This is a genomic window from Thioalkalivibrio sp. ALE16 (genome assembly GCF_000381305.1).
In the GTDB taxonomy this organism is placed as follows: domain Bacteria; phylum Pseudomonadota; class Gammaproteobacteria; order Ectothiorhodospirales; family Ectothiorhodospiraceae; genus Thioalkalivibrio.
Genome location: NZ_KB906363.1, coordinates 56681 through 113245, shown reverse-complemented (window position 1 = coordinate 113245; position 56565 = coordinate 56681). Strand labels below are relative to the sequence as shown.

The 56565-nt window shown below is 68.3% G+C and carries 57 protein-coding genes, 1 tRNA gene and 1 pseudogene (2 of these 59 only partly in view); 19 read left to right on the top strand and 40 right to left on the bottom strand.

Annotated elements, in window-relative coordinates:
* From F627_RS0109890 to rnr, 9 genes are all read right to left on the bottom strand, one after another.
* Positions 1–244 carry the 5' end (the start) of an O-succinylhomoserine sulfhydrylase gene (locus F627_RS0109890; RefSeq protein ID WP_019583963.1) on the bottom strand. Its footprint begins 947 nt before the window's first position, so the window shows 244 of its 1191 coding nt (coding positions 1–244); its start codon is at positions 242–244; the stop codon falls past the left edge of the window.
* Between the two features lie 40 nt (positions 245–284).
* Positions 285–1394 (bottom strand): alanine racemase, encoded by a 1110-nt coding sequence (gene alr, locus F627_RS0109885; protein ID WP_019583962.1) that lies wholly within the window; start codon positions 1392–1394, stop codon positions 285–287.
* An 8-nt stretch (positions 1395–1402) separates the two neighbouring features.
* Positions 1403–2767 (bottom strand): replicative DNA helicase, encoded by a 1365-nt coding sequence (gene dnaB / locus F627_RS0109880; protein ID WP_018867241.1) that lies wholly within the window; start codon positions 2765–2767, stop codon positions 1403–1405.
* Positions 2768–2846: 79 nt separating this feature from the next.
* A complete protein-coding gene (gene rplI / locus F627_RS0109875; protein WP_018867240.1) occupies positions 2847–3296 on the bottom strand; it encodes a 50S ribosomal protein L9 in 450 nt (149 codons plus the stop codon).
* A gap of 67 nt (positions 3297–3363) precedes the next feature.
* Entirely contained in the window at positions 3364–4299 is a 936-nt protein-coding gene (locus F627_RS0109870; RefSeq protein WP_019583961.1) for a DUF2232 domain-containing protein, read from the bottom strand.
* A gap of 31 nt (positions 4300–4330) precedes the next feature.
* Complete coding sequence (gene rpsR, locus F627_RS0109865) at positions 4331–4555, bottom strand: 30S ribosomal protein S18 (protein ID WP_018867238.1); 225 nt, start codon at positions 4553–4555, stop codon at positions 4331–4333.
* Positions 4556–4597: 42 nt separating this feature from the next.
* Positions 4598–5002: a 30S ribosomal protein S6 gene (gene rpsF / locus F627_RS0109860; RefSeq protein WP_018882792.1), complete on the bottom strand. Its 405-nt coding sequence runs from the start codon at positions 5000–5002 to the stop codon at positions 4598–4600.
* A 149-nt stretch (positions 5003–5151) separates the two neighbouring features.
* Entirely contained in the window at positions 5152–5919 is a 768-nt protein-coding gene (gene rlmB / locus F627_RS0109855) for a 23S rRNA (guanosine(2251)-2'-O)-methyltransferase RlmB (RefSeq protein WP_018867236.1), read from the bottom strand.
* 103 nt (positions 5920–6022) lie between these two features.
* Complete coding sequence (rnr, locus tag F627_RS0109850; RefSeq protein ID WP_019583960.1) at positions 6023–8644, bottom strand: ribonuclease R; 2622 nt, start codon at positions 8642–8644, stop codon at positions 6023–6025.
* A gap of 378 nt (positions 8645–9022) precedes the next feature.
* Here rnr and F627_RS0109845 point away from each other — a divergent pair.
* Positions 9023–9109: transfer RNA gene (locus F627_RS0109845), tRNA-Leu, on the top strand.
* A 262-nt stretch (positions 9110–9371) separates the two neighbouring features.
* Here F627_RS0109845 and F627_RS0109840 read toward each other — a convergent pair.
* The 18 genes from F627_RS0109840 to rpoE form a co-directional block, all read right to left on the bottom strand.
* Positions 9372–10673, bottom strand: a complete 1302-nt coding sequence (locus F627_RS0109840) for an adenylosuccinate synthase (RefSeq protein WP_018877083.1) — start codon at positions 10671–10673, stop codon at positions 9372–9374.
* Complete coding sequence (locus F627_RS0109835; protein WP_018882794.1) at positions 10673–11857, bottom strand: ATP phosphoribosyltransferase regulatory subunit; 1185 nt, start codon at positions 11855–11857, stop codon at positions 10673–10675. The genes F627_RS0109840 and F627_RS0109835 overlap by 1 nt, the downstream gene beginning before the upstream one ends.
* Positions 11858–11989: 132 nt before the next feature.
* Positions 11990–12874 carry a protease modulator HflC gene (gene hflC / locus F627_RS0109830; protein ID WP_018867232.1) on the bottom strand — a complete coding sequence of 295 codons (885 nt, stop codon included), beginning with the start codon at positions 12872–12874 and terminating at the stop codon, positions 11990–11992.
* A complete protein-coding gene (gene hflK / locus F627_RS0109825) occupies positions 12874–14097 on the bottom strand; it encodes an FtsH protease activity modulator HflK (RefSeq protein ID WP_019583959.1) in 1224 nt (407 codons plus the stop codon). The genes hflC and hflK overlap by 1 nt, the downstream gene beginning before the upstream one ends.
* A gap of 126 nt (positions 14098–14223) precedes the next feature.
* A complete protein-coding gene (acpS, locus tag F627_RS0109820; protein ID WP_018878829.1) occupies positions 14224–14604 on the bottom strand; it encodes a holo-ACP synthase in 381 nt (126 codons plus the stop codon).
* A gap of 5 nt (positions 14605–14609) precedes the next feature.
* Positions 14610–15377, bottom strand: a complete 768-nt coding sequence (gene pdxJ / locus F627_RS0109815; RefSeq protein WP_018867229.1) for a pyridoxine 5'-phosphate synthase — start codon at positions 15375–15377, stop codon at positions 14610–14612.
* A 35-nt stretch (positions 15378–15412) separates the two neighbouring features.
* Positions 15413–16072: a DNA repair protein RecO gene (locus F627_RS0109810; protein ID WP_019583958.1), complete on the bottom strand. Its 660-nt coding sequence runs from the start codon at positions 16070–16072 to the stop codon at positions 15413–15415.
* Positions 16073–16088: 16 nt separating this feature from the next.
* On the bottom strand, positions 16089–17012 hold the full coding sequence (gene era, locus F627_RS0109805) for a GTPase Era (RefSeq protein ID WP_019583957.1): 924 nt from the start codon (positions 17010–17012) through the stop codon (positions 16089–16091).
* The gene (gene rnc / locus F627_RS0109800; RefSeq protein ID WP_018867226.1) at positions 17009–17686 is read right to left on the bottom strand and encodes a ribonuclease III; all 678 of its coding nucleotides are present in this window, start codon (positions 17684–17686) and stop codon (positions 17009–17011) included. Before rnc ends, era begins: the two co-directional genes overlap by 4 nt.
* A gap of 43 nt (positions 17687–17729) precedes the next feature.
* Positions 17730–18086, bottom strand: a complete 357-nt coding sequence (locus tag F627_RS0109795; protein WP_018867225.1) for a DUF4845 domain-containing protein — start codon at positions 18084–18086, stop codon at positions 17730–17732.
* 62 nt (positions 18087–18148) lie between these two features.
* Positions 18149–18919 (bottom strand): signal peptidase I, encoded by a 771-nt coding sequence (lepB, locus tag F627_RS0109790; protein ID WP_018877078.1) that lies wholly within the window; start codon positions 18917–18919, stop codon positions 18149–18151.
* A 67-nt stretch (positions 18920–18986) separates the two neighbouring features.
* The gene (gene lepA / locus F627_RS0109785) at positions 18987–20795 is read right to left on the bottom strand and encodes a translation elongation factor 4 (protein WP_018867223.1); all 1809 of its coding nucleotides are present in this window, start codon (positions 20793–20795) and stop codon (positions 18987–18989) included.
* On the bottom strand, positions 20792–21031 hold the full coding sequence (locus tag F627_RS0109780) for a glutaredoxin family protein (protein WP_017940958.1): 240 nt from the start codon (positions 21029–21031) through the stop codon (positions 20792–20794). Before F627_RS0109780 ends, lepA begins: the two co-directional genes overlap by 4 nt.
* 86 nt (positions 21032–21117) lie before the next feature.
* The gene (locus F627_RS0109775) at positions 21118–22542 is read right to left on the bottom strand and encodes a DegQ family serine endoprotease (RefSeq protein ID WP_018877077.1); all 1425 of its coding nucleotides are present in this window, start codon (positions 22540–22542) and stop codon (positions 21118–21120) included.
* An 82-nt stretch (positions 22543–22624) separates the two neighbouring features.
* Complete coding sequence (locus tag F627_RS0109770) at positions 22625–23113, bottom strand: SoxR reducing system RseC family protein (RefSeq protein WP_019583956.1); 489 nt, start codon at positions 23111–23113, stop codon at positions 22625–22627.
* A gap of 18 nt (positions 23114–23131) precedes the next feature.
* The gene (locus F627_RS0109765) at positions 23132–24106 is read right to left on the bottom strand and encodes a MucB/RseB C-terminal domain-containing protein (protein ID WP_081619298.1); all 975 of its coding nucleotides are present in this window, start codon (positions 24104–24106) and stop codon (positions 23132–23134) included.
* A gap of 6 nt (positions 24107–24112) precedes the next feature.
* Positions 24113–24676, bottom strand: coding sequence for a sigma-E factor negative regulatory protein (locus F627_RS0109760; RefSeq protein ID WP_018878313.1), 564 nt, complete (start codon positions 24674–24676; stop codon positions 24113–24115).
* A 12-nt stretch (positions 24677–24688) separates the two neighbouring features.
* Entirely contained in the window at positions 24689–25270 is a 582-nt protein-coding gene (gene rpoE, locus F627_RS0109755) for an RNA polymerase sigma factor RpoE (protein ID WP_018867218.1), read from the bottom strand.
* Between the two features lie 144 nt (positions 25271–25414).
* Between rpoE and nadB the strand changes: the two genes are divergently transcribed.
* Positions 25415–27055, top strand: a complete 1641-nt coding sequence (nadB, locus tag F627_RS0109750; protein ID WP_019583955.1) for an L-aspartate oxidase — start codon at positions 25415–25417, stop codon at positions 27053–27055.
* Between the two features lie 206 nt (positions 27056–27261).
* Here nadB and F627_RS0109745 read toward each other — a convergent pair whose 3' ends face one another.
* Genes F627_RS0109745 through F627_RS0109735 form a run of 3 tightly spaced genes read right to left on the bottom strand, consistent with a single transcriptional unit; the run spans position 27262 to position 29715 of the window.
* Positions 27262–27990 (bottom strand): ferredoxin--NADP reductase, encoded by a 729-nt coding sequence (locus F627_RS0109745; protein ID WP_018867216.1) that lies wholly within the window; start codon positions 27988–27990, stop codon positions 27262–27264.
* On the bottom strand, positions 27987–28919 hold the full coding sequence (gene mazG, locus F627_RS0109740; RefSeq protein ID WP_019583954.1) for a nucleoside triphosphate pyrophosphohydrolase: 933 nt from the start codon (positions 28917–28919) through the stop codon (positions 27987–27989). Before mazG ends, F627_RS0109745 begins: the two co-directional genes overlap by 4 nt.
* 43 nt (positions 28920–28962) lie before the next feature.
* The gene (locus F627_RS0109735) at positions 28963–29715 is read right to left on the bottom strand and encodes an MBL fold metallo-hydrolase (RefSeq protein ID WP_018867214.1); all 753 of its coding nucleotides are present in this window, start codon (positions 29713–29715) and stop codon (positions 28963–28965) included.
* A 228-nt stretch (positions 29716–29943) separates the two neighbouring features.
* Here F627_RS0109735 and F627_RS0109730 point away from each other — a divergent pair, with 228 nt between their 5' ends.
* The 6 genes from F627_RS0109730 (at position 29944) to lipA (ending at position 34695) form a co-directional block, all read left to right on the top strand.
* Positions 29944–30183 carry a BolA family protein gene (locus F627_RS0109730; RefSeq protein WP_018867213.1) on the top strand — a complete coding sequence of 80 codons (240 nt, stop codon included), beginning with the start codon at positions 29944–29946 and terminating at the stop codon, positions 30181–30183.
* A gap of 18 nt (positions 30184–30201) precedes the next feature.
* A complete protein-coding gene (locus tag F627_RS0109725; protein WP_018867212.1) occupies positions 30202–30606 on the top strand; it encodes a hypothetical protein in 405 nt (134 codons plus the stop codon).
* On the top strand, positions 30603–31157 hold the full coding sequence (locus F627_RS0109720; RefSeq protein WP_018882798.1) for a hypothetical protein: 555 nt from the start codon (positions 30603–30605) through the stop codon (positions 31155–31157). Before F627_RS0109725 ends, F627_RS0109720 begins: the two co-directional genes overlap by 4 nt.
* Before the next feature lie 87 nt (positions 31158–31244).
* Positions 31245–32456 carry an HDOD domain-containing protein gene (locus F627_RS0109715; protein ID WP_018882799.1) on the top strand — a complete coding sequence of 404 codons (1212 nt, stop codon included), beginning with the start codon at positions 31245–31247 and terminating at the stop codon, positions 32454–32456.
* 6 nt (positions 32457–32462) lie between these two features.
* On the top strand, positions 32463–33668 hold the full coding sequence (locus F627_RS0109710) for an HDOD domain-containing protein (protein ID WP_018877068.1): 1206 nt from the start codon (positions 32463–32465) through the stop codon (positions 33666–33668).
* A 70-nt stretch (positions 33669–33738) separates the two neighbouring features.
* Positions 33739–34695, top strand: a complete 957-nt coding sequence (gene lipA, locus F627_RS0109705) for a lipoyl synthase (RefSeq protein ID WP_018877067.1) — start codon at positions 33739–33741, stop codon at positions 34693–34695.
* A 984-nt stretch (positions 34696–35679) separates the two neighbouring features.
* Here the strand turns inward: lipA and lipB are convergent.
* The 9 genes from lipB to ppa all read right to left on the bottom strand — a co-directional run bounded on the left by lipB (position 35680) and on the right by ppa (position 44546).
* A complete protein-coding gene (lipB, locus tag F627_RS0109700; RefSeq protein ID WP_019583953.1) occupies positions 35680–36390 on the bottom strand; it encodes a lipoyl(octanoyl) transferase LipB in 711 nt (236 codons plus the stop codon).
* The gene (locus F627_RS0109695; RefSeq protein ID WP_018877094.1) at positions 36387–36653 is read right to left on the bottom strand and encodes a YbeD family protein; all 267 of its coding nucleotides are present in this window, start codon (positions 36651–36653) and stop codon (positions 36387–36389) included. Before F627_RS0109695 ends, lipB begins: the two co-directional genes overlap by 4 nt.
* Positions 36650–37537 (bottom strand): D-amino acid aminotransferase, encoded by an 888-nt coding sequence (locus tag F627_RS0109690; RefSeq protein WP_019583952.1) that lies wholly within the window; start codon positions 37535–37537, stop codon positions 36650–36652. Before F627_RS0109690 ends, F627_RS0109695 begins: the two co-directional genes overlap by 4 nt.
* Positions 37538–37551: 14 nt before the next feature.
* Positions 37552–38811 (bottom strand): D-alanyl-D-alanine carboxypeptidase family protein, encoded by a 1260-nt coding sequence (locus F627_RS0109685; RefSeq protein ID WP_018881557.1) that lies wholly within the window; start codon positions 38809–38811, stop codon positions 37552–37554.
* Between the two features lie 83 nt (positions 38812–38894).
* Positions 38895–39887, bottom strand: coding sequence for a septal ring lytic transglycosylase RlpA family protein (locus F627_RS0109680; protein ID WP_019583951.1), 993 nt, complete (start codon positions 39885–39887; stop codon positions 38895–38897).
* Positions 39844–40875, bottom strand: a complete 1032-nt coding sequence (gene mltB / locus F627_RS0109675; protein ID WP_019583950.1) for a lytic murein transglycosylase B — start codon at positions 40873–40875, stop codon at positions 39844–39846. The genes F627_RS0109680 and mltB overlap by 44 nt, the downstream gene beginning before the upstream one ends.
* Positions 40872–41990 (bottom strand): rod shape-determining protein RodA, encoded by a 1119-nt coding sequence (gene rodA / locus F627_RS0109670; RefSeq protein ID WP_019583949.1) that lies wholly within the window; start codon positions 41988–41990, stop codon positions 40872–40874. The genes mltB and rodA overlap by 4 nt, the downstream gene beginning before the upstream one ends.
* Positions 41991–42027: 37 nt before the next feature.
* A complete protein-coding gene (gene mrdA, locus F627_RS0109665) occupies positions 42028–43896 on the bottom strand; it encodes a penicillin-binding protein 2 (RefSeq protein ID WP_019583948.1) in 1869 nt (622 codons plus the stop codon).
* Between the two features lie 113 nt (positions 43897–44009).
* The gene (ppa, locus tag F627_RS0109660) at positions 44010–44546 is read right to left on the bottom strand and encodes an inorganic diphosphatase (protein WP_018867199.1); all 537 of its coding nucleotides are present in this window, start codon (positions 44544–44546) and stop codon (positions 44010–44012) included.
* A gap of 271 nt (positions 44547–44817) precedes the next feature.
* Here ppa and F627_RS0109655 point away from each other — a divergent pair, with 271 nt between their 5' ends.
* From F627_RS0109655 to F627_RS17015, 9 genes and pseudogenes are all read left to right on the top strand, one after another.
* Positions 44818–45459: an adenylate kinase gene (locus tag F627_RS0109655; RefSeq protein ID WP_019583947.1), complete on the top strand. Its 642-nt coding sequence runs from the start codon at positions 44818–44820 to the stop codon at positions 45457–45459.
* 7 nt (positions 45460–45466) lie between these two features.
* Positions 45467–47719 (top strand): LPS-assembly protein LptD, encoded by a 2253-nt coding sequence (locus F627_RS0109650; protein WP_019583946.1) that lies wholly within the window; start codon positions 45467–45469, stop codon positions 47717–47719.
* Positions 47703–49142, top strand: coding sequence for a peptidylprolyl isomerase (locus F627_RS0109645; RefSeq protein ID WP_018880123.1), 1440 nt, complete (start codon positions 47703–47705; stop codon positions 49140–49142). The genes F627_RS0109650 and F627_RS0109645 overlap by 17 nt, the downstream gene beginning before the upstream one ends.
* The gene (pdxA, locus tag F627_RS0109640; RefSeq protein ID WP_019583945.1) at positions 49108–50166 is read left to right on the top strand and encodes a 4-hydroxythreonine-4-phosphate dehydrogenase PdxA; all 1059 of its coding nucleotides are present in this window, start codon (positions 49108–49110) and stop codon (positions 50164–50166) included. The genes F627_RS0109645 and pdxA overlap by 35 nt, the downstream gene beginning before the upstream one ends.
* Positions 50163–50966: a 16S rRNA (adenine(1518)-N(6)/adenine(1519)-N(6))-dimethyltransferase RsmA gene (gene rsmA / locus F627_RS0109635; RefSeq protein WP_018867194.1), complete on the top strand. Its 804-nt coding sequence runs from the start codon at positions 50163–50165 to the stop codon at positions 50964–50966. Before pdxA ends, rsmA begins: the two co-directional genes overlap by 4 nt.
* 34 nt (positions 50967–51000) lie before the next feature.
* Positions 51001–51978: an ROK family protein gene (locus F627_RS0109630; protein WP_018877104.1), complete on the top strand. Its 978-nt coding sequence runs from the start codon at positions 51001–51003 to the stop codon at positions 51976–51978.
* 37 nt (positions 51979–52015) lie between these two features.
* Positions 52016–52414 (top strand): Co2+/Mg2+ efflux protein ApaG, encoded by a 399-nt coding sequence (apaG, locus tag F627_RS0109625; protein ID WP_018867192.1) that lies wholly within the window; start codon positions 52016–52018, stop codon positions 52412–52414.
* A gap of 13 nt (positions 52415–52427) precedes the next feature.
* Positions 52428–53261 carry a symmetrical bis(5'-nucleosyl)-tetraphosphatase gene (locus F627_RS0109620; protein WP_019583944.1) on the top strand — a complete coding sequence of 278 codons (834 nt, stop codon included), beginning with the start codon at positions 52428–52430 and terminating at the stop codon, positions 53259–53261.
* A gap of 388 nt (positions 53262–53649) precedes the next feature.
* A pseudogene (locus F627_RS17015) lies at positions 53650–53859 on the top strand (hypothetical protein).
* Between the two features lie 267 nt (positions 53860–54126).
* Here the strand turns inward: F627_RS17015 and ilvA are convergent.
* On the bottom strand, positions 54127–55641 hold the full coding sequence (gene ilvA / locus F627_RS0109610; RefSeq protein ID WP_018878297.1) for a threonine ammonia-lyase, biosynthetic: 1515 nt from the start codon (positions 55639–55641) through the stop codon (positions 54127–54129).
* A 102-nt stretch (positions 55642–55743) separates the two neighbouring features.
* Here ilvA and rpiA point away from each other — a divergent pair, with 102 nt between their 5' ends.
* The gene (rpiA, locus tag F627_RS0109605; RefSeq protein ID WP_026332081.1) at positions 55744–56406 is read left to right on the top strand and encodes a ribose-5-phosphate isomerase RpiA; all 663 of its coding nucleotides are present in this window, start codon (positions 55744–55746) and stop codon (positions 56404–56406) included.
* Positions 56407–56424: 18 nt separating this feature from the next.
* Positions 56425–56565 carry the 5' portion of a DUF2905 domain-containing protein gene (locus F627_RS0109600; protein ID WP_018867188.1) on the top strand. Its footprint extends 69 nt past the window's final position, so the window shows 141 of its 210 coding nt (coding positions 1–141); its start codon is at positions 56425–56427; its stop codon lies beyond the right edge, outside the window.

The following is a 56565-nucleotide window of genomic DNA, read 5'->3' as shown; positions in this document are numbered from 1 at the left end:
CCTCGCCCCCCTCCAGCGCCGCCAGGCGGTCCTGGAAGGTACGCACGGTCGGGTTGGTGAAGCGCGAGTAGATGTTGCCAGGCGACTCCCCGCCGAAGCGCGCCGCGGCCTCCGCGGCCGAGCCGAACACGAAGCTGGAGGTGGGGAAGATCGCCTCGGAATGCTCCCCCTCCGGGGTGCGCTGGTAGCCATGTCGGATGGCTACGGTCTGCGGGTCGTAATCGGCAGGGTCGAAATCGGTCATCGGGGCATCCTTGGCTGCGGGATGCCACAGTGTACCGGGCTCAGTGCGCCGGCTGCAGGCGGTCGGCGACGCGGGTCAGCAGCTCGTAGCTGATGGTGCCCGCCGCGCGCGCGACCCGCTCCACCGGCAGCCCCTTGCCCCACAGCGTGGCAAGATCACCGACCCCGTCCTGGGGGCAGTCCGTCAGGTCCACCGCCAGCATGTCCATGGACACGCGGCCGATCAGCGGGCAGATCCGGTCACCGACCCGCACCGGCGTGCCCGACGGGGCATGACGCGGATAGCCGTCGGCATAGCCCATCGCGACGATCCCGGCGCGACCCGGTCGATCGGCCGTCCAGGTGGCGCCATAACCCACGCGGCTGCCCGGCTCCAGTGGCTGGGTCGCGATGACCGGGGCCTGCACCGTCATCGCCGGGCGCAGCTCGCCCTCAGGTCCTTCGGGCGGACGATCCTCCGGCACGGAGGCCGGGTGTGCCCCGTAGAGCATGATGCCGGGCCGCGCCCAGTAGTCGCCGGACGCGGCCCCCTCACCGCCCGAGCCCCAGCCGGCGAACAGCGCAGCGGAGTTGGCCACGCTGCGGTATCCCGGCCACGCCCCGACGGCGCCGGCAAAGCATTCCAGTTGATGGGCATTCTGCGGGTGACCGGGCGTGTCGGCGCAGGCCAGGTGTGTCATCCAGTGCAGCCCCTGCTGCCCGTGCCCAGCGGCTCGCAGGCGCTTCACCGCCTCGCCCGCCTGGCGCGGCTCGAAGCCCAGGCGATTCATGCCGGTGTTCAGCTTGACCCAGACCTCGGGGAGGCGGATGCCAGAGGCATCCAGATGATCGAGCTGAGCCGTGTCATGCAGGACCGGCTGCAGGGCGAACTCGGCACAGGCGCGTGCGTCGCTGGCATCGTGCGGCCCCTGCAGGACCAGCACCGGACCGTCGAAGCCGGCCGCGCGCAGCGCCCGGGCCTCGCCGACCTGGGAGACGGCGAGCCCGTCGCTGGCCGCCGCCAGGGCCTCGGCGGCCCATATCAGCCCATGGCCGTAGCCCTCGGCCTTGATCACCGACCACATCGGGACACCGGGCGCCAGGCGTCGCGCCACGGCCAGGTTGTGCCGCAGGGCCTCGGGGTCGAGCTGGATGGTCGCCGCTCGCTTCACGTCCCGGGTCAGGCCTCGTGGCCGATCTCGCCGTAGACGTCGGGGGCGTAGTTCTCGAAACGGGTGAACTGCCCGCGGAAAGTCAGGCGCACGGTGCCGATGGGGCCGTTACGCTGCTTGGCGATGATGATCTCCGCAGTACCCTTGTCCGGCGACTCGTCGTTGTAGACCTCGTCGCGATACACGAAGGCGATGATATCCGCGTCCTGCTCGATGGCCCCGGACTCGCGCAGGTCGGACATCACCGGGCGCTTGTTCGGGCGCTGTTCCAGCGAGCGGTTGAGCTGCGACAGCGCGATCATCGGGACGCTCAGTTCCTTCGCCAGGGCCTTCAGCCCGCGCGAGATCTCGGAGATCTCGTGGGCCCGGCTCTCGCCACTGCCGGGAAACTGCATCAACTGCAGGTAGTCGACGACGATCAGACCCAGCCCCTTGTGTTCGCGCATCAGGCGGCGGGTGCGCGCCCGCAGTTCGGTGGGCGACAGCGCCGGTGTGTCGTCGATGAAAAGGGGTGCCTCGGAGAGCATCTGCACCGCGCTCGTCAGACGCGGCCAGTCGCCGTCCTCCAGGCGCCCGGAGCGCAGCTTCTGCTGGTTAATCCGGCCCATGGAGGACAGCAGGCGCATGGCCAGCTGCTCGCCGGGCATCTCCATGGAGAAGATCGCGACCGGCTCGGAGTTCTTCATCGCCACGTACTCGGCGATGTTCATCGCGAACGAGGTCTTGCCCATGGACGGACGCCCGGCGACGATCACCAGATCGCCCGGGTTCAGTCCGGAGGTCAGGGCATCCAGATCCTGATAGCCGGTGGCCACCCCGGTAATCGGGTTCTGGCTTTCGTAGAGATACTCGATCTGGTCGACCGCCGCGGTCAGCAGCGGCTTCATCCCGCGAAAGCCCTGGGCCCCGCGCGCGCCCTGCTCGGCGATGCGGAACACCTTCTGCTCCGCCACGTCCAGCAGTTCCTTGGAGTCGCGGCCCTCGGGGGTATAGGCCGAATCGGCGATCTCGGTGCCCACCGAGATCAGCGACCGCAGGATGGAGCGCTCGCGGACGATATCGGCGTAGGCCACGATGTTCGCGGCACTGGGGGTTTCCGCTGCCAGGCGGCCGAGATAGGCCATGCCCCCCGCGGATTCCAGCTCCGCGGTACGGTCCAGCTGCTCCGACACGGTGACCATGTCGAACGGGGCATTGCGATCCGCCAGCGTGGACACCGCCCGGAAGATCAGGCGGTGGTCGTGGCGATAGAAGTCTTCTGCGGTAATGCGGTCCGCCACCCGGTCCCAGGCGGCGTTATCCAGCATCAGGCCTCCGAGGACTGCCTGTTCGGCCTCCTCGGAATGCGGGGGGACCCGCGGATTCGGGGTCATGGGCGAGTTCATGCGACGAACCCGCCCACCTGCCGGGTATCAGCGACCCGGTGGGGCCACCCTCCCGACATCCGACGGATCACTCTTCGCCGATCACAACGACGCGAATGTCCACATCCACGTCCGAGTGCAGGTGCAGCCCGACCTCGAATTCGCCGGCGGTACGCAGCGGGCCTTCCGGCATGCGCACTTCCTTCTTCTCGACTTCGGTGCCCTTGGCGCTCAGCGCGTCGGCGATGTCCGCCGGGCCGATGGAGCCGAACAGCTTGCCTTCGCCACCGGCCTTCGCGGTGATCTCGAGCACGGTGCCGTCCAGCTTTTCCTTGCGCGCCTCGGCAGCGGCGAGGGCCTCGGCGGCGGCCTTCTCCAGTTCGGCGCGACGCGCCTCGAACTCGGCGATGTTCTCGGCGGTGGCGAACGTGGCCTTGCCCTGCGGCAGCAGATAGTTCCGCGCGAAACCGGGACGCACGTTGACACGGTCACCCAGGGTGCCGAGGTTATCGATCTTTTCCAGCAGAATGACTTCCATCTTTGTATTCCTGTAACGTTTGATCAGCGCCCGAAGGCACGCATTCTACACCGGTCTCGGACCGGTCTCACGGATTGTTGTCGCCGTCCTGCCCACCCGATGCGGAGCCGGGGCCCAGCCGCGAGCGGATGTCCGCCCAGGCGTCGATGACGCCGATGGTGGCGAGCAGCAGGAACATCTGCGGCATCGCCAGCGCCAGCAGGACGTACATCCCCACCAGCCAGAAGCTGCTCATGCCCTGACGGAAGGTCAGCGCGTGCATCAGCGCGATCCCCTGCAGGAAGAACAGCACCCCGAGGATGAACGCCAGTTCGGTCGCCAGCGGCACCGGACCCAGATGGCCGATCCCCGCCAGCAGCAGCGTGGCCGCGCTTGTGGCGCGCCCGAACTGCAGTGCCCGAAACTCCTCGCCGAACGCCCCCGGGTTGTACAGCAGCGCCTGCCAGTAGCGACCCAGGAGCACCGAGAGCGTGAGGCTCAGCAGCAGGATCCCGGCAAACAGCCCGGTCAGGTACGGGGCGGCGCGGCGCAACGCCGCCTCGAGTTCCTGCGGACCGGTCTCGCTACCTTCGACCAGGGGCCCCAGCAGTCTCATCCCGGCCTCGGCCCAGGTGGACTCGAGATCCGGGACGAGCATATGGACGGCCAGCACCCCGAACCCGGCGACCCCGGCGGCGGCCTGCAGCGTGCTGCGCCACGAGACGGTCCGTCGCAGCAGCTCCGCCAGCAGCGCCACCGGCGCCCATTGCACCATCCCGGCCACCACCCCCGCGAACAGCGGGGCCTCGGGCATCAGGGCAAACATTGCGACCCCGAGCACGAGCGCGGACAGCGCGATCACCAGCAGTGCCTGCCCGAGGCCGATGCGCAGCCCGACCAGGGCGACCAGCGCGCTGCCAAGCAGCGCCACCGGCGGCAGAAACAGCCCCGCCACACCAAAACCGGAGACCGCGCCCACGGCGCGGCCCCGGCTCTTCATCGCGAATTCGGCCAGTGCGCGCATGGCGACGGCCCCCGGCGAACCGGTACGAGACTTAGTGGTTGTCGCTGTACGGCAGCAGGGCGAGGAAGCGCGCGCGCTTCACGGCGGTGGCCAGCTGACGCTGGTACTTCGCGCTGGTGCCGGTCACTCGGCTGGGGACGATCTTGCCGGTCTCGGTAATAAAACCCTTGAGCAGGTTCAGGTCCTTGTAATCGATGTAATCGATGCCTTCGGCGGTGAACTTGCAGTACTTGCGGCGACGCGGAAAACGGGCCATCTCAACTCTCCTTCAAAAATTCGGTCAACGAACGGGCGGGACTTATTCGGCAGCGGTCGAATCATCGGAGGCGGACTCGCCGCCCTCGTCGTCACGCTCGCGGCGACGGCCCTTGGAGCCTTCCTCTTCCTGGCCCTTGGCCAGCGGGGAGGTCTCGGTCACTGCCTCTTCCATGCGCATCGCCAGGTGGCGCAGCACGGCATCGTTGAACCGGAAGGCGCTGGCGAGCTCTTCCATCGCCTCTTCCGAGGCCTCGATGTTCATGAGCACGTAGTGGGCCTTCACCAGCTTCTGGATCGGGTAGGCCAGCTGACGGCGGCCCCAGTCTTCCAGGCGATGGATCTTGCCTTCGTGGCCTTCGACCAGGCCCTTGTAGCGCTCGATCATCGCCGGGACCTGCTCGCTCTGGTCCGGGTGGACCAGGAATACAACTTCGTAGTGACGCATCGGGAACTCCTTGCGGGTATCAGCCTCCCGTCCACGCGGTGAGGCAAGGGTTCGACCCCGCGGGCGCGCCCGCGGGGCAGAAAGGCGCGATACGATAACCGAAGCGGGCGACAACAACAAGCGACGAACAGGCCAGGCGGCCGACGCCCTCAGTCCGGCGCGCCGGCCTGGCGCTGGCGCACCGCCTCGAACAGGGTTACCCCGGTGGCCACGGAGACATTGAGGCTCTCCACCGTCCCGTGCATGGGCAAGGCGGCCAGGTGGTCGCAGGCCTCCCGGGTGAGCCGGCGCAGGCCCTCGCCCTCGGCCCCCATCACGATCGCGGTCGGCGGGCGCAGGTCCAGCGCGTAGAGGCTTTCCCCGGCCTCGCCCGCGAGGCCGACGGTCCACATACCGGCCTGCTTGAGCGAGGCGAGCGTCCGCGCGAGATTTCCGACCGTTACCACCGGCACGGTTTCGGCCGCGCCCGAGGCCACCTTGATGGCCGCCGGGGTCAGGGCGGCGCTGTGGTGGCGCGGCATGATCACCGCGCCGGCCCCCGCCGCATCGGCGGTGCGGAGGCAGGCGCCGAGGTTGTGGGGGTCGGTCACCCCGTCGAGAATCAGCACGAGGTCCAGACCATCGCGCACCCGCTGGATCAGGGTCTTTTCATCCACCACCGGACGCGGGGTGCAGTGCACGATCACGCCCTGGTTCTGGAACCCCGGATGCTGCTGGTCCAGGCGCTCGCGGCCCACCCGCTCCACCGCGAGACCGCAGGCGCGGGCACGATGCAGCAGGCGCTCCAGCGCGGGCTCGACCGGGTCGGTCGCGAGCTGCAGGCGCTTCACCCGTTCCGGAGCACGCTCCAGTACCGCCGCCACCGCATGAATACCGCCGAAGGTCTCCGCGCGGCTGCCCTTGCCACCCTTGCTCACCGCACCCCTCCACGGGACACAGCCGGCCGCGAACCCGCCGCGCGCTCGCGCGGGGATGCCGCGCCTCGCGATGGATGGCCCTGCGCACTCACCGGGCGGTACCTCAGGACGAGGAGGGACGCCGGCGACGGCTGCGGCGACGGCCGGAACCCGCGGGCTTCTTGCCCGCCGCCTGGGCTTGCGGCTCCGACTCGACGATGGTGTTGCCGTCCTTGTCGGCCTCCGGTCGCGGCGGCGGGACCGCCTCGTTGCCGGGTTCCGGGGCATCGGGAATACCCTCGTCAGGGTCGGACACCGGGGCCGCCTCGTTCCCCGGTTCGGGGGCCGGGTCCGGGGTCGTGTCACCGGAGGCCGAACCGCGGCGGCGACCCCCGCGACGGCGACGCTTCTTCTTCGGTGCCGGGGCCTCGTCGTCGGCGGCGGGGGCCTCCGGCTTGGCCGGAGTTGGTTCCACCGCGGCCTCGGCCGGGGCGGTCTCGGCATCCTTGCGGCGCTTGCTGCGGCGGCTGCGCTTCTTCGGCGGCGCGTCCGTCGGCTTCGGCTTGCCCGGTTCCCCGGCCAGCGCGAGGTCGATCTTGCGATCATCCAGACTCACCCGGGCCACCTGCACCTGCAGCTCGTCCCCAATGCGGAACACCCGCCCGCCGCGCTCGCCGGTCAGGGTGTGACGGGTCGGATCGAAGTGGTAGAAGTCATTATCCAGGCTGGTCACGTGGACCAGGCCCTCGATGTAGACATCCTTGATCTCGACGAACAGGCCGAACCCGGTTACGCCGGAGACCACGCCGGTGAAGGTCTCCCCGACCTTGTCCTGCATGTACTCGGCCTTCAGCCAGGCCTCGGCATCGCGGGTGGCATCGTCGGCGCGCCGCTCCGCCATCGAGCAGTGCTCGCCCAGCGATTCCATGTCGCTGTGCGAATACGGGAACGCCTTGCCACTGCCCTTGCGCAGCACATGACGAATGCCACGATGCACCAGCAGGTCGGGATAGCGCCGGATCGGCGAGGTAAAGTGCGCGTAGTCGTCCAGCGCCAGACCAAAGTGCCCGTCCAGTTCCGGGGCGTACACCGCCTGGCTCAGCGAGCGCAGCAGCACCGTCTGGATCAGCTGCTGGTCCGAGCGCTGGCGGGCGGCCTTCAGCACGGCGGTGTAGTCGGCCGGTGTGGGTTCGGCCCCGCCGCCCAGGCTCAGGCCCGCGCCATTCAGGAACTCGCGCAGCTCCTCGACCTTCTCCGCCGGTGGCTGGTCGTGGATACGATAAAGCGCCGGCACCTTGTGCTTCTTCAGGAACCGCGCCGCCGCGACGTTCGCCATGATCATGCATTCCTCGACCAGGCGATGGGCATCGTTGCGCTCGGTCGGGACGATCTGCTCGATCTTGCGGTCCTCGCCGAATACGATTTTGGTCTCGGTGGTGTCGAAGTCGATCGCGCCGCGGCGATTGCGGGCCGCGTGCAGGGCCTTAAAGGCCTTGTGCAGGGTCTCCAGATGCGGCATCACATGGGCGTTCTGCTCGCGCAGGGCCGTGTCGCCGTCGAGCATCGCCGCAACATCGTCGTAGATCAGACGCGCGTGCGAGCGGATCAGGCCCTCGTGGAAGCGATAGCTCTTCAGTGCCCCGCGCGCGCCGATCTCCATCTCGCAGACCATGCTCAACCGATCCACCTTCGGGTTCAGCGAGCACAGGCCGTTGGACAGGGCCTCCGGCAGCATCGGGATCACGTTGTCGGGGAAGTACACCGAGGTGCCGCGGGTGCGGGCCTCGCGGTCCAGGGCCGCATCCCGCTCGACATAATGGGACACGTCGGCGATCGCGACCCACAGGCGCCAGCCCTTGCCCTCCGGCTCGCAGTACAGGGCGTCGTCGAAGTCGCGGGCATCACTGCCATCGATGGTGACAAACGGCTTCTCGCGCAGATCCAGACGGCCCTTCTTGTCCTTCTCGGCGACCTCGGCACCCAGTGCGTCGGCGGCGGCCGTGACCTCGTCCGGCCACTCGTGCGGCAGGCCATGGGCACGGATCGCGATGTCGATCTCCATGCCCGGGGCCATGTGTTCGCCCAGGACCTCCAGCACATCGCCCTTCAGGCGCGCGGTGCGCGAGGCGGATTCGCGGATACGCACCACCACGATCTGGTCGTCCTGCGCCTCGCCCAGGCCGTCCGGCGGCACCAGGATGTCGTGGGTAATCCGCTTGTTGTCCGGGGTCAGGACACCGACCCCGTCCTCGATCTTCAGGCGCCCGACCACCTGGGTGGTGTTGCGCTCGAGGACCTCCACGATCCCGCCTTCACGGCGGCCGCGGCGATCCACGCCCATGACCCGGGCCAGCGCCCGGTCGCCATGGAATACGCCGCGCATCTGCTTGGGCGACAGGAACAGATCGTCGTCCTGCTCGTCCGGCACCAGGAAGCCGAAGCCGTCCGGATGCCCGATCACACGGCCGCGGATCAGATCTTCCTGGTTGACCGGCAGATAGGCCCCTCGGCGATTGCAAAGGGCCTGGCCGTCGCGCTCCATCGCCTTCAGGCGGCGGCGCAGGGCCTCGAGGCGATCGTCATCGTCGATCTGCAGCCGCTCCGCGATCTCGTCGTAGGACAGCGGATTGTCGGCTTCCTGCAGGAGCCCGAGGATGAACTCGCGGCTGGGGATGGGGTTGTCGTACTTCTGCGCCTCGCGCTCGAAGTTGGGATCGGCGGGGGTCTTGCGACGTTGTCTTGGCATTCAGTGAACTCTGTGGATGTTGCAATGGGCAGCCCTTCGCCGGGAACCGGCCGGGCGCGCAAGGGAAACGCTGATTCAGGTGCCCGCTCCCGCTCGAGCCGCTTTCCAGCGTGCGATCAAGGCGCGGTGAGTGCAGTGTAGCGGAGCGACACCAGCGGACCGCAACACCAGCGGGTACATGAATCGGCGCTTCCCGAAGCGCCCATTATGAGGCATGCAGAATTTTGTTGCGCAGCGCGGCTTCGCGCCGGCCCGCCGGCGCCCGTCCCGGACGGCGAATTTCGGCCCCCGGGGCGTTGACAGCCTCGCGGGCGCGCACTATATTGCGCGCTCCTGAAGCGCAGGACACTCGGTTTTCACCGCTGTGTCGTCCCTCGTGCCGAGGTGGCGGAATTGGTAGACGCGCTAGCTTCAGGTGCTAGTGGGGGTAACCCCGTGGAGGTTCAAGTCCTCTCCTCGGCACCATTTTTCTGCTTCAACACACTCCCTGAACCACCCCGTAACGCGCGGCATCCACATGGATGGCGTGGATTTTTTCGTGGGCGCTGCCTTCGCGGGCGCGGCCCGTGGAGCATTCACCCGGGCCATTCGCATGCCACATAGGCAAACCTCGACGCCGCTTCATACACACGCGTCATGCGCACCCGCGTGCACAGGCACCGGACCCCCGGGCCGGGGCATCACCGAAGCCCGCGCTTGCTGACGCCCCGACCGTCCGGGCGGGATATCAGCTGTCGAACGGGTCGCGCAGCACCAGGGTTTCGTCGCGATCCGGGCCGGTGGAGACCATATCCACCGGGACCCCGACGACCTCGCTCAGCCGCTCCAGATAGGCGCGCGCATTCGCCGGCAGCTTCGCGTACTCGCGGATCCCGACCGTGGACTCCGCCCAGCCCGGCATCTCTTCGTAGATCGGGGTGCAGGCCGCATAGGCCTCGGCCCCGGAGGGCGGCACCTCGCGGCGCTCGCCACCACAGTCATAGCCGACACAGATCTGCACACTCTCCAGCCCGTCCAGCACATCCAGCTTGGTCATGCACAGGCCGCTGATCGTGTTCACCTGGACCGCCCGCTTCAGCGCGACCGCGTCAAACCAGCCGCAGCGCCGCGCACGCCCGGTGGTCGAGCCGAATTCGTTGCCCTGGCGCGCAAGGTGCTCGCCCATGTTGTCGAACAGCTCGGTGGGGAACGGCCCCGCCCCCACGCGCGTGGTATAGGCCTTGGTAATCCCCAGCACGTAGTCGATGTCCCGCGGGCCCACCCCGGAGCCGGTGGAGGCGCCCCCCGCGGTGGTGTTCGACGAGGTCACAAACGGATACGTGCCGTGGTCGATGTCCAGCAGCGTGCCCTGGGCGCCCTCGAACATCACGTCCTTGCCCTGCTCGCGCAGCGCGTGCAGTCGCCCGGCCACGTCCGTGACCATCGGCTGCAGTCGTTCGGCGTGCGCCAGGCACTGCTCCAGCACTTCCTGCTGATCGACGGTCGGCGCCTTGAAGTAGTGCTTCAGCGCAAAGTTGTGATAGTCCATCACCTCGCCCAGTTTGGCCGCCAGGCGTTCGCGGTGGAACAGGTCGTCCAGACGCAGGCCGCGACGCGCCACCTTGTCCTCGTAGGCCGGCCCGATGCCGCGCCCGGTCGTCCCGATGGCCGCCTTGCCGCGTGCCTTCTCGCGCGCATGGTCCAGTGCCACGTGGTAGGGCAGGATCAGCTGGCAGGCATCCGACAGACGCAGGCGGTCGGCGACCGGCACCCCCTTGGCCTCCAGCTCCTCCATCTCCGTGATCAGGGCCTCGGGCGAGAGCACCACCCCGTTGCCGATCATGCATTCCACGCCTTCGCGCAGAATGCCGGACGGAATCAGGTGCAGAACGGTCTTCTCGCCGCCGATCACCAGGGTATGGCCGGCATTGTGCCCGCCCTGGAAGCGAACCACCGCGGCCGCATCCTCGGTCAGACGATCGACGATCTTGCCCTTGCCCTCGTCCCCCCACTGGCTGCCCAGCACGACTACAAAACGTCCCATCGTCATCAATGCTCCACTACCGTCCATTCGCCGTCGCGCTGCTCCAGACGCGCGCCGGCGGGTGATTCATTGTCCTGGCCATCCAGCTCGCGCACCACGCGCACCCCGCGTGCGCGCAGGTCCGCGATCGCGGCCTCCAGCGCCGCATCGCCGCTGGCCGGCGCACGCACGCTTTCCCGGGTCGGGGCCGCCACTCCGCCTTCGCGACGCACGAAGGCGCGCAGATCGGTACTGAACCCGGTCGCCGCCCGCGCCCGGCCGAATACCCGCCCGATGTCGTTATACCGCCCCCCACGGGCGATGGCCTGTCCGGAACCCGGGACGAAAGCGGCGAACACCAGCCCCGTGTGATAGGCGTAGCCGCGCAGTTCCGCAAGGTCCAGGTGCAGGTCCAGCCCCGGCTCGCCCGCCTCGAGGCGCGCGACCACGGCCTGCAGGTGATCCAGCGCCGCCTGAACCTCCGCCGGCGCGCCGTCCAGGGCCCGGCGGGCCTCGTCCAGTACCGTGGCGTCCCCGTTGAGATCAACCAGCGCCCGCAGGCGCGCGCAGGCGACCGGGTCCATGCCGGAGGCCTGCCAGGCCGCCAGGGTCTCGTCGATCTCGGGCACGCTCTTGCGCTGGAGCTGGTCAAAGAAGTCCTGCTCCTGGCTCTCGTCGAGGCCGGCGTCGCGCGCCAGGGCGCGATAGATCCCGACATGGCCGAGATCCATGCTCGGGCGGTCCACGCCGCAGACGGTCAGGGTGGCCAGCATCAGACGGATGATCTCGAGATCGCTGTCGATCCCGTCGTGGCCAAACAACTCGGCACCCGCCTGCAAGGGACTGCGCGAGCCGGACCATTCGTCCGCGCGGGTACGCAGGGCGGTACCCACGTAGCACAGGCGATTCGGCCCCTGCACCCGCAGGCGATGCGCGTCGATACGTGCCACCTGCGGGGTCAGGTCCGCGCGCACACCCATCATGCGCCCGGTGAGCTGATCGGTGAGCTTGAAGGTCTGCAGATCAAGGGCATGCCCGGCCCCGGTCAGGAGGGATTCCAGATACTCGGCCAGGGGCGGCATCACGAGGTCGTAGCCCCAGGTGTCGAACTGGTCCAGCACGCGGCGCCGGAGCGCCTCGAGACGCCGCGCGGCATCCGGCAGGGCCTCCTCCAGGCCGTCCGGCAGCAACCAGCGGTTGATATCGGTCATGTCATCCCTGTCCTTGTCCTGTCATCCACCACGCCCGGCCCGCCGTCCGGCAAAAGTCGGGCCCGGATACTTCCGGGCCCGTTGCAAACGGCGACCTTCGGGGCGGCCGCAGCCACCCGGTTTCCGCCCCGCTCAGCGGGGCGGCAGCGGCGCCGGACGTTCGCCCCCGGGGGCATTGAAGTACTGGAAGAACTCGGAGTTCGGTTCCAGGATGAAGGTGCTGTTCTCGCCGCTCATGCTGTTGCGGTAGGCAATCAGGCTGCGATAGAAGCGGAAGAAGTCCTGGTCCTCGCCGAACGAACGCCCGAGGGTCTCCGTCGCCCGGGCGTCACCGGCACCGCGGATCTCCTCGGAGTCGCGATAGGCATTCGCCAAGATCACCGTGCGTTCGCGGTCGGCCCGCGAGCGGATGCGCTCGGCCTCTTCCTGGCCGCGGGCCCGGAAGTCCTGGGCCACGCGCTGACGCTCGGCCCGCATGCGCTCGTACACCGACTCGGATACCTCGTCGGGCAGATCCATGCGGCGGATGCGCACATCCACCAGATTGATACCCAGCTCCTGAGCGGTCTCCAGTGCCGTCTGACGCACTGCGCCCATGATCGTCAGGCGCTCGCCAGCGACCACATCCTGCAGTTCGAAGCGGGCGAACTCGTTACGCATCCCGTCGCGCAGGATCTGCGCCAGGCGCTCCTCGGCCAGACGCTCGTCGCCGCGCGTGGCGCGGTAGAACTGTCCGACATCGTCGATCCGCCACTTGGCGTAGAAATCGACGATGATGTTCTTCGCCTCGGAGGTCAGGAACCGATCCGGCGGGATGTTCAGCGTCATGATCCGTGCGTCGAACTTCTCGACGTTCTGGATCAGCGGGAACTTGAAGTGCAGGCCCGGGGCCGGGTCGACCTCGCGGATCTCCCCCAGGGCAAACTTGATCACGCGTTCACGTTCGTCAACGGTGTAGGTCGACAGGGCAACGACGATACCGAGCACGACCACGGCAATACCGGCTATGCGGAGCATTAGCGCACCTCCCGCGAACGCTGGGCGGCCGGGTCGCGATCACCCAGCCGGCTGCTCGTACCCGAGCCACTGTTGCTGAAGACACTGCGGCTGGTATCCAACGGCCGCGGTGTCGGTGTGTCGCCGGAGCTGTTCCCGCTGCGCGCGGCGCCCTGGAACAACTGATCCAGCGGCAGCATCATCAGGTTGTTGCTGCTGCCCACGTCCAGCATCAGCTTGCGCGAATCCTCGAGCACGGCCTCGACCGCCTCCAGGTAGAGACGATCCCGGGTCACATCCGGGGCCTGCTGGTATTCGGCCAGCAACTGGTCAAAGCGCGAGGCATCACCCTCGGCCCGGGCGATCACCTGATCGCGATAGCCCTCGGCCTCCTCGATGATGCGGGCGGCCTGACCACGGGCCCGCGGGATCACGCCATTGGCGTAGGCCTCGGCCTCATTGCGGAAGCGCACCTCGTCCTCGCGGGCGCGGATCGCGTCGGCGAAAGACTCCTGCACCGGTTCCGGCGGCTGCGCCTGCTGCATGGACACGGCGGTGACGATGATGCCGGCACCGTAGGCGTCCAGGTTCTCCTGCATCACCACGCGCGAGGACGAGGCGATCTCGCCACGCCCCTCGCCGAGAATGAATTCGAGGTTGTTCTTGCCGATGCGCTCGCGGATCGCCGACTCCATCACCCGGTTCACCGTGGCGTTCGGGTTGCGGACATTGAAGAGATAGTCGACCAGGTCGAGGATGCGGTACTGCACCGCGATATCAACATCGATGATGTTCTCGTCGCCGGTCAGGATCAGCGCGCGATGCTCGAGCGTCCGGACGTTGTCGACGTTCTCGATCTCGATGCGCTCAATGGGATAGGGCAGATGCCAGCCCGGCCCCGGGTTCTTCACCTGCTGGAACTCGCCGAAGCGCAGCACCACGCCGCGCTCGCCTTCCGAGATGATGTGGAAGCCGGACGCCAGCCAGACCACCAGCGCGATGATCAGGCCGAGGCTGACCAGGGCCTGGGCACCCCGGCCCATGCCGCCACTGCCGGAACCGCCCGAGCCGCCGTTGCCGCCCCCGCCGAAGATACCATTCAGCTGACGCGACAGCTTGCGCATCATCTCCTCGAGGTCGGGGGGCTGATTGCCACCCCCGCCACCGCCACCGCTACCGCGCTGGCCGCCACCACCCCCACTCCAGGGGTCGCGGTTGTTGTTTCCCGGTTCGTTCCAGGGCATTGACTGGACTCCGTCGCTCGCTCAGGGCTGGCCTGCCGCGGCATCTGCGGACACCGGCAGGCATAAGGAGTCACATTCTAGGGAGCCGCCCCAACCCGGGCAACCTCGCCCGGAGGGAAAGGCGGGTTACTCGCCACCCTCGAGGACCACGAAGGCCTGGGCGTATTCGCGTTCGTCGCTGATGCTGAGATGGATCGCGCGCACACCGAGGCGGTCTGCGGTGGCCCGGGCCCGCCCGGCCAGCACGAATTCGGGGCGCCCGCGCGCGTCATGGGTCACCCCCGCCTCCGCCAGCGCCATGTCGGCCCCGACCCCGCAGCCCAGCGCCTTGGCCAGCGCCTCCTTGGCGGCAAAGCGCCGGGCCAGAAACCCGGCCGGTTCATGGGATGGCAGATCGGCCTGCTCCAGCGGATGCAGGATGCGCTCGGCGAGGCGGCGGCCGTGGCGCTCCCACATGCCGCGCATGCGCGCGACCTGCACCAGATCGGTCCCGATCCCGAGGATCATCGCGCTCAGACCGGGTACTGCCCGGCCGGCAGCCCCTGGCGGGCAGCATCCATCAGCCCGCGCATGTGACTGACCGCCTCGGGCAGGCCGGTAAACAGGGCCCGCGCGACGATCGAATGCCCGATATTGAGCTCGTGAAACACCGGGTTGGCCGCGATCGGGCGCACGTTGTCGTAGTCCAGCCCGTGGCCGGCGTTGATCACCAGACCCATCTCCCGGCCGGCGGCAGCGGCCTCGTTAATGCCGGCGAGCAGGCGTTCGCGCTCGGCCGCATCACGGGCGTTGGCATAGGCACCGGTGTGCAGCTCCACCACCGGCGCGCCAATGGCCACCGCCGCCTCCAGCTGGCGCGCATCCGGCTCCACGAACAGCGAGACCTCGATCCCCGCGGCGGTCAGGGGCGCGACAAACTCGCGCAGGCGCTCCAGCTGCCCCACGGCATCCAGCCCACCCTCGGTGGTCAGCTCCTCGCGCTTCTCCGGCACGATGCAGCACGCCTCCGGGCGCAGCCTCAGGGCAATCGCCTGCATGCCCTCGGTGGCCGCCATCTCCAGGTTCATCGGGACCTTGAGCCGGGGCTTGATCCCGAAGACATCGTCGTCCTGGATATGGCGGCGGTCCTCGCGCAGGTGCAGGGTGATGGAGTCTGCGCCGCTGGCCTCGGCCAGGCGCACCGCCTGCATCAGGTCCGGATACGGCGTATGCCGCGCCTGGCGAATGGTGGCGATGTGATCGAGATTGACCCCGAGCTTGAGCGGAGCAGGATGCGACATGAGGCGATGCCCTTGGTTGGATGCGGTCCCGAAGCCTACAGCAGACCCCGGGTGCGCAGGGGCCGGCCGGCCAGGTGGATGTCGATCAGCCGGCGCATGAAGTCGCGACTGACGCGGGCATGATTATCCGGCACGTCCTCCCCGGTGGCCAGCGCCCGCAGCGCCGAACCGGGGATCGACTCGCCCCGTCCGGCGGCCACGGGCTCCAGTCCGGCCTCCGGGTCGTAGCGATACCAGCCATCCGGGTCCAGCTCGGCCGGCTCGACATGCTCCAGCCCGGAGTCCAGCGGGGCAAGCAGGGCCCATTCGGCACGACGCAGGACGGTATCGGCGCGTTCGCCCGCAGCCAGCCGGGCGTAGGCGGACAGCAGCGCGGGCAGGGCCTCCGGGATCGGGGCCTCGCGCGGGTACAGGCGCAGGATCAGCTCGTTCAGGTACAGCCCGCAGACCAGGGACCGTCCGGTCAGCGGGAAGACCCGCTGCTGCTCGGCGACGCTGAGGGTGGGCAGTTCACCGCGCCCGCGCCAGGCCAGATCCAGCAGCACGAACGGCTGGACAGACCCAGCCTTGCCGCGCACCACCGCCGACAGGCGGCCGCTCCCGGCGGTCAGCAGATCCAGCACCCGGCTGTTCTCGCGCAGCGGGCGGGCGTGCAGCACGACCCCCTGGGTGACCGCCGACCCCGCGCCACTCATGCCCGTCGCGGGGCCCTCACCGGGGTTCTTCGATGCCGAGTTCGCGCAGGGCCCGCGGGTTGCGGGTCCAGTCGGCCTCCACCCGCACGGTCAGGGACAGCATGACCTTGCGCTCCAGCAGTTCCTCGAGCTGAACGCGGGCCGCCTGGCCGATGCGCTTGAGGCGCTGGCCACCCTTGCCGATCACGATCCCCTTCTGGCTGTCGCGCTCGACCAGGATGACCGCGTCGATGTGTGTCGTGCGTGGCTCGTCCGACCAGTCCTCCACGCGCACCGCCACCGAGTACGGAACCTCCTGCCCCAGATGCTCGAGCATGGATTCGCGGATCATCTCCTCGGCGCGAAAACGCTGAGGACGATCCGAGAGCTGATCGGGGTCGTACAGGAACGGGCCCTGCGGGAGGTGCCCCCGGATCTCCGCGATCAGGCCCTCCAGATTGGAGCAGGTCTTCGCCGACAGCGGCACCACGCCGGCATAGTCGAAACTCGCGGCCCGGGCCTGGATGAACGGCAGCAGCTCCTCCTTCGCGCGGAACTGGTCGACCTTGTTGATCACCAGCAGCGCCGGGCGCCCGGAATGCCGAATGGTCTCTTCGATGCGTTCGTCGCCCGGGCCGAACTGGCCGGCCTCGACGATGAAGCAGACGAGGTCGGCATCCGCCAGCGCCTGGCTGGCCGTGCGGTTGAGGACGCGGTTCACGAGCTGGGTGCGCTCGGTGTCGATGCCGGGCGTATCCATCAGCACAATCTGGTCCTGCCCCTCGGTCACGATTCCGAGGATGCGGTTGCGCGTGGTGTGGGGCCGCCGGGTCGTCGCCGCCAGCTTCTCGCCGACCAGACGGTTCATCAGCGTGGTCTTGCCCACGTTGGGCCGACCAATCAGCGCGATCAGACCACAGCGCGTGGATTCGCCCGCGGGGCGGTCATCGGTTTCGCTCATTGTTCCTGTACCTGTTGCAGGCGCTTCAGGGCGGCCTCGGCCGCGGCCTGCTCGGCGCGGCGCCGCGAGGAGCCCTGGCCGCGCTGCCCCCAGCCCTGGGTGGGCAGGTGCACCGCCACGGTGAACTGGCGCTTGTGATCGGGGCCGGCCACCTCCAGCACCTCGTAGACCGGAAGCTCCGCATTGCGGCCCTGCAGCTGTTCCTGAAGGCGGGTTTTCGGGTCCTTCAGCGACTCGGCCGACGGCAGATCCTGCAGGCGCTCGGCGTACAGCGCCAGGGTGAACTCGCGCGCGGCCTGCATGCCGGCCTCGCGATAGGTCACCCCGATCAGGGCCTCCACGGCATCCGCGAGGATGGAGTCGCGGCGCTGACCACCACTCTTGCGCTCGCCCTGGCCCAGGTTCAGCGTGCCCTCCAGTCCCGTCTCGCGCGCCAGCGCGGCCAGCGACTCGCGATTGACCAGCGCGGCACGCAGGCGGGTCAGGTCGCCCTCCGGGGCGTCCGGGAGCTGCTCGTACAGGGCGTCGGCGATCACCAGGCCCAGCACGGCATCCCCGAGGAATTCGAGACGCTCGTTGTTGCGCCCGCCGGCACTGCGGTGGGTCAGCGCCTGGCCCACACCCTCGCCATCGCGCACGGCCGGCGGCAGCAGGCTGCGAAAGTCACGACTCACGAAAACACCCCTGGAGGCATGCAACGGATCGACGCCGCCCTCCTCAAGGGGCGAGTGTCTCGCTGTTCGAGAAGCGTGCCACCACGTCCACGTTGCCGAGGAATTCGCGGCGCACCTCGTATTCCAGGTTCAGGCGGCGGCCCTCCCCGTGCTCGGTCACGCTGAAGTTGTCCTCGCCGATCCCGTCGTATACCGAATTGATCTGGAACCGGCGATTGATCTCGCGCCACAGCTCGCGCTCGCTCTTGTCGGCGGCGCCGGTCTGGGTGGCCACATCCTGCATGATCGAGCGCACGGTGAGGAACTGGGTGTACTGCGTACCCATCTTGATCACGAAGGTGCCGACCAGCAGCGCGAGGAAGATCAGCGCAAGAATCGTCACCGCGCCCGCGCCCTGCATCGAGTGTCTGGAATGTCGCATGAATACCCTGCCCCTGGTTGCCTGCTCCCGCGGAATACGGCCTAGCGAATCGCCTGGCCGATCCGGGAAAAGTCCCGATGGCCTTCATTGTAATCCCAATGCAGCCAGATGAAGAGCGCCCGGCCCACCAGGTGCTCCTCGGCGACGAACCCCCAGACCCGGCTGTCGTTGGAGTTGTCGCGGTTGTCACCGACCATGAAGTAGTGACCGTCGGGGACCGTGACCGAACCGTCGAGGCTCGCCTGCTGCTCGCGCATCAGGGTGTTGTAGGTGCGTCCATCCAGGGTCTCCTCGAACATCGACGCGCCCGACATGACCTGCCCGGAGCCCTCGCCCTCGAAGGTTCCAACCCGCTCGGCCGGCTGCGGCTCGCCATTCACGTACAGCACGCGATCGCGGAACGCGATGGTATCGCCCGGCAGACCGATGACCCGCTTGATGTAGTCCTCTTGCGGGTTGCGGGGATACTTGAACACCACGACCTCGCCACGCTCCGGCTCGCCGGTATCGAGGATCTTGGTGCGGGTGACCGGCAGGCGGATCCCGTAGGAGAACTTGCTGACCATGATGAAGTCGCCCACCAGCAGGGTGGGCATCATCGACCCGGAGGGGATGCGGAAGGGCTCGGCCACGAACGAGCGCAGGATCAGCACGATCAGCAGCACCGGGAAGAACGAACGCGAGTAGTCCACGAACCAGGGCATCGCCCGCTGGCGCTCCGGGCTGCGACGCCGCCGCAGGATCACCCAGCCCAGCCAGATCAGGCCGGTCACGGCGGTTGCCAGCACCAGGATCAGTTCGAGATTTGCCATGCCGTGTCCTCTGTTCCCGGCCCGCCGGGGAGTGCCCGACGGCCCTTCCGGGCCGCAGGCCTGATTGTCACTTCTTGTCGTCGTCCACCGACAGCACCGCCAGGAAGGCCTCCTGCGGCACATCCACCTTGCCGATCGACTTCATGCGCTTCTTGCCGGCTTTCTGTTTCTCCAGGAGCTTGCGCTTGCGGGTTACGTCGCCGCCGTAGCACTTGGCCAGCACGTTCTTGCGCATCGCCTTGACCGTGGCGCGCGCGATAATCTTGGAACCGATCGCCGCCTGGATCGCCACCTCGTACATCTGACGCGGGATGATCTTGGCCATGCGCTCGATGATCTCGCGCCCGCGCGACTCGGCATGGTCGCGATGCACGATGGCCGACAGCGAATCCACGCGGTCGCCATTGATCAGGATGTCCACGCGCACCAGCGGCGCCGCCTGGAAGCGCAGCGGCTGGTAGTCGAACGAGGCATAGCCGCGGGTCGCGGACTTCAGGCGATCGAAGAAGTCGAGCATCACCTCGGACATCGGCAGCTCGTAGGACAGCTGCACCTGGCGCCCGAGGTACTGCATCTTCGTCTGCACACCGCGCTTCTCGACACACAGAGTGATCACCGCCCCTACATACTCCTGCGGGACCAGGATATTCGCCTCGATGATCGGCTCGCGGATCTCGGCCACCTCGTTGTTCGCCGGCAGCTCGGAGGGGTTGTGCACCGAGACCACCTCGCCGTCGTTGCGCTCCACCTCGTAGACCACGGTGGGCGCGGTGGTGATCAGGTCCAGGTCGTATTCCCGCTCCAGGCGCTCCTGCACGATCTCCATGTGCAGCATGCCGAGGAAGCCGCAGCGAAAGCCGAACCCGAGCGCCTGCGAGGTCTCCGGCTCGAACGACAGCGCCGCATCGTTCAGGCGCAGCTTGTCCAGCGCCTCGCGCAGGTCGTTGAAGTCGTCCGCACTGACCGGGAACAGCCCGGCGAATACCCGCGGCTGGATCTCCTGGAAGCCCGGTACCGGCTCGTCCGCCGGGTTGTTGAAATCGGTGAAGGTGTCGCCCACCTTGGCCCCGGAGATGTCCTTGATGGTCGCGATCAGATAGCCGACCTCGCCAACCTCCAGCGTCTTGCGGTCCACCGGCTTGGGCGTGAATACGCCGACCCGGCTGACCTCGTGCGCCCGCCCCACCGACATCGCCTTGATCTTCTGGCCCGCGTAGAAGCGTCCGGCCTTGACCCGCACCAGCGCCACCACGCCCAGGTAGTTGTCGTACCAGGAGTCGATCACCAGCGCCTTGGGCGCGGCCTCGGCATCGCCCTCCGGTGGCGGGATCCGGCGCACGATCTCCTCCAGCAGCTCGGCGATGCCCTCGCCAGTCTTGGCGGAGACGCGCAGGGCATCCGTGGCCTCGATACCGATCACGTCCTCGATCTCCGCGGCCACCCGGTCTGGCTCGGCGGCGGGCAGGTCGATCTTGTTCAGCACCGGGACGACCTCGAGCCCCTGATCGATCGCGGTGTAGCAGTTGGCGACACTCTGCGCCTCGACGCCCTGCGAGGCATCCACCACCAGCAACGCACCCTCGCAGGCATACAGCGAGCGCGAGACCTCGTAGGAGAAGTCCACATGCCCCGGGGTGTCGATGAGATTCAGCTGATAGCGCTCACCGTCCTGGGCGTCGTAGTACAGCGAGACGCTCTGCGCCTTGATGGTGATCCCGCGCTCGCGCTCCAGATCCATCGAGTCCAGCACCTGCTCGGACATCTCGCGTTCGGTCAGGCCATGACAGCCCTGGATCAGGCGGTCCGCCAGCGTGGACTTGCCGTGGTCGATATGCGCGATGATGGAGAAATTGCGGGTAAGGCGGGTTTCGGTCATGCAGGGGCCAGTTGGTCCAGCAGTGCCTTTCGGTCGAGGAAATGGCAGCAGAGAATGTCGCCGTCGACCGCAAGCACCGGGACCTTGACGTTGAAACGCGCCTGCAGCTCCGGGTCCTCGTCGATGTCGACGACCGTAAGCGCGAAAGTATAACGGCTTTTGAGGGCCATAATCTCGGCCAGCATGTCATGGCAGAGACCGCAGCTCTCGCGGTGATAAAGCGTCAGTTCGGTCATCCGCAAACGATCGGGAGGGCTGCCGCCGGGCCGACAGCCCTCCCTTGCTCCATGGCGGCCCCGGGGCGTGCGCCCCGAAGGCGGTCTCAGTCCCGCGGGATGCGCAGGGCGATGTAGGTCGGGTTGTCGCCGCGATACACCAGGACCGGCACCGTCCGCCGGTCGCCAACCTCGGCGATCTGCTGCTCCAGCGTCTCCGCCGAGTCGATGGCATGGCCGCCGAACTGCACGATCACATCGCCGGGGCGCAGGCCGGCGGAACGCGCCGGGTTGTCGACGACCTCCCGCACGACCACGCCGGCGTCCACGTCCAGCTCCGCGGCGCGTTCGGCCTCCAGCGGCTCCAGGACCATCCCCAGCAGGCTCTGCGGCTCGGTCCGCTCCGGCGTCTGCCGCTGTGGCCCGCCACGCTGGGCCGAGATGTCGTCCGGCAGGCGCTCGATCTCGACCGTGATGGTGCGGGTCTCTTCACCGCGGCGCACTTCCACCTCGGCCTCGGTGCCCACCGGCGTGCGCCCGACGATCGGCGGCAGAGCGGAGGAGTTGGGCACCTCGATGCCGTTGAACGACAGGATCACGTCACCGGTCTCGAAGCCGGCCTTCTGCGCCGGGCTGTCGGCCTGCACTCGCGCGACCAGGGCGCCAGTGGGCTTGTCCATGCCGAAGGAGTCGGCCAGCTCGCGCGTGACCTCCTGGATCAGCACGCCCAGCCAGCCGCGCGTCACCTCGCCGTGTTCCCGCAGCTGCTGCACCACGTCCTCCACCATCTCGATGGGCACGGCGAAGGACAGGCCCATGAAGCCGCCCGTGCGGCTGTAGATCTGGGCATTGATGCCAATGACCTCGCCATCCAGATTCAGAAGCGGCCCGCCCGAGTTGCCCGGATTGATCGCCACGTCGGTCTGGATGAACGGGACGTAGTTCTCGGTCGGCAGGTTGCGCCCCTTGGCGCTGACGATGCCGGCGGTGACGGAGTGATCGAAGCCGAACGGCGAACCGATCGCCAGCACCCATTCGCCGACCTTCAGGTCGGACGAAGAACCCAGCTTCAGGGTCGGCAGGTCCTCGGCGTCGATCTTCAGCAGGGCCACGTCACTCTGCGGGTCCTTGCCGACGATCTCGGCGTCGAACACGCGCCGGTCGGACAGATGGACGACGACCTCCGAGGCTCCGTCCACCACATGGTTCGCGGTGATGATGTAGCCATCCTCGGTGTAGATGAAGCCGGAACCCAGCGAGTTGCGTTCGAAGCTCTCCGGGGCGCGCTCGCCCGAGCCGCCCGGACCGCCAAAGAAACGCTCGAACAGGTCCTCGAAGGGCGTGCCCTCGAAGTCCGGCATCTGGCCGCGATGCGGATTCTCGCGCTCGCGGGTAGTGGCGATGTTCACCACCGCCGGGCTGTGTTCCTCCGCCAGCGGCACGAAGTCCGGCAGCATGCGCGCCGAGGCCGGCAGCGACAGGGCGAGAAAGGTCAGGGCCACCAGTGCCCATTGCATCGGTTTCATCATCATCTGATCCGCATTGGGAAGTCGAAGGTTCAACGCTCTAGAAAGCCGCACCCACCCGCAAGTTCCCGCGGGCGCACACAGACCCTCAGGGTCGCGGCGTGAGCACGGAGCCGGCGGAGCCATGCACCCCCGAGGCCGGATGACGCTCCAGCAGCACCGGCGCCAGAGCCGGCGCCCGACGGCGCAGCCAGACGCGTACCGCATACAGGCCCGCGGCAAAGCCCAGGGCGCCGGCGAGCAGGTGTATTCCCTCGCCCAGCCCGGGCGCGACCAGCATCATCAGGCCGGGCGCCGCCACCAGCCCGGCCAGTGGCAGCAGGTACATTGCAAGGGCCCCTGAGACCAGGGCCTGGTCACGGATCCCCAGGGTCACGGTATCCCCGGGCTGCAGCGTTCCAGGATGCCCGACGGTCACCTCCACCGCCTTGCGACCGAGAACCTCGGAGAGCACCCCGCTGCCGCAGCCCGTACGGGCCGAACAGCTGCCGCAGGTCGACTGGCGCTCAATGCGCACGCGCGCCGCATAGCCCTCCACCGACAGCACAATGCCCTGTTCGCGGATCCATTCACTCATGCTACGCCCCGCGAGGGATCATTCACCGGAGTGGTACACGATCGCATCCAGCACACCCTGAACCGTGGCCCGCGGGACGTCGCCCACCGCGGTTACCTGGTGCCCGGCAATCGAGCGGGCCGCGCCGTGCGTGGCGCCCGCGCGGGTCGTGCCCTCGAACATCCGCTCGCCACTGGTCTTTTCGATGTACACCGAAACCGACGCAAGGCCGTCGCTCAGCACGAAGTGGCGCAGACGGGCCTCGCCATCCCCGACCGGACGTTCGGTCGCGGCGATCGCGGTAAAACCGTCCGGCAGCGCATCGAAGTGCCAGCCGTCCATGCCCGTCTGTTCGTCCCATTCGGGCTTTTTGTGGCCACGATCGGCCCGCACTTCGACCCGCTCCGCGTCTTCCTGCGTGGGCTCGAGAGCACCCTCGGCGACCTCCTCCAGGCGCTCGAGACTGGTGAACGCGAGACGTTCCAGCAGATGGCCATGCCCGTCGTACAGCTCGCTCAGCAGCGGGAGCGCGGTCTCCGTGTGCAGGCAGTAGCGATGACTGTAGCGCAAGGTATCGCGCGCCCGCGCCAGGATCATGCGGCAGTCGAGACCGGCCACCCGGTCCGCGCCCATGTCCTTCAGTTCATAGTGATCGTGGCGCTCAAGCAGGAACACCGGCGCACCGGCCGGTCCGTGCGGGGGCTCACCCGCCGCCGCCCGGGCACCCTTCAGGGCACTCAGCCGGTCGACCGAACGCAGGATCTCGCGCGGGGCGCCGGTCAGGGTCTCCAGACGTTCACGGTAGCCACCGTTCTCGGCGGCATGTACCACACGGATGGCGTCCAGCCGATCGTCGCGCTGGAGCACGAAGGTCCCCTGGTAACTCTCCGAGTGCAGGCTGCCGGTCATACGCTGCAACCAGTCGGCGGGGGACGCCTCCCCCGCCAGGACCGGCAAAGGCAGACAACAAAGCGCGGTAGCGGCAACCAGGGCGTACGCGAGGCTGCGGCGCATCACGCGTTACTCGTCACTCACCGAAAAGCGAACACGACCCAGGGCGGTGGACCCCGGCCCCATCAGTTCCGCATGGTTTTCGAGGTATCGGGCAAAGCGCGGATCCAGGCCTTCCGGCTCGGTGGCCGGCGCCTCGGAACCCGTGGTGCTGACCCGCTGGATACCGTCGACCAGCTGCGCCGGCGTGCCCTCGCTGGCGACCGGCGTCGCCTCCGGCGCACCCGAGTCGGGGCCGATCATCTGCATCCCGACCAGGGTGACCATCGCGACCGCAGCGGCGACGCCAGTACCGGCCACCGGCTTCAGCCAGCGCGGCTGATCCGGCTTGCGCGCGACCGACAGCGGGGCCTCTTCGGCCAGGGCCGCCTGGACGCCGTCCATGAAGCTCGCGGGTGCGGTGCGACGCATCCCCCCGCGCAGACTGTCGCCGATCAGGTGATAGCGTTCCCAGCGGGCCCGGTCCTCCTCGGACCGCACCAGTTCGTCCATCAGGCGACGCGTCTCGAAGTCATCCGTTTCTCCGTCCACCAGGGCCGACAGACGTTCGTTCTTGGAGACTTGTTCTTTCATGGCGCTACTCGTTCAGTTGTTGTCTAGCAACGGACGCAAGGTCCGGTCGATGGCCTCGCGGGCCCGGAAGATGCGCGAGCGGACGGTGCCGATCGGGCATCCCATCGTCTGCGCGATCTCCTCGTAACTCAGTCCCTCGATCTCGCGCAGCGTGATGGCCATCCGAAGGTCGTCGGGCAATTCCTCGATGGTGCTACGCACCGCCCCTTCAATCTCTTCGGACAACAGCTCCCCCTCCGGGGTTGCACTGTCCTTCAGGGCGGAGTCACCGCCCATCTGTTCCGCGTCCTGCGCATCGACCTCGGCCTCGGGCCGACGCCGTCCCTGGGAGACAAGGTGGTTCTTGGCCGTGTTGATGGCGATGCGGTAGAGCCACGTATAGAACGCACTCTCGCCGCGAAAGTTCGCCAGCCCCTTGTAGGCCTTGATAAAGGCCTCCTGGGACACATCCAGGGCCGCCGCATGGTCATGGACATAGCGCCCGACCAGGTTGACGATCTTGTGCTGATACTTCAGCACCAGGATGTCGAAAGCCGCCTTGTCGCCGTTCTGAACTCGCTTGACCAGGGCCTCGTCGGAAGCCTTCTCGCTCATGCGGGGACTCCCGCCAGCACACCGGTCTCCGGTAATCTATGGTGCATGGACCGCCTGACTCGCATTAAGTTCGCTTTGCGCACAACACTGTTGCGCAAGGGCCACATTTTGCTCTGGCAACAAGCGCAGCACGTTACCTGACCCATGGGGACAGTACAACAACCGCGCCTGGCGGACGTCCTCGTGATCGGAAGCGGCGCGGCGGGGCTCTCCGCGGCCCTGCACCTGGCCCCGCATCGACGCGTCACCGTGATCAGCAAGGGTCCGGTCGACGAGGGTTCCACCCGCTATGCCCAGGGCGGCATCTCCGCAGTACTCGACCGCACCGACTCCTTCGACGCCCATATCCAGGACACCCTGGACGCCGGTGCCGGCCTGTGCGACCCGGACGCCGTGCGCCGCACCGTGGCGGCGGGCCCCGAGGCCATCCACTGGCTGCTCAACCTGGGCGTGCCGTTCACCCGGGAACCCCTGGAAGGCCGCAGCCGCCTGCACCTCACCCGCGAGGGCGGGCACAGCGCGCGCCGCGTGGCGCATGCCGCCGATGCCACCGGCCGCGCGATCGAGGAGGCACTGGTGCGCAACGCCTCGGGCCAGGGCAGCATCGAGGTCTTCGAACGCCATGTGGCGGTGGACCTGATCACCCAGCCGGTGGATGGCAGCCGCCGCGTGATCGGCGCCTACGTGCAGGACGCGAAGACCCGCGAGGTGGAGACCCTGCTGGCGCCGACCGTGATCCTGGCCACCGGCGGGGCCAGCAAGGTCTATCTGTACAGCTCCAACCCGGACGGCGCGACCGGCGACGGCATCGCCATGGCCTGGCGCGCCGGCTGTCGCATCGCGAACATGGAGTTCATGCAGTTCCACCCGACCTGCCTGTTCCACCCGAAGGCGAAGTCGTTCCTGATCTCCGAGGCGGTGCGCGGCGAGGGCGGGGTGCTGCTCCTGCCCGACGGCGAGCGCTTCATGCCGCGCTTCGACGAGCGCGCGGAACTGGCCCCGCGGGATATCGTCGCCCGCGCGGTCGATCACGAGATGAAACGCCTCGGCATCGACCACGTGAACCTCGACATCAGCCACAAGCCGGCCGAGTTCATTCGCGAGCATTTCCCCACGATCTACGAGCGCTGCCTGGAATTCGGCTTCGACATGACCCGGGAATCGCTGCCGGTTGTCCCGGCTGCCCACTACACCTGTGGCGGCGTGATGGTGAACCACTTCGGTCAGACCGACCTGCCCGGGCTGTACGCCGCCGGCGAGGTGTCCTACACGGGGCTGCACGGGGCCAACCGCATGGCCAGCAACTCGCTGCTGGAGTGCCTGGTCTACGCCCGTGCCGCGGCCGATCACATCCTGTCGCAGACCGATCTGCCCGCCCCCGAGCAGCTCCCGGTCCCACCGGCCTGGGACGAGTCCCGGGTCACCGAGTCACAGGAAGAGGTGGTGGTGGCCCACGACTGGGACGAACTGCGCCGCCTGATGTGGGACTACGTGGGCATCGTGCGCGCCCGCGAACGGCTGCACCGCGCCGAGCGGCGCATCCGCATCCTGCAGGAGGAGATCCACGAGTACTACAGCCACTTCCGCATCTCCCCGGACCTGCTGGAGCTGCGCAACCTGGCCATGGTCGCCGAGATCATCGTGAAGAGCGCGCTGTCGCGCCAGGAGAGCCGCGGCCTGCACTATATCCGCGACTACCCCGACACCGATCCGGCCCTTGACGGTCAGCCGACCATCCTGGCGCCGGACAACGCCCTGCGCCCGGGCGACACCCGCCGCCCGTAAGCCAGCCCGTCATTGCGAGTCGCCACAGGCGACGTGGCAATCGATGTGCTCAGCCACCTGATCCCGGCGCACTGCCAGCGTTGGGAGATTACTCGCTCCGCTCGCCCTTCGGGCCGGCCTGCGGCCGTTCAACGCAGCTTCGCTGCTTTTGTGCTTCGTCGCCTGCGGCGACTCGCAATGACCAATTCAGACCGCCGCCTGGCTCACTACCACCACTTCTCGTATTTCAGCTGGGCCTCGGGGATGCCCCATTCCGCCAGCAGGGTGGCCATGTCCTCGATGAACTCGCGCGACCCGCAGAAATAGAACAGCGCATCGCGCGGCAGGTCCAGCGACTCCAGCAACGCATGACTGATGCGGCCGGTATGCCCCAGCCAGTCCTCCGCCTCGCGCGTGACCGTCAGGCTGACGTCGATGTTCGGTGCCGCGGCCATTGCCTCCAGCTCCTGCGGGAACAGCACCTCGTCCTGGTGGGCCACGCTGTAGACCAGGTGGGCATAGACGTCCGGCATCCCGGCATGGATCGCGCGCAGGATGCCGAACAGGGGCGTGACCCCGATGCCCGCCCCCAGCAGCACCACGTTCTGCGCCATGCCGGGCTCGAAGAAGAAGCTGCCCTGCCCCGGCGTGATGTACACCGTGTCGCCCTCGCCGGCCTCCGTGTGCAGGTAATGGGTCGCCGCATGATGATCCGCGTACTTGATGGCCAGCTGCAGTCGCCCGTCCGCGCGCGGCGCGGAAACCACCGAGTACCCCCCGACGAAGGGCTTGCCCTCCGCCTGCGGGATCACCAGGTCCAGCCACTGGCCGGCCTTGCTGGAAAACCGCTGCGGGTCCGCCGCCAGGGTGAATACCTTGATCAGCGGGGTAACCTGCTCGATGGTCTCGATCCGGGCGGGCAGAAAGTGGTCGGGCAGCTCAACGGCTTCGGTCATGTCGGGTCCTTGGTATCGAATGTGTCCCGGGTCGCGCGTTCAAGACGCCGCGCCTCCTGGTAAAGGGTCTCCTGGCGGTCGAAATCGAGTCCGGCCAGGGTCTCGCCGCTGGCCGCGGCCAGCGCCTCCATCTGGCGGAAACGGGCCTCGAACTTGCGCGTGCTGCCGCGCAGCGCGCCCTCCGGGTCCACCCCCAGATGCCGCGCCCAGTTGCTGACCGCGAACAACACGTCGCCGACCTCCTCGGCGATGCGCGCCGGCGGCTCGCCCTGGTCCACCGCCGCCTGCACCTCGGCCAGCTCCTCGTGAATCTTGGCGACCACCGGGGCCGGGTCGTCCCAGTCGAAACCCAGGCGCGCGGCGCGGCGCTGACTCTTCACCGCGCGCGACAGGGCCGGCAACGCCAGCGGGATATCGTCCATCGCGCTGGTCTGGGCGCGCGCCGCACGCTCGCGCGCCTTGTCCGCCTCCCAGGCGGCCTCGCGCTCGGCATCCGAGCCGTGCTCGACATCGGCGAACACGTGCGGATGCCGGCGCACCAGCTTGTCGCCAATCGCGCGGGCGACATCATCCAGATCGAAGCGACCGGCCTCCTCGGCGATACGCGCCTGGAAGACCACCTGGAACAGCAGATCCCCCAGCTCGTCACGCAGCTCCCGGGTGTCCGCATGCGCGCCCTGGTCGCGGGCGATCACGTCGGCCAGCTCATAGGCCTCTTCCAGGGTGAACGGGACGATACTGCCCGCAGTCTGCGCCCGGTCCCAGGCACAACCGGCCTCGGGATCGCGCAACCGCGCCATGATCGCGCGCAGACGTTCCAGCGGGTTCGGCGACGCGAGCGAGCCCGGCGCGTCAGCGGGAGTGTGGTCGGTCATCGCGGGAGTGTACGGGGTCCGGCAGGCGGTAAAAACCGCCCACCGGATGAACATTCGGAACCGGTGACTCCTGGCGGGGCCACCGGAAGGGATCGGACTAACCCTGCTGATCGGTCTCGCAGAGGCGCTTCTTCTCGTCCGGCAGGTTGTCCGGACAGATGCCGCAGCCCTCGTTGCCGGGCAGCGCCCAGTCGATCTTCTTCGGATACGGCAGGTCCATCTCGTCCATGATCTTCACGAACTCGGCCTCCGGCTTGCCCTTGCCCAGGCGCGGGTTGCGCATCTTCTCCTGACCAATGGTGGTGATCTGGCGCTCCTCGTAGTCATGCGCCGGGTAGACCAGGGTCTCGTCCGGCAGAGTGAAGAACTTGTCCTGGATCGAGTGGTACAGGGTCTTGGCATCCCCCGACTGAAAGTCCGTGCGGCCGCAGGCTTCGATCAGCAGGGCATCACCAGAGAACAGCATCTTCAGGCCGACGTGATCCATCAGATAGGCATGGTGCGCATCCGTGTGACCCGGGGTGTACAGCGGGTTGATCACCAGGTTGCCCACCTGGAAGGGCTCACCCTCGCGCAGGCCGAAATCCCGGCAGGGCAGTTCGTCCATCGCCGGACCGCCCAGCTTGCAGCCGGTCTTCTCGCGCAGCATCCGCGCACCGGTGATGTGATCGGCATGGATATGGGTCTCGATCACGTAGTCGAGACTCAGGCCCATCTCCTGCAGCACGCGCAGATCGCGGTCGACGGTCTCGATGACCGGGTCGATCAGGGCCGTCTTCCCGGTATCCGGGCAGCTCAGCAGATAGGTATAGGTGGACGACTCGTCCTCGAACAGTTGCTTGAAGATCATGGTCTTTGCCTCCGTGGCCCGACGGGCCGGTCAATGATGGCCTGATGCTAGCGAGCCGGTTCGGTTCGGACCAAACCACCCCGACTTTCCATGCAGGTGTTCCGATGGGAACCCCACTCCGGGTTGGAGTTCCGCGTGTGGGGGCACTTCATGTCGGGCCAGACGCCCGGCTATCATCCGCGGCTGACATTCGCACTCATCACACGCACGCACGCAAGGGGACTCATCATGGAAGCTAGCCAAGTGGCCGAACTCATCCGCGCCGGCCTGCCGGAGGCCCAGAAGGTCGAGGTCACCGGGGGCGAGGGCAAATTCGAGGCCCTGGTCGTCAGCCCGCAGTTCGCCGGCATGAACGCGGTCAAGAAGCACCAGACCGTCTACGCCACCGTGCGCGATCAGATCGACTCCGGCGAAGTGCACGCGCTGTCCATCCGCGCCTTCACGCCGGAGGACGCACCGGACGCCTGAAGCGTACCGCATCCTCCCATGCTGTCACCCAAGGGCCGCGAGGAGATCGAGCGCCTGCTGGAAGGCGGACTGGTCCACGACTGGGGCGAGGCGGAGACCACGCTGCGCAACGTCACGCGCATGCTGCTGACCACCCGCCCCGACCTGCTGCGCCTGTACTTCACCCCCGAGGCCTGGGAGCAGATCACCACCTGGCCACAGAAGAAGGCCGCCAACGCGATCATCGCCGCCCTGCGCACCGGGGTAGTCGACACCCTGGGACGCCCGGCCATCGTCAACCGCGAACAGGCCCGGTTCTACCTGCTGTGCTTTCAGGACGACCTCGCCGAGCGCGTCGACGCCTGGTGCCGCGAGCATCCCGAGGAGTGCCCCCGGCGCAGCCGCAAGCACAGCAGCGCCCTGCCCGGTCGGCCAGACGCATGAGCCCCTCCGCGATCCAGACCTGCGGCGACCCCGGCCTGCGGGAGGCCCTCGCGGACCTGCTGGCGCGCTACGGCCTGCGTCTGGTGACACATCCGGCCCGGGCCCCGCTGCCCGGCACCTGGTGGGGCGAACCCGAGGCCGGGATTATCGGCCTGGAGGTCCACGTGCGCCCGGACACCCCGATCCACTCGGCTCTGCACGAGGCCGGACACCTGATCTGCATGGACGCCACGCGGCGTGCCACCCTGCACACCAATGCCGGCGGCGACGACCTCGAGGAATGCGGTGTCTGCTACCTGCAGATCCTGCTGGCTGACGAGCTGCCCGGCGTCGGCCGCGAGCGGCTGATGCGGGACATGGACACCTGGGGCTACAGCTTCCGCCTGGGCAGCACCGCCGCATGGTTTCGCGAGGATGCCGCCGACGCGCGCCGCTTCCTGCAATCCCACGACCTGATCGACCACGACGACCGGCCGCGCTTCGCCTGCCGCGGGGCCGCGGCGGCGGTTCCTGTGGCGGGATCGGATGCTACACTGGCGTCCATTGACTAGATCGCGCACGCGCGCCCGCCCCGCTGCCCTTCCTGCGGCGTCGCGACGCGGGAATGGATTGGCACAGCACGGACCGGGAACCGCCCCATGGATAGCACCAGCATCGACACCCTGCTTCAGGACCTGGACCTCACCTCCGGCCTGTCGGACCAGGCCCGCAGCGAACTCGCCTCGGCCTGCCTGGCACGGGAGCTGGACGCCGGTCGGCGCCTGCGCCCGCAGGAGGTCGAGGACCGCTACCTGTTCCTGGTAAGCGGCCAGCTGGTCCGCGTCAGCGGCGGCAGCCCGGCGCGTATCACCCTGGATGCGGCCGACCCCGACAGCCCGCTGCAGATGTTCGACCAGAACATCGGCCAGCAGGACTTCCTGATCACCGAGAAGACCTGCCAGATGCTGGAGATCCCGACCGCGGCCCTCGAAAAGGCCCACAGCGCTTCGCTGGTCGTGCATGACACCGACCTGGACGATACCGAAGGCGCTTTCTTCGGCGAGCTCTACGACCTGATTACCAGCAACCGGCTGGAGTTGCCGACCATGCCGGAGATCGCGCTGCGTATTCAGGAACTGACCAACGACCCGGACGCCGACCTCGACAAGCTGACCGAGGTCATCCAGCGTGACGGCACCATCGCCGGGGCGTTGCTGCACGCGACCAACAGCCCGCTGTTCCGCGCCGCCAAGCAGATCCAGTCCGTGCGGGACGCGGTCAATCGCCTCGGCTTTCGCAACACCCGCATGCTGGCGATGAACATGGCGCTGCGCCAGGCGTTCAAGGCCAAGCACGCCTCCACCCGCGACGCCATGGAGGCCAGCTGGAAGCATGGCGCCCTGCAATCCGCCTACAGCTACCTGATCGCGGATTCGCTCAAGCTGCTGGACCGCGAACGCGCCCTGCTGGCCGGGCTGGTCTCCGGGATCGGCGCGGTCCCGATCATCCAGTTCGTGGAGCTGCGCGAGGACCACCCCGACACCGAGCGCGTGCAGTCGCTGGTCCGGCGCCTGCGCAACCTCGCCGGCGTCCTGGTGATCAACTACTGGGATCTCGGGGGCGACCTGGTCACGGTCGCGGAGCATGCCGGGGACTGGGGCTATCGCGCCGGCGAACCGGATTACGCCAGCATCGCGCTGGTCGCGGAATGGGCCGCCCGACGCGCCGAGGGCGAGACCGTGCCCGACGCGGCCGAGGTCGCCGCCTTCGGCGTGCTCGGGATCGAGCCGCCGGCGCCGGGGGAACCGATCGCGTTCCTCGAGGAACGCGCCGAGGACCTGGCCGAACTCCGCGCGATGTTCAACGTCTGAACCCCCGTGATCGAAAAACGCCTTCCACAGCTGCGCCCGTTCGCCGAACTGAGCGAGCGCGCCCGCGACAAGCTGTTGCAGCATGCCCGCACCATGACGGTGGATCCGGGGTTCAAGCTGCATGCGCGCGACGAATTCCGCAGCATGATCTTCCTGCTGGAGGGGCGGATGATCCTGGCCAGCGGGCGCAACTCGGTCATGCTCAACGGGGACTCCAGCGAGGCCCTCAACCCGCTGTTCGAACCCCACGACTATCACAGCCATGCGATCGCCGCGACCCGCGCCACCCTGGCGATGCTGGACCGCAAGGTCTACGAGACCCTGGTCGACGGCGGCGGGCAGGACAGCGTCGAGGTCAGCGAGATCGAGCTGTCCGACCTCGAGGGCGAGCTGTTCGGCAGCATCTACACGCATGCCTACTCGGGCGAGCTGGCCCTGCCCCAGCTCCCCGAGGTGGCGCTGCACCTGCAGCAGGCCCTGAAAGATCCGGACGTCTCCATTGCCGAGGCCACCCGCATCATCGAGGAAGATCCGAGCGTCGCGGGGCGCCTGTTGAGCGTGGCCAACAGCCCGGCCATGGGCAGCCGCCGCGAGGTGTCACGCCTGCAGGATGCCGTGGCCCGACTGGGGCTCGAACGCACCCGCCAGCTGGTGATGGCCCTGGCCATGCACCAGGTCTTCATCCATCGCGACAGCCCCTACCACGACCTCCTCGAACGTCTGTGGCGCCGCTCCGCGCGCATCGCGGCCATCAGCTGCGTGCTCGCCGACCAGTGCGAGGCAGTCGATCCGCAGACCGCCCTGCTGGCTGGACTGCTGCACCGGGTGGGCGCCCTGCCGGTGATCGCCGAGGTCGCCCGCACCCACCCGGAGCGCACGCCGGAAGAGGTCGAACGGGTGTTGTTTCGTCTCGAAGGCCTGATCGGCGAACTGGTTGCCCAGCAATGGGATCTGTCATCCGATATCATTGACGCCATTCGCGATTCCGGCGGCCCGGAGAACCCCGAGGCCCCTGTCCTGACGGACATCGTGCGGATCGCACGCGCCGCGTGCCCGCGAGATGCCGAGGACGACCCGCTTGCCGACCGCATCCCGCTCGCCGATCTGCGGGCCGTGGAACGGCTCGGCTTCATCCTCGACGAGGATGGCAGCCTGCCCGCGATCGAGACCGCGCGGCAGGAGGTCGAGGAACTGATTCGTCAGGTTGCCTGACCCGGTAGCGCCCAGTCGCCCCACGTCGGCCGCCCACACAGCGGCCGCCCGAGAGATTCAGGGAAGGTCCATGGACACACGCACCCGCCCCCAGCCCGGAGAGAAACAGCGCGCCGCCGACAAAGTCGCGCGCATCCCGGTCAAGATCAATCCCACCGAGCGCCCGCAGCGCAAGCCCAAGTGGATTCGCGCCCAGAGTCAGGCCCGCCCCGAGGTGCAGCGCATCAAGGGCATCCTGCGCGAACAGAAGCTGCACACCGTCTGCGAAGAGGCCAGTTGCCCCAACCTGGGCGAATGCTTCGCCCACGGCACCGCCACCTTCATGATCATGGGCGACATCTGCACCCGTCGCTGCCCGTTCTGCGATGTGGCCCACGGCCGCCCGGAGGCACTGGATGCCGACGAGCCGCGCCATCTGGCCGAGACCATCCAGGCGCTGGGCCTCAACTACGTGGTGATTACCTCGGTGGACCGCGACGACCTGCGCGACGGCGGGGCCGGGCACTTCGTGGACTGCATCCGCGAGGTGCGCAGCCTGAACCCGAACACCCGGATCGAGATCCTGGTGCCGGACTTCCGCGGGCGCATGGACCGCGCGCTGGAGATCATGCACCAGGCCCCTCCGGACGTCTTCAACCACAACCTGGAGACCGTTCCGCGCCTGTATCGCGAGGCGCGCCCCGGCGCCGACTATGCCTGGTCGCTGGACCTGCTCCGGCAGTTCCGCGAACAGCACCCCGGCGTGCCGACCAAGTCCGGCCTCATGCTGGGGCTGGGCGAGACCCGCGAGGAGTTGCTGGAGGTCCTGCAGGACCTGCGCGAACATGGTTGCGACATGCTGACCCTGGGCCAGTACCTGCAGCCGTCGCGCCACCATCTGCCGGTGACGCGCTTCCTGTCGCCGGAGGAGTTCGACGAGCTGGGCGAACGTGCCCGCGAGATGGGCTTCAAGCAGGTGGCCAGCGGCCCGATGGTCCGCTCATCCTACCACGCCGACCTCCAGGCCCAGGGCCTCGAAACCGCCTGACCCGCCCTGCCGTTTCCAGCCTCTGGGCCATCATCCCGTGCCCCGAGGCTGGCGCTGGCGCTTCGAGCCCCGGTGATTGCGATGGCTTCGTCCGGCCGCCTGCCATGATGTGGCTGGGCCTGGTTCGTCCTCTGGTGTTTACGTGCCTTCGGTCCACCGCCTGCCTGGCGCTGACTCGCCAGCGCGCCCCGAGGCACTTTCTTGCTTGCCCAAGAAAGTGCCCAAAGAAGGGCACCCGGATTTCGCCCGGGAACCTCGCTCCGGACGCGCTGGGCCGGCGGCGCTGAACTCGCTGCGCCTTCGGCTCCGCTCAGACATCCAGCGCCCCGAATTTATGGAAAACGGGCCGGCCCATCACGCCCTCCGCGAGGGGCTCCATACGGGAGGCGAAGGTCAAAACCTACCGTATCCCCACCCTTACTCCTAACCATAGGCACCGCCACCCGAAAGCCCCCGGCGCCCGCCACGCGGGCGCGGCACGCAACGGCCGAAGGCCGAGCGTGCCCAAGATGTCCGAAAGCCTAGCCATCATCCACTAGCTATATCGCTGGGATAGCCGTTGTTTGGACCTGCCTCCCCGTTGTCGTCGCGCCGAGCGGAGAGGGTTTTCGCGGGAGACAAGGCGCTGGATGTCTGAGCGGAGCCGCAGGCGCAGCGAGTTCAGCGCCGCCCGCGAAAACCCTCGAAGCGAGGGAAGCCCCGGCCCGCGCAGCGGGCCGGGGTCGCGGCAGTCGGGCGTGTTTCTTGGGTACTTCTTTGCACGAGCAAAGAAGTACCTCGGGGCGCGCTGGCGAGTCAGCGCACGGCAGTACGTGGACCGGAGGCACCGTAAACACCAGAGGACGAACCAGGCCTAGCCAAAAATCGGCAGGTTGCAGACCGACGGCACCGTAAACACCGGAGGACGAACCAGGACCAGCCACATCACGGCAGGCGGCCGGACAGCGCCACCGAAAACACTCGAGGTCGAACCAGGGGGAAGCCTCAGGGCGTGGGACAACGTCCCAGCGCAAGCACGCGGACCAACTCGGGCGGCAACGCTGGTTCATGCCGCATGCGCGCAACCTCAGCGGGAAACAGCTGCGCGGCGAGGTGGGCAAGCAACTGCTCCCGGACCCGGTTGCCGTCCAGCGGACCGAGCAGCTGCTGCATGGAGGTCGCCGCTAGCCCCGGATAGCCACAGGGATTCATGCGCTGGAACGGCGCCAGATCCGGGGCGACGTTCAGGGCCAGCCCATGGATGCTGCGCCCGTGCCGGATACGCAAACCCAGCGCCGCAATCTTGGCCCCATCGACATACACCCCCGGCGCCTTGTCTCGACGCTGCGCATGGATCCCCCATTGCGCCAGCGTGTCGATCACCGCCTGCTCCAGACCCGCAACCAGACGCCGAACCCCGATCCCCAGTCGCGGCAGATCCACCAGCGTGTAGACGACCAGTTGTCCGGGGCCGTGCCAGGTCACCTGCCCCCCGCGATCGATCGCCACCACCGGCGTCGCGCCGGGGTCCAGCAGGTGCTCGCGGCGGCCATTGCGGCCCTGGGTAAAGACGGGCGGATGCTCGACGCACCAGAACGCATCCAGCCGGGCTGCATCGCGTTCCCGCGCCTGGAGCTGCATCGCCTGCCAGACCGGGACGTAGGGCTGCATACCCAGCAGGCGGACCACCGGCCCGGGCGGGAGCACGTCGGTCACAGGATCATGCGCACCCGGTCGCAACGACCCAGGGAACGGTAGAAGGCGTCCAGCTGTTCCTGGCTGGTCGCGGTAAAGGTGATGGTGATGCCGACGAAGCGGCCGGCGCGCGAGGCGCGCTGCTCGATCACTGCGTCCCCGGCATCCAGATGCTCAGCGACACAGCCCTCGACTGCCTCCATCAGCTCCGGGTGGGCGTCGCCCATCACCTTCACCGGGAATCGGCAGGGAAACTCGATCAGGGTCTCGCGGTCGTCGCTCATGCGGCACCTCCGGACTGCAGGGGTTCGCTCACCGGCGCCCCGGGCTTGGCCGCCTGGTAGGCGGCGTGCACGGCCTGCCAGACCGGTCCGGGGCGCCCCGTGCCCACGGTGCGATCATCCAGCCGCGTAACCGGCAGGATCTCGCGGGTCGAGCTGGTGAGCCAGATCTCCCCGGCCCGGGCCAGCTCGTCGGCGCTGACCCCGCGCTCCTCCACCGGGTAGCCCAGCTCGCGCGCCAGGTCGAGCACCCGCGAGCGGGTGACACCCGGCAGTACCGATGCATCCAGCGGCGGGGTGATCACCCGCCCGTCCAGGACCACGATGACATTGCTTGCCGCGCCTTCGGTCAACTGCCCGTCCCGCAACAACACGGCCTCGACGGCACCCCGCTCGGTGGCCTCCTGGCGGTTCAGCACATTGGCCAGCAGGGTGGTGGCCTTGATATCGCAGTGGCCCCAGCGGCGGTCCTCGGCCGTCACAGCGGCCACGCCGTCCACGCGGATGGTCTCCGGGAGGGGCCGGATCGGGCTGACCATCGCCAGGACGGTGGGTTGCGCATCCACCGGGAAGGCATGGTCGCGCGGGGCCACGCCACGGGTCACCTGAAGGTAGACCCCGAGATCGGGCGTCGCAGGGTCGGCATTGCGCGCCAGCAAGTCCGTCAGAAGCGCACGCCACCCCTCGCGGTCAAACGGGTTGCGGATGCGGATCGCCGCCAGGGATCGCGCCAGGCGCTCCAGGTGCTCGGAGAGCAGGAAGAATTCGCCGGAGTAGCTGGGGATCACCTCGTATACCGAGTCTCCGAACAGGAAGCCCCGGTCCAGCGGCGAGATCCGCACCTGGTCCAGCGGCAGGTAGTCCCCGTTGTAATAGGCAATGCTCACGGGCGAAACACGGCTCAGAATGGCCAGGCCGACTGAATGCCCAGGGCCGCGCCATCCCACAGGCGGCGGATCAGACCGCCCTGTTCCACCGGCTGCAACGCAACCAGCGGCTGGGTGCGGAGCACCTCGCCGTTCAGACGCACCACGACTTCGCCCACCGGATCGCCCGCGGCCAGCGGGGCCTCCAGCGGCTGGTTGACCTCCATCGAGGCGTCCAGATCGTCCTCGCGCCCCGGCGGGACCATGACCCAGAAGTCCTCCGCCAGGCCCACGGCCACTTCGGTCTGCGCCCCGCGATAGACCCGCGGGGTCCCCAGTTCGTGCCCGCCCTCGAACAGCTTGCGGGTCGCGGTGAAGCGCATCCCCCAGTTCACCAGCGCCTGGGACTCGTTGGCGCGGCGAGTACCGCCCTGCTGATGATCCGACGCCTCGATCCCCATGACCACGGCCACCAACCGGCGGTCGTTACGCTTGGCGGACGAAACCAGGTTGTAGCCCGCGTTCGAGGTCCAGCCGGTCTTCAGGCCGTCGAATCCGGCATCGCGCCACAGCAGCATATTGCGGTTGCTCTGCGAGATGTCGTTGTACTCGAAGGAACGTTCGCTGTAGTAGCCGTAGAGATCCGGGAAGTCGCGGATCAGCGCCCGGGCGAGCAATGCCATGTCCTGGGCGGTGGTGTACTGCGACTCGTCGGAGGGCAGTCCGTGCGGGTTGGCGAAGTAGGACTGGCGCATCCCCAGCTCGCGCGCCTGGGCGTTCATCATGTCGACAAACGCCCCCTCCGAACCGGCAACATGCTCGGCCAGCGCGGTGGAGGCATCGTTGCCGGACTGGATGATCATCCCGCGCAGCAGATCCTCGACCGCAACCTCCTCGCCGACCTCGATGAACATGCGCGATGCCCCGCGCATACCGGTCCGCCAGGCACGCTCGCTGACCGTAACCTGGTCGTCCAGCGCCATGCGGCCATCGGTGATTTCGCCAAACACCACGTAGGCCGTCATCAGCTTGGTCAGGCTGGCCGGCTCGCGCTCCACCAGCGGATCGCGGCTGGCGAGCATCAGGCCGGAGTCGAAGTCCATCAGCGCATAGCTCGCCGCCGTCACGTCCGAGGGCGGCCGCGGGATGCCGCCGGGCACGTTCGCGCCCGACCCGGCCACGGGCAGCTCCGACTCCTGCGCCTGCGCTGGAACCAGCGCCAGCAGGAGCGCCAGGATGACCGGCAGGCAGGCCGCCAACAGCGGCAGAAACGGGGTGCGGACGGACGAATTCATGATTGCGAAGGGCCTCCTGAAGGACCGAAATACGATAGCAGAATTGGGGCCCGGTACGGGCCGGAAATACCGGGAACGAGGGCTTACGGCGCGTCGGTCACTACGCGATAGTCCACGTGCGCCGCACCCTGCAGGCGATCGGTAATCGTGCGGACCGCATCGCCATCGGCCAGCGGGCCGATACGCACGCGGTGCAGTTGCGCACCGTTGTCACGTTCGACGCTGGAGATCCGCACCGGCTCCAAGCCGAGCGCGCGCAGATCCTCGCGCACCTGCTCGGCCGAATGGCGCTCGGCGAACGCCCCGACCTGGACGAACCGCCCGGGACCCGCGGCCTCGCCATTGGCGCTGGCCGCGGCCGGCGCCGTTTCCTGCGGTTCGGGCGCGATGTCCGGCTGAGCTGCGGCGGCCACCTCGAGCGGCTCGGGCTCCGGTGCCTCCGCCACCCGGGCCGGCGTCGTGTCGCCCGGCCCCACCGCCCGGATGCGGACACGCGCGACCCCGGCATCGGTCATGTCGATGCGATGGGCGGCGGCGTAGGAGAGATCGATGATGCGTCCGTCCACGAACGGGCCGCGATCATTCACCCGTACGATCACCTGTTTGCCGTTTTCCAGGTTGGTGACCTCGACGAAGCTCGGCAGCGGCAGGGACTTGTGCGCCGCGGTCATCGCGTACATGTCGTAGGGCTCGCCGCTGGAAGTGCGCCGTCCGTGGAACTTGGTTCCATACCAGGACGCGTAACCCTCTTCCTCGAAGCCGTCGCTCGTGCGCAGTGTGCGATAGCGCTGACCGAACACCTCGTACTCGGACGGATTGCCATAGCGGCTGGGCGGCTCGTCACGCGGCTCCGGTTCCGGGATCAGCGCCAGATCCTGCGGCACATCCGCGGGATCGGGGTAGCTGTCATACGCGGCATCGCCCAGCGGGCGGTCCGGGTCGGCCTTGCGGTCGGGGGTGGACGAACAGCCCGCCAGGACCAGCGCCAGCAAGGCCGCCAGCGCGGCCCCGCCGACGCCCGCGCGGCGCGGTTTACTCGGCCAGCGCCTCGGCCAGCTGGTGGACGGCCATCGCATACAGCGGGCTCCGGTTGTAGCGGGTAATCACGTAGAAGTTCGGATACCCGAGATAGTACTCGTAGCCATCCTCGCCCTCGAGGCGGATGAACGAGTACTGGCCGTCCTCGTCCACGGCCTCGTCGGGGTAGATCCCGTGTGCGGCCAGTTCTTCGAGGTCAAAGCGCGCCTGATAGTTGCGGCTGATCAGCGCCTCGTGGGCATCGCCCTCGACTCGGGCCCTGGCCACCACCGGCTCGCCGTAGTTCCAGTGGTGCGCGCGGAAATAGTTGGCCACCGACCCGATCGCATCCGGCCAGGAGTTCAGCAGGTCACGCTGGCCGGAGCCATCGAAATCCACCGCGTAGTGGCGATAGCTGGACGAGATGAACTGGCCACGCCCCATGGCCCCGGCGTAGGAGCCGCGGGTCTCGCGCGGGTCGAGGCCCTCTTCATCCACCAGCGTCAGGAACTCGCCCAGCTCGCGGCGGAAGAAGTCGGACCGGGGCGGATAGTCGAAGCCCAGGGTCACCAGGGCATCGAACACGCGGAAACCACCGGTGTTGCGGCCGTAGTAGGTCTCGACCCCGATGATGGCGGCAATGATCTTCGGTTCGACGTCAAAGCGGTCCGCGGCGCGCTGGAGCCAGCGCTCATGCTCCTGCATGAACTCGCGCCCACGCTCGATGCGCTCAGCGGTAATGAAGATCGGGCGGTAATCCTTCCATGGCCTTGCCTCGGCGGGGCTGGAGATCAGGTCAAGGATGCGCTGTTGCGGATCGGCCGCCGCGAACATCGCCTCCAGGGCCTCGCGGTCACGGCCCGCCTCCACCTGCTCGTCGATGAAGGCCTGGACCTCGTCGCGCTCGAGATACGGCGGGTCACCGGCGCGGAATTCGCTTTCCGCCGCGGCCGGAAGGGAGGCAAACGCCAGGATCAGGGTCAGCCCGACCGGCATCAGGAGTGGGCGGGCAAGACGGGCCCACACGGGGCGCAGGGTCAGGGTCATCGATTCACCAGGCGTTTCTGGGAGGCTATGCTCATGAGAATACCGAAGGCGACCATCAGGGTCACCAGCGACGTTCCCCCGTAACTGACCAGGGGCAGCGGCACACCGACCACCGGCAACAGGCCGGTCACCATGCCGATATTGACCACCATATAGACCGCGAAGGTCAGGCTGATACTCCCGCCCAGCAGCCGGGCATAGCGGTCCTGCGCCAGCGCGGCGATCCACAGCCCGCGGGCGACAATCGCAAAATACAGCAGCAGCAAGAGCGCGACACCAATAAAGCCGAATTCCTCGGCGTAGACCGCAAAAATAAAGTCGGTGGAGCGCTCCGGAAGGAACTCCAGTTGCGACTGGGTCCCGTTGAGCCAGCCCTTGCCGTACAACCCCCCGGACCCGATCGCGATCTTCGACTGGATGATGTGATAGCCGGCCCCCAGCGGATCGGATTCCGGGTTGAACAGCGTGAGTACCCGCTGGCGCTGGTAATCCAGCATCTGCGACCACAGGATGGGCACGGCGGCCGCCACCACGACGCCCAGGCCGACGAACCAGCGCCAGCCCAGCCCCGCGAGAAAGACCACCAGTACGCCGGCGGCCGCCACCAGCATCGAGGTCCCCAGGTCCGGCTGCTGCATGATCAGATACACCGGCACCAGGATCAGCACGCCGGTCACGAGGAGATCGCGAAAACGCGGCCGCCCACTGCGCAGCGAGAGATACCACGCGACCATCATCGGCACGGCAAGCTTCATGATCTCCGAGGGCTGGAAACGCATGAAACCGAGATCCAGCCAGCGCTGGGCCCCCTTGCCGACGTCCCCGACCCACATCACCGCCAGCAACAGCAGGATGCCCGCCGCGAACAGCCACGGGGAGATCGCGCGCAGACCGTGCAGTGATATCTGTGCGACCAGCAGCATCGCGGCCACGCCCAGGCCGATGCGCATCAGTTGCCGTTCCACGGCCACCACGCTCTGCCCGGAGGCGCTGAACAGAACGGCCAGCCCGAGCAGCAGCAGGATCGACAGCAGGACCAGCAGCACACTGTCCAGGCGCAGGCTGCGCAGCACCCACTGGCTGACGGACATCTCACGGCCGGTTACGCTGATCATTCGTCCTCCTCCAGGGAAACACTGATGACTAAATTCATCAGTGTTTCCCTAGGGTCATGCCCGCCCCGTCCAGCAGATAGGCGTCCAACACCTCGCGCGCCACGGGCGCGGCCACCCGGCCACCGGACCCTCCGTGCTCGACCAGGACCGCCACCGCGATCTGCGGATCCTCCGCCGGGGCATAGCCCACGAACAGGGCGTGGTCCCACAGACGCCGGGCCAGCTCCTCTTCGTCGTACTCTTCATCCTCGCCGAGGCTGAACACCTGCGAAGTGCCAGTCTTGCCGGCAATGGTGTAGGCCGGGCGGGTGCTGCCCACGCTGCCCCAGGCGGTCCCGTGGCGGGCATGCACCGCCTCCACCAGCGAGCCGTGGATCGCATCCCAGTGCTGGTCGTCCACGACCACCGGCTCGCGCGTCACCGGTAGCGGATACTCCGGCTCCCCGGTCCCGTTGTCCATGGCGCGCAGCAGATGCGGCTGATAGCGCACACCGCGCGTGGCCAGCGCCGCCGTAAAGTCGGCCATCTGCAGGGGCGTGGACAGCATGTACCCCTGGCCGATCGCGGTGATCAGGGTCTCCCCCGGGAACCATACCTCGTTGTGGGTGGCCCGCTTCCAGTCGCGGCTGGGCAGGATCCCCGCTCGCTCGCCGGTGGAATCGATCCCGGTGCGCTGACCGATCCCGAAGGCGCCAAGAATGGGCACCATGCGATCGATGCCCATGGTGTGGGCCAGATCGTAGAAGTAGACATCCGAGGACACCGCGATCGCGCGCGACATATCCACCCGGCCATGGCCCTCGCGGCGCCAGTCTCGATAGCGCCGTTCATGCCCCGGGAGCTGGTAGTACCCGCGTGCGAACATCTCGCGCTCGGCGGTCGTAACATCTTCGTCGAGGGCTGCCAGCGCGACCAGTGGCTTGACCGTCGAGCCCGGCGGGTACTGCCCGCTCAGGGCACGGTTGAACAGCGGCCGGCGCTTGTCATCGCGCACCGCGGCGAAATCGGCCTGGGAGATTCCGTGGACAAAGGCCTCGGGATCAAAACCGGGGGCACTGACCAGCGCCAGCACCTCACCGTTATTCGGGTCAATGGCCACGATCGCGCCATCCCGCCCGGCCAGCGCCCGGTAGGCCGCCTGCTGCAGGTTCACATCCAGGGTCAGGGTCAGGTCCGTGCCCGGCTGCGGCGGGGTCACCGACAGCTCGCGGATCACCCGCCCCTGGGCGTTCACCTCCACCTGGCGATAGCCCGGCCGGCCGTGCAGCAACTCCTCGTAGTAGCGTTCGACCCCGCTCTTGCCGATATGCGAGGTCCCGGCATAGGCCCGCCCGTCCACCCGGCGCAGATCCTGCTGGTTGATGCGCCCGACATAACCGACGGCGTGCGAGAATTCGGAACCCAGGGGATAGAAACGCAGCGGACGGGCCTCGATCTCGACCCCCGGCAACTCGTGGCGCGAGACCGCGATACGGGCCACAGTCTCGTCATCCAGCCCGGCCTTCAACAGCACCGGCTGGAACGGGCGCCGCTGCTGGACCCCCCGGCGGAAGCGCTCGATATCGGCCTCGCTCAGCTCCACGTAGCCGCGCAGCCGCGCCAGCAGAGCGTCGAGATCCCCGGCCTGCTCGACCGTGACCTCCAACTGATAGGACGCGCGGTTGCCCGCCAGCAGGATGCCATTGCGGTCGCGAATCACGCCCCGGGTGGGAGCGATCGGCTCGACCCGTAACCGGTTGTTCTCGGAGAGAGTGGTGAAATGCGAGTGCGCGCCGACTTGCAGCCCCGAGAGCCGCCAGCCCAGCGCCAGCAGGATGGCGGCCAGGATGACCAGTGCCAGCAGGATGCGCACGACAAAGCGCTCGCGGTCCTGCTGTTCCTCGCCGTAGGCATCGCGCTCGGCCATCTCAGCGGGTCACGGCGTCACGACCAGGTCCGTGGCCCGCGCACGCAAACGCCGCACCGACCCTGCGGGACGGCGCGGCGCTGACCGACCGCTGCATGCAGCGGGGCGCGGCGTCAGATCTTGCTCTTCTGGTAACGCTTGTAGCTGGCAACAATCTCCGCCTTGGCTTCGTCGGCGCCAACCCAGCCTTCCACCTTGACCCACTTGCCCTTCTCCAGCTCCTTGTAGCGTTCGAAGAAGTGCTTGATCGAGTCCAGGAGCTCCTTCGGCACGTCGTCCGGGCTCTGGAACCGCGCGGACTGCGTGCACAGCTTGTCCACCGGCACCGCCAGGATCTTCGCGTCCACCCCGGCCTCGTCGGTCATCTTCAGCATGCCGATCGGGCGCGAGCGCACAACCGAGCCCGGCAGCAGCGGCACCGGGGTGATCACCAGCACGTCCACCGGGTCGTTGTCTTCCGACTCCGTGTTCGGGATGAATCCGTAGTTGCACGGATAGAACATCGCGACCGCCATAAAGCGATCAACCACCAGAGCCCCGCTGTCCTTGTCCATCTCGTACTTGACGGGCTGACCCTGGGTGGGGATCTCGATCACCACGTTGATGTCGTTGGGGAGATCCTTGCCGGCTTCGATCTGGTTGAGGTCCATGCTTGAGTAGTTTCCGATTGCTTTGAAGAGCGAGGGATTATACAGGGGAGACACCCCGCAAGGGCACCCATCAACAGTCGCATCAGGGAGACTCGAACGGCCGCGCGCGGTTGCGGCGCATCGGCCTCAGGCGGTATAAGACCGCGCTCGGGAAACGGTTTGCGGCCCGCCCTCGCCCCGGGCCGGCTGCCCGTTTCACCACCGCAATCAACGTGCCGTCCCGTTCCCGGCTAGTCCTGCGGTCCGGTACGGCACCCGGCAGGAGTCAGCTATGCGTATCGTCCTGATGGGCGCACCGGGGTCCGGCAAGGGCACCCAGGCCAAGAAGATGGTCGCCACCTTCGGCATCCCCCAGATCTCCACCGGCGACCTGCTGCGCGCCGCGGTCGCGGCCCGGACCGAACTCGGCAAGCAGGTCGAGAACGCGATGGAATCCGGCAATCTGGTCCCGGATGATCTGGTCCTGGGCCTGATCCGCGATCGCCTGCAGGAACCCGATGCGCAGAAGGGCTTCATCCTCGACGGCTTCCCGCGCAATGTCGCCCAGGCCGAGGCGCTGGACAGCATGCTGGCCGACATCGAGTCGCCGCTGGATCGCGCGATCCAGATCGACGTCCCGTTCGAGGAGCTCAAGCAGCGCCTGACCGGCCGCGTGTCCTGCGGGGACTGCGGCGCGGTCTTCAACACCCATACCTTCCCGCCACAGAAGGAAGGCGTGTGCGACCTGTGCGGCGGCGACCTGATCCACCGCGCGGACGACAACGAGGAAACCGTGGTCAATCGCCTCAAGGTCTACGAGGACCAGACCCGGCCGCTGATCGAGTACTACGATCACCACGGTCTGCTCAAGCACATCAACGGCACCCGCGACATCGAGCTGATCTTCGACGAGATCCGCCAGCTGCTGTCCTGACGTCGGGATGAGCCGCCGGCCCGCCAACCCCCCGCCGCGCCATCGCCCGATCGCGCGGCCGGTCGCGTGCGGGATCGGCCTGGTGACCGCGGCGCTGCTCCCGCTCGCGCTGCCCGCGGAGGAGCGCCCCCCGGGATGCGAGTTCGCCCCGGGGGTCGAGTGGCCCGAGCTGCGCACCCTCGAGGGCGGCCTCACCGAGATCGACGCCGACCAGGTGCGCCGGGACGGCGAACGCATCTCGGCCTCGGGCAACGTCCAGCTGTTCGAAGGCGGACAGCGCCTGGACACCGAATTCCTCGAATACGACCGCGCCACCGGCACCGCCCGAACCGAAGGTGACACCCGCCTGTTCGACGGCGACCTGCTGCTGCACACCGAGGGCGGGGAATACCGCCTGGACGCGGAGACCGGCGAGTTCCGCAGGATCGACTTCCTGGTGCAGTCCATCCCGGCCCGGGGCAGTGCCGCCCTGGGCGTCCAACACGCCCCGCACCGTCACGACTTCGAGGAGGCCGAATACACCACCTGCCCGGTCGGCAACGATTCCTGGTGGCTGCGCACCCGGGATCTGGAGCTCGATCGCGAGACCGGCGTGGGCGTGGCCCGCAATGCGACCATCCGCTTCAAGGGTGTACCCATCGCCTACACCCCGTATATCAACTTCCCGCTGGACGACCGCCGCAAGAGCGGCTTCCTGCTGCCCAGCGCGGGCACCGGCGGCCGCACCGGCTTCGATCTCGCGACGCCCTGGTACTGGAACATCGCGCCCAACTACGACGCGACCTTCACGCCTCGCATCATGGCCGATCGCGGAATCATGCTCGGCACCGAGTTTCGCTACCTCCAGCCCCGGCACAATGGCGTACTCGACGTGCGCTACCTGCCGGACGACCGCGAGACCGGCGAAGACCGCCACTTCGCCCAGTGGCGCCACCAGACCCGCATCACCTCCAATCTGAACCTGCGCGTCGACGCTGCGGATGTCTCCGACCGGGAATACTTCTTCGACTTCGGCAACTCGGACCGCTATGCGGGTTCGACGCCCTATCTGCGCCGATCCGCCGACCTGACCTGGAACCAGCCGGCCTATCGCCTGCGCACCCGCATCGAGGACTACCAGATCGTCGACCCCGAGCTGAGCGCCGCCGGCGAGCCCTACCAGCGGCTGCCACAGATCACGCTGGAGGCCGGGGAATACCTGGGCCACGGCCTCTCCTGGGATCTGGATACCGAACTGGTGCGCTTCGAGCGCAGCGAGGACCAGTCCGGGCGCCCCGTGGGTACCCGCCTCGACCTGAATCCCGAGGTCCGCTGGCGCCATGACACCGGCGGCTTCTTCTTCGAACCCGCCACCGGTGTCCGCCATACCCGCTACGAACTGGACCGCCGCGACCAGACCAGCGGTCCGGAATCGATCAGCCGGACGGTACCACGCGCCTCGATCGACACCGGGCTGATCTTCGAACGTTCCATCGCCAACGGCCACCGCCTGCAGACCCTGGAACCGCGCATCTTCTACGGCTACGTGCCCTACCGCGACCAGGACGACATCCCGATCTTCGACACCGGCGAGGCCGACTTCAGCTTCGACAACCTGTTCAGCCTGGACCGTTTCGTCGGCGCCGACCGCGTGGGCGATACCCATCAGGTCACCACCGCCCTGACCACCCGCATCCTCGACCAGCAGACCGGGCGCGAGCGCCTGAGCCTGTCCGCCGGTCAGATCCACTACCTCGAGGACCGCGAGGTCCGCCGCGGCACCGGACAGGACCCGCTGACGGACTCGCGTTCGGACCTGGCCCTGGAAGGTCGCGTGCGCATCGGCGATGCCTGGAGCGGCCGCGGCTCCATCCTCTACAACGAGGACGCGCGCGAAACCACCCTGGCCGCGATCTCGGTCGGCTACCACCCCTCCGAGCGCGCGCGGATCAACGTCGGCTACCGCCAGCGCGAGGCCGGCGCCCGCTCCATCGACCAGACCGACGTCTCCGTGATGTGGCCGGTCACCGATCGCATCGACGCGATCGGCCGCTGGAACTACAGCCTGCAGGAAGAACGCGACCTCGAACTTCTGGCCGGGCTTCAGTATCGTAGTTGCTGCTATGGTATCCGTGTGGTGGCGCGCCGCGCGTACAGCTTCGACGAGACCTACGACAACTCGATCTACTTCCAACTCACGCTGGACGGCCTGGCAAGGTTCGATTCCGGCGTGGATTCGCTATTGCGCGAGGGTATTGCCGGATATGACGCACGTCCCTGAACAACGCCGCGGCGGGGTCCGCACCCTGCTGCCCCTGCTGGCCGTCCTGGTCTACGGCCTCGGCCTGCCGGCCATGGCCCAGACGCCCGGGTCGGCACCCGGCGGGCTCTCGCAGGGCGCGGTCGAGGCACCGGTCACGCCCGGGGCCGCCCGTGACGGCGGTACCCCGGCGGCGCCCATCACGCCCGAGGGCGACCGCTTCACCGACCGCATCCTGGCGGTGGTGGGCGACGACGTGATCACCCAGCGCGAGCTGGTGGAGCGCATGAACCTGGTCGCCCAGCAGATGATCGAGCGCGGTAACCGTCCGCCCGACCAGGACACCCTGGCGCGCCAGGTCATGGAGCGCCTGATCGTCGAGCGCGTGCAGCTGCAGGAGGCCGAGCGCGTCGGCATCAACATCGACGAGATGACCCTGAACCGCGCGATGGAGAACATCGCCCGCGAGAACCGCATGACCCTGCCGCAGCTGCGCCAGGCTCTGATGCAGGACGGCGTGGACTTCAACGCCTTTCGCGAGCAGATCCGCCACGAACTGACCGTCAACCAGCTGCAGCGCCGCCAGGTCGACCAGCGCGTCCGCGTCTCCGATCAGGAGATCGCCGACCTCATCGCCTCCGAGAGTGGCGCCATTGACCGCGGCGTGCGCTACCGCATCGCCCAGATCATGGTCGCCCTGCCCCAGGGCGCCGACGCCCGGCAGATCGCCGAGGCGCGCCAAAAGGCCGAGTCGCTGCGCGACCGCGTGCGCGAGGGCGAGGACTTCGCCACCGTCGCCATCAGCGAATCCGAAGGGCCGCAGGCCCTGGACGGCGGCGATCTGGGCTGGCGTTCCGCCGGCGAGATCCCCACCGTGTTCGCCCGCGAGGCCGTACTGATGCGGACCGGCGAGGTCAGCGATGTCCTGCGCTCCCCCAGCGGTTTCCACATCATGAAGCTGCTGGACCGCGAGGGCGGTGACCAGACCCGCGTGCAGCAGACCCGCGTGCGCCACATCCTGATCAGTCCGGACCAGGTGCGCAGCGACGAGGACGCACGCCGCCAGGCGCAGTCCCTGTACAACCGCATCCGCGAGGGCGCCAGCTTCGAGGACCTCGCCCGCGCCAACTCCGACGACCCCGGCTCGGCCGCCCAGGGCGGCACCCTCGGGTGGGTCAGCCCGGGCGAACTGGTTCCCGCCTTCGAGGAGGCCATGCAGGCGCTGGAACCGGGCGTGGTCAGCGAGCCGGTGGAGAGCCAGTTCGGCTGGCACATCATCGAGGTCCTGGAGCGCCGCGAGGTGGACACCTCGCGCGAACAGATCCGGGCCCGCGCCCGCGAGATCCTGCAGAACCGCAAGCGCGACGAAGAGCTCGAGCTGTGGCTGCGCCGCCTGCGGGACGAGGCCTATGTCGAATACCGGGTCGACGGCTTCGGCTCCTGATCCGCGCGGGGCCCACCCGGTCCGGCGTCTGGCCCTGACTGCCGGCGATCCCGCCGGGATCGGGCCCGATCTGCTGATCGCCATGACGCGGCAGCGCGGCCAGGCGCAGCGCGTCGCCATCGCTGATCCTGACGTGCTGGAGGCGCGCGCCCGCCAGCTGGGCGAGTCCCTGCGCCTGATGCCCTTCGACCCCCAACGCGCGCGCGAGCCCACCCCGGCCCACACCCTGGAGATCCTGCCGGTTCCGGTGGCGGCCCCGGTGGTCGCGGGCACTCTGAACCCCGCCAACGCCGAACACGTGCTGGCCCTGCTCGCCACGGCCGCCGACGGCTGCCTGGACGGCACCTTCGAAGCCATGGTCACCGGCCCGGTCCACAAGGGCGTGATCAATCGCGCCGGGATCGCCTTCAGCGGGCACACCGAGTGGCTCGCCGAACGCGCCGGGGCTCCGACGCCGGTGATGATGCTGGCCACCGAGGCGCTGCGGGTCGCGCTGGTGACCACCCATCTGCCCCTGCGCGCGGTCCCCGATGCCATAACCGCCGATCGCCTGGAGGCCGTAACCCGCGTCCTGCACCACGACCTGCGCCGCGACTTCGGCATCGCGGAACCCGTGATCGCGGTCTGCGGCCTGAACCCGCACGCCGGCGAGGACGGCGTCCTCGGACGCGAGGAGATCGAGATCATCACCCCGACCCTGGATCGCCTGCGAGAGGCCGGCATGCATCTGCGCGGCCCACTCCCGGCCGACACCGCGTTCACCCCGCGCGCGCTCGAAGGCGTCGACGCGGTGCTGGCCATGTATCACGATCAGGGCCTGCCGGTCCTCAAGCACGCCGGCTTTGGCGGGGCCATCAACGTGACCCTGGGCCTGCCCTTCATCCGCACCTCGGTGGATCACGGCACCGCACTGGACCTGGCCGGCACCGGGCGCGCGGAGGTCGGCAGCTTCCAGGCCGCCGAACGCCTGGCGGAAACCCTCGCGGCCCGTGCCGCCGCCAGCAGGAGCATCTCGGGGACATGACCCGCCTCAAGACCTCGTCGCCGATCCGCAAGCGCTTCGGCCAGAACTTCCTGCACGATGCCGGCATCCTCGCGCGCATTGTCGCGGCGATCGACCCGCAGCCAGGAGACGCCGTACTCGAGATCGGGCCCGGCCGCGGCGCCTTGACCGCGGCGCTGCTGGAGCGCCTGGACCACCTCGTCGCCGTGGAGATCGACCGCGACCTGGCCGCCGGGCTGCGCGCCGGTTTCCCTCCGGAGCGCCTGGACCTGCACGTGGGCGACGCCCTGGACATGCGGCTGGCCGATCTCGGCCCCCTGCCCGAACGCGGCTGGCGCGTGGTCGGCAACCTGCCCTACAACATCTCCACCCCGCTGATGTTCCATCTCCTCGAACAGGTCGGCGCAATCCGCGACATGCACTTCCTGCTGCAGCGCGAGGTGGTGGAACGCATGACCGCCGCGCCCGGCAGCAAGCGCTACGGCCGCCTGACCGTCATGCTGGCCGCCCGGGCCTCGGCCACGGCCCTGTTCACGGTGCCGCCCGGGGCCTTTCACCCGCCGCCCAAGGTCTACTCCAGCGTGGTGCGCATCACGCCCCTGGCCGAGCCGCGGGTCGCACCGGCGCTGTACCCGACCTTCGCGCGGGTGGTGAACCAGGCCTTTTCCAGCCGCCGCAAGACGCTGCGCCGCGGGCTCTCCGGCCTGGCCACGATCGCGGACCTGGAGGCCGCCGGGCTGGACCCCGGGGAACGGCCGGAGAACGTCGACATCAGCGGGTTCGAGGCCCTGGCCCGGCAGATCCACGCAGGCGCGCACTGAGCCATCGGTCGCCACGATCCGCTACCATGAACCTATGGATCTGATCGTTGCCGATGTCGGCGGAACCAACACCCGCGTCGCGCGCGCCCGCCGCGAGGCGGATGGCTGGTCCCTGCACGAGGCGCAACGCTACCCCAGCCGCGAGCATCCGGAACTGGCCAGCATCCTCGAGCACTGGCGCCACGAATACGCCACGGTGGATACGTTCGCCGCCGCCGGGCTCGCGGTGGCCGGCCCGGTCCATCAGGGCCGGGCACGCGTGACCAACCTGGACTGGCCCGCCCTGGAGGCCGCCAGCCTCGGCGAACGCCTGGGTATGCCGGTCACGCTCCTCAACGACTTCGCCGCCATCGGCGCGAGCCTCGACGCGCTGCAACCCGGCGACTGCGAGACCCTCCAGCACGCGACACCCGATCCGGCGGGCCTGCGCCTGGTCGCGGGGGCCGGTACCGGGCTGGGCACCTGTCTGGTGGGTCCGCCCGGCCGGCCCGCCATCTATCCCGGCGAGGGCGGACACGCGCGCTTCTCGCCCGCCGGGCCCGAAGAGGCCGCGCTGGGCGATTTCGTAACCCGCGAACTGGGCTACTGCACGCGCGAACACCTGCTGAGCGGGCGCGGGATCGCCCGCATCGGCCAGTTCGAGCTCGACCGGCAAGCGGATCCCGAGCTGGCGGAGGCCCTTGCCGCGCGGGACCCGGCAGCCGCTATCGGCGAACTGGCCCGGGCGGGCCACCCGGCCGCCGAGAACGTGATCGACCGCTTCGTCGGGCTGTATGCCGGACAGCTGGCCGACATGGCCCTGACCGCGCTCCCCACCGGCGGCATTTACCTGGCCGGCGGGATCGCGCCCCGCTGGGTCGACGCCTTCCGTGGCCCGCGCTTTCGCTGTGCCTTCCGGAATCGCCCACCGATGACCCACTTGCTTGAGCAATTGCCCGTGGCCCTTATCATGCACCCCGAACCGGGCCTGCTGGGCGCCGCCGTCTGCGCCAGCCGGTCCGCGACCCCCTGATGCCGGGTCTCCCGCTCAAACCTGGAGCCACAACCGCATGAACCCGCCCCAAGAGCACGACGCCGAAGCCCATACCATCGAGATCGAGGTGTCCACCGCCTACGTGGAGGACCAGTCCGAGCCGGATGACGACCGCTACGTGTTCGCCTATCACGTGGTCATTCGCAACGCCGGCGCGCTGACCGTGCAACTGCTCAACCGCCACTGGATCATCCGCGACGGCCGCGACCAGACGCAGGAGGTCCGTGGCGAGGGGGTGGTCGGCGAACAGCCGAGCATCGCGCCCGGCGACAGCTTCGAATACACCAGCGGCACGGTCATCGAGACCCCGGTCGGCACCATGGAGGGCTCCTACGGCATGCGCGACGAACGCGGCAACACCTTCGACGCGCCGATCCCGCCGTTCACCCTCTCCGTCCCGCGCACCCTGCACTAGGCCGGGCGGAACGATGGCGCTGTACGCCGTTGGGGATCTCCAGGGCTGTCTGGACCCGCTGGATCGACTCCTGGAACAGGTGCGGTTCGATCCGGCGGAGGACCACCTGTGGCTGGTCGGCGACCTGGTCAACCGCGGCCCGGACTCGCTGGGCTGCCTGCGCCGGGTCATGGACCTGGGCGATGCTGCCACGACGGTCCTCGGCAACCACGACCTCCACCTGCTCGCCACCGCACAGGGCGTCCGCACGCCCGGTGGCAAGGACACCCTGCGCCCGGTGCTGGATGCCCCGGATGCCGCGGACCTGCTCGACTGGCTGGCCCAGCGCCCGTTGCTGCACCGCGACACCGCCAGCGGCTGGACCCTGGTGCATGCCGGACTCCCGCCCGCCTGGGACCCGGACACGGCCGCGCGCGAGACCCGGCGCGTGGAGGCCGAGCTGCGCGACCCGGCACGACGCCACGCGCTGTTCGAGGTCATGTACGGCGACGAACCCAGCCACTGGAGCCCCGATCTCGACGGATACGAGCGCCTGCGCTACACCATCAATGCCTGTACCCGCATGCGCTATCTCACCGCGGACGGCGGCCTGGAGTTCGCCGGCAATGGGCCGCCCGAGGAAGCGCCCTCCGATCTCCGGCCCTGGTTCCGGATGCCGGGGCGAGCCGCCGCCGGGCACCCGATCGTGTTCGGACACTGGGCCGCGCTCGGGCATCGGGTGGGGGCGGACTGGCTGGCGCTGGACAGTGGCTGCGTCTGGGGCAACTGCATGACGCTTGCCCGCCTCGATCACACCGACGGCGACCCGGCCCGCGTCACCACCTGGCAGACGCCCTGCCCCGCCTGACCCGCCCGCTACCGCACACCGCATTCCCAGCACTCGCCGCAGTCATCCAGCCGCCTGCCTTGCAGTGGCTGGTCCTGGCTCGGCCCCGGGCGTTTACGGTGCCTTCGGTCCGCCGCCTGCCCGGCGCTGACTCGCCAGCGCGCCGCGAGGTACTTCTTTGCTCGTGCAAAGAAGTACCCAAGAAACACGCCCGACTGCCGCGACCCCGGCCCGCTGCGCGGGCCGGGGTTTCCCTCGCTCCGAGGATTTTCGCGGGCGGCGCTGAACTCGCTACGCTGCGCTCCGCTCAGACATCCAGCGCCTTTTCTCCCGCGAAAACCCTCTCCACTCGGCGCGACGACAACGGGGGGTCAAGGTCAAGACAACGGCGGTTCTGACCTTTGTGCCAATGGATGGGGGCTGGGTCTGCCGACACCTGGGCACGCTCGGCCTGCGGCCGTTGCGTGCCGCGCCCGCGTAGCGGGCGCCAGGGGCTTTCGAGCGGCATTGCCTATGGTTAGGCGCAAACATGGTGATGCGTTCGGTTTTGACCTTCGCCTCCCGTATGGAGCCCCTCGCGGAGGGCGTGATGGGCCGGGAGAAGGCGCTGGATGTCTGAGCGGAGCCGAAGGCGCAGCGAGTTCAGCGCCGCCGGCCCAGCACGTCCGGAGCGAGGTTCCCGGGCGAAATCCGGGTGCCCTTCTTTGGGCACTTTCTTGGGCAAGCAAGAAAGTGCCTCGGGGCGCACTGGCGAGTCAGCGCCGGGCAGTATGCGGGCCAAAGGCACCGTAAACACCAGAGGACGAACCAGGCCTAGCCACCACGAGGCAGACAGCCAGACGAAGGACCTGGCTGCGATGACGAACAAGCGCCTGATGAGATGCGGTCAGCGGAGGAAGAGGGAGTAGGCCGGGTTGCTGGTCTCCTCGTGCCACGGATACCCGACCTCCTTCAGGAACTCGCGGAACCGGGCCCGATCCTCGGACGGGATCTGCATACCGACCAGCACACGCCCGTAGGCCGCCCCATGATTGCGGTAATGGAACAGGCTGATATTCCAGGTCTGCCCCATATGCGTCAGGAAATTCAGCAACGCCCCGGGTCGCTCCGGAAACTCGAAGCGATAGATCCGCTCGTTGCGGACCTCGCCCCCATGGCCGCCGACCATATGCCGCAGGTGCAGCTTGGCGACCTCGTTCTCGGTCATATCGAGCACCTCGTACCCCGCCCCCTCCAGGGCCTCCAGGATCTCCCGGCGCTCGTGATCACCGCCCTCCAGCTTGATCCCGGCGAACACCTGCGCGTGCTCGTCGTCGGCATAGCGGTAGTTGAACTCGGTGATCCCGCGCTTGCCGATAGCCTGGCAAAACTGGCGGAAACTCCCCGGGCGCTCCGGGATGGTGACCGCGAACAGGGCCTCGCGATGCTCGCCGATCTCGGCGCGTTCGGCCACATGGCGCAGCCGGTCGAAATTGATGTTGGCGCCGCTTAAGACCGCAGCGAAGTTTCCGCCCTGCACGCCCTCGCGCTGGAGGTACTGTTTCATCCCGGCCACCGCCAGGGCACCGGCCGGCTCGGCGACCACGCGGGTATCGTCGAAGACATCCTTGATGGCCGCACAGATGGAGTCGGTATCCACCAGCAGGACCTCGTCGACAAGATCGCGGCACAGGCGGAAGGTCTCCTTGCCGACCTGGCGCACCGCCGCGCCGTCGGCAAAGATACCGACCTGCTTGAGGTTGACCCGGCGGTTCTGCTGCAGCGCCTTGTACATCGAGGGCGCGTCGTCCGGCTCCACACCGATGACCTTGATCTCCGGGCGCAGGCGCTTGATATAGGCCGCCATGCCAGCGGCGAGCCCCCCGCCTCCGATACAGACGAACACAGCATCGAGTTCGCCCGGATGCTGACGCAGCAGCTCCATGGCCACCGTGCCCTGCCCGGCAATCACGTCGGGGTCGTCGAACGGATGGATGAACGTGTAGCCGTGCTTGGCTTCCAGCTCGCGGGCGTGGGCGGCGGCCTCGTCGAAGGAATCCCCGTGGAGTACGGCCTTGCCGCCGAAACGACGCACCGCGGCGATCTTGATCGAGGGCGTGGTCACCGGCATCACGATCACGGCCTTGATGCCGAGGTGGTTCGCCCCCAGCGCGACCCCCTGGGCATGATTGCCCGCGGAGGCCGCCACCACGCCCTTGGCGCGCTGTTCCGGGGTCAACTGGGCGATCTTGTTGTAGGCGCCGCGCAGCTTGAACGAGAACACCGGCTGCAGGTCCTCGCGCTTGAGCCAGAGCGTCGAGCCCAGGCGCTGCGACAGGGTCGGCATCGAGTCCAGGGGTGTCTCGCGGGCCACGTCGTAGACGCGCGCCGTCAGGATCTTCTCGAGATAGGGGATTTGCATGGCGAAACCATAGCATGCGAGCGGTTCACGGTTCCGCTTGTCCCGGGGCGGGAGCAGTCGGTATCCTCAATGGGTTATGGATCGTACATGCGAGAGATGTTGATGAATCAGGACGAAATGAAGAAGGCCGTGGCCGAGGCGGCGCTGGAACGGATCGAGAGCGGCTGGATCGTGGGTGTGGGTACCGGGTCTACCGCGAACTACTTCATCGACGCCCTGGCGGGCATCAAGGGCAAGATCGACGGGGCCGTCGCCTCCAGCGAGGCCAGCGCCGAGCGCCTGCGCGGACATGGCATCGAGGTGCTGGACCTGAACTCCGCCGGCCCGCTGCCGATCTACGTGGACGGCGCCGACGAGGCCACCCAGCACCTGCACCTGACCAAGGGCGGGGGCGGGGCCCTGACCCGCGAGAAGATCGTCGCGGCCGCATCGAAGACCTTCGTCTGCGTGGTCGACGAGACCAAGGTCGTGGACTACCTGGGCGCCTACCCGCTGCCGGTCGAGGTGATCCCGATGGCCCGCAGCCATGTCGCCCGCGCCCTGTCGAAGCTGGGCGGCAACCCGGAGCTGCGCGAGGGCTTCAAGACCGACAACGGCAACGTGATCCTCGACGTGCACAACCTGCGCATCATGAACCCGGTGGAGCTGGAGTCCGAACTGGACCACATCGCCGGTGTCGTGACCAACGGCCTGTTCGCTCGGCGGCCGGCGGACGTGATGCTGGTGGGTTCGTCCACGGGCGTCGAGGAGATGACCGCCAAGTAATCGATCGGGGCGATCGCCATGACCGACACGGGCAAGTGGCTGATCGTCATCGGCGGGCTGATCGTGGTGATCGGCCTGCTCTGGCCCTGGCTGGGCAAAATCCCTTGGGGCCGCTTGCCCGGGGATATCGTGATCGAGGGGGAAAACAGCCGGTTCTAT

Bases quoted from the DNA above. Each gene is read 5' to 3' on its own strand.
- F627_RS0109770 (WP_019583956.1), bottom strand. From the start codon at position 23,113: ATGAGTGAATGGATCCGCGAACAGGGCATTGTGCTGTCGGTGGAGGGC.
- F627_RS0109735 (WP_018867214.1), bottom strand. From the start codon at position 29,715: ATGATCTTCAAGCAACTGTTCGAGGACGAGTCGTCCACCTATACCTAT.
- F627_RS0109780 (WP_017940958.1), bottom strand. From the start codon at position 21,031: ATGACCGAACTGACGCTTTATCACCGCGAGAGCTGCGGTCTCTGCCAT.
- hflK (WP_019583959.1), bottom strand. From the start codon at position 14,097: ATGCCCTGGAACGAACCGGGAAACAACAACCGCGACCCCTGGAGTGGG.
- pdxJ (WP_018867229.1), bottom strand. From the start codon at position 15,377: ATGTCGCATCCTGCTCCGCTCAAGCTCGGGGTCAATCTCGATCACATC.
- rnr (WP_019583960.1), bottom strand. From the start codon at position 8,644: ATGCCAAGACAACGTCGCAAGACCCCCGCCGATCCCAACTTCGAGCGC.
- rpsF (WP_018882792.1), bottom strand. From the start codon at position 5,002: ATGCGTCACTACGAAGTTGTATTCCTGGTCCACCCGGACCAGAGCGAG.
- F627_RS0109745 (WP_018867216.1), bottom strand. From the start codon at position 27,990: ATGACCGAAGCCGTTGAGCTGCCCGACCACTTTCTGCCCGCCCGGATC.
- F627_RS0109630 (WP_018877104.1), top strand. From the start codon at position 51,001: ATGGATCTGATCGTTGCCGATGTCGGCGGAACCAACACCCGCGTCGCG.
- F627_RS0109680 (WP_019583951.1), bottom strand. From the start codon at position 39,887: ATGCGATGGCCGTCCACCAGCTGGCCGAGGCGCTGGCCGAGTAAACCG.
- lepB (WP_018877078.1), bottom strand. From the start codon at position 18,919: ATGGCAAATCTCGAACTGATCCTGGTGCTGGCAACCGCCGTGACCGGC.
- ppa (WP_018867199.1), bottom strand. From the start codon at position 44,546: ATGGACCTCAACCAGATCGAAGCCGGCAAGGATCTCCCCAACGACATC.
- rsmA (WP_018867194.1), top strand. From the start codon at position 50,163: ATGACCCGCCTCAAGACCTCGTCGCCGATCCGCAAGCGCTTCGGCCAG.
- nadB (WP_019583955.1), top strand. From the start codon at position 25,415: ATGGGGACAGTACAACAACCGCGCCTGGCGGACGTCCTCGTGATCGGA.
- F627_RS0109775 (WP_018877077.1), bottom strand. From the start codon at position 22,542: ATGATGATGAAACCGATGCAATGGGCACTGGTGGCCCTGACCTTTCTC.
- F627_RS0109645 (WP_018880123.1), top strand. From the start codon at position 47,703: ATGACGCACGTCCCTGAACAACGCCGCGGCGGGGTCCGCACCCTGCTG.
- F627_RS0109870 (WP_019583961.1), bottom strand. From the start codon at position 4,299: ATGCGCGCACTGGCCGAATTCGCGATGAAGAGCCGGGGCCGCGCCGTG.
- F627_RS0109765 (WP_081619298.1), bottom strand. From the start codon at position 24,106: ATGCGCCGCAGCCTCGCGTACGCCCTGGTTGCCGCTACCGCGCTTTGT.
- ilvA (WP_018878297.1), bottom strand. From the start codon at position 55,641: ATGCAAATCCCCTATCTCGAGAAGATCCTGACGGCGCGCGTCTACGAC.
- F627_RS0109725 (WP_018867212.1), top strand. From the start codon at position 30,202: ATGCTGTCACCCAAGGGCCGCGAGGAGATCGAGCGCCTGCTGGAAGGC.
- rplI (WP_018867240.1), bottom strand. From the start codon at position 3,296: ATGGAAGTCATTCTGCTGGAAAAGATCGATAACCTCGGCACCCTGGGT.
- F627_RS0109695 (WP_018877094.1), bottom strand. From the start codon at position 36,653: ATGAGCGACGACCGCGAGACCCTGATCGAGTTTCCCTGCCGATTCCCG.
- apaG (WP_018867192.1), top strand. From the start codon at position 52,016: ATGAACCCGCCCCAAGAGCACGACGCCGAAGCCCATACCATCGAGATC.
- F627_RS0109655 (WP_019583947.1), top strand. From the start codon at position 44,818: ATGCGTATCGTCCTGATGGGCGCACCGGGGTCCGGCAAGGGCACCCAG.
- F627_RS0109620 (WP_019583944.1), top strand. From the start codon at position 52,428: ATGGCGCTGTACGCCGTTGGGGATCTCCAGGGCTGTCTGGACCCGCTG.
- F627_RS0109650 (WP_019583946.1), top strand. From the start codon at position 45,467: ATGAGCCGCCGGCCCGCCAACCCCCCGCCGCGCCATCGCCCGATCGCG.
- F627_RS0109730 (WP_018867213.1), top strand. From the start codon at position 29,944: ATGGAAGCTAGCCAAGTGGCCGAACTCATCCGCGCCGGCCTGCCGGAG.
- F627_RS0109685 (WP_018881557.1), bottom strand. From the start codon at position 38,811: ATGAATTCGTCCGTCCGCACCCCGTTTCTGCCGCTGTTGGCGGCCTGC.
- acpS (WP_018878829.1), bottom strand. From the start codon at position 14,604: ATGATCCTCGGGATCGGGACCGATCTGGTGCAGGTCGCGCGCATGCGC.
- pdxA (WP_019583945.1), top strand. From the start codon at position 49,108: ATGTCGAATACCGGGTCGACGGCTTCGGCTCCTGATCCGCGCGGGGCC.
- F627_RS0109715 (WP_018882799.1), top strand. From the start codon at position 31,245: ATGGATAGCACCAGCATCGACACCCTGCTTCAGGACCTGGACCTCACC.
- lipA (WP_018877067.1), top strand. From the start codon at position 33,739: ATGGACACACGCACCCGCCCCCAGCCCGGAGAGAAACAGCGCGCCGCC.
- mazG (WP_019583954.1), bottom strand. From the start codon at position 28,919: ATGTTCATCCGGTGGGCGGTTTTTACCGCCTGCCGGACCCCGTACACT.
- F627_RS0109835 (WP_018882794.1), bottom strand. From the start codon at position 11,857: ATGACCGATATCAACCGCTGGTTGCTGCCGGACGGCCTGGAGGAGGCC.
- F627_RS0109810 (WP_019583958.1), bottom strand. From the start codon at position 16,072: ATGAGTGGCGCGGGGTCGGCGGTCACCCAGGGGGTCGTGCTGCACGCC.
- mrdA (WP_019583948.1), bottom strand. From the start codon at position 43,896: ATGGCCGAGCGCGATGCCTACGGCGAGGAACAGCAGGACCGCGAGCGC.
- rpoE (WP_018867218.1), bottom strand. From the start codon at position 25,270: ATGAGCGAGAAGGCTTCCGACGAGGCCCTGGTCAAGCGAGTTCAGAAC.
- rpsR (WP_018867238.1), bottom strand. From the start codon at position 4,555: ATGGCCCGTTTTCCGCGTCGCCGCAAGTACTGCAAGTTCACCGCCGAA.
- F627_RS0109720 (WP_018882798.1), top strand. From the start codon at position 30,603: ATGAGCCCCTCCGCGATCCAGACCTGCGGCGACCCCGGCCTGCGGGAG.
- lepA (WP_018867223.1), bottom strand. From the start codon at position 20,795: ATGACCGAAACCCGCCTTACCCGCAATTTCTCCATCATCGCGCATATC.
- hflC (WP_018867232.1), bottom strand. From the start codon at position 12,874: ATGCTCCGCATAGCCGGTATTGCCGTGGTCGTGCTCGGTATCGTCGTT.
- dnaB (WP_018867241.1), bottom strand. From the start codon at position 2,767: ATGACCCCGAATCCGCGGGTCCCCCCGCATTCCGAGGAGGCCGAACAG.
- F627_RS0109840 (WP_018877083.1), bottom strand. From the start codon at position 10,673: ATGACGATGGGACGTTTTGTAGTCGTGCTGGGCAGCCAGTGGGGGGAC.
- era (WP_019583957.1), bottom strand. From the start codon at position 17,012: ATGAGCGAAACCGATGACCGCCCCGCGGGCGAATCCACGCGCTGTGGT.
- rodA (WP_019583949.1), bottom strand. From the start codon at position 41,990: ATGATCAGCGTAACCGGCCGTGAGATGTCCGTCAGCCAGTGGGTGCTG.
- F627_RS0109795 (WP_018867225.1), bottom strand. From the start codon at position 18,086: ATGCAGGGCGCGGGCGCGGTGACGATTCTTGCGCTGATCTTCCTCGCG.
- F627_RS0109760 (WP_018878313.1), bottom strand. From the start codon at position 24,676: ATGAAAGAACAAGTCTCCAAGAACGAACGTCTGTCGGCCCTGGTGGAC.
- rpiA (WP_026332081.1), top strand. From the start codon at position 55,744: ATGAATCAGGACGAAATGAAGAAGGCCGTGGCCGAGGCGGCGCTGGAA.
- mltB (WP_019583950.1), bottom strand. From the start codon at position 40,875: ATGACCCTGACCCTGCGCCCCGTGTGGGCCCGTCTTGCCCGCCCACTC.